The organism is Heliobacterium mobile (genome assembly GCF_009720735.1).
Taxonomy (GTDB): Bacteria; Bacillota; Desulfitobacteriia; order Heliobacteriales; family Heliobacteriaceae; genus Heliobacterium; species Heliobacterium mobile.
The window spans coordinates 170967-228637 of the sequence record NZ_WNKU01000002.1 but is presented as its reverse complement, the minus strand read 5'-3'; the positions used below and the strand labels follow the sequence as shown (position 1 = coordinate 228637).

59 protein-coding genes and 2 other annotated features (2 of these 61 cut by a window edge) are annotated in these 57671 nt (G+C 50.3%); of the genes, 54 read left to right on the top strand and 5 right to left on the bottom strand.

Translation table 11 applies throughout. The annotated features are described in order from the left end of the window. A protein-coding gene (locus tag GJ688_RS03620) for a TIGR04086 family membrane protein (RefSeq protein WP_155475162.1) crosses the window boundary here: on the top strand, positions 1-232 show its 3' portion. 182 nt of this gene lie to the left of the window's left edge; 232 of the gene's 414 nt are visible here — the last part of the coding sequence; its start codon lies off the left edge, out of view; it ends in the stop codon at positions 230-232. Positions 233-293: 61 nt separating this feature from the next. Beyond that, the gene (locus GJ688_RS03615) at positions 294-962 is read left to right on the top strand and encodes a TerC family protein (RefSeq protein WP_155475161.1); all 669 of its coding nucleotides are present in this window, start codon (positions 294-296) and stop codon (positions 960-962) included. 41 nt (positions 963-1003) lie between these two features. On the opposite strand, the gene GJ688_RS03610 is transcribed toward GJ688_RS03615, so the two are convergent. From GJ688_RS03610 to GJ688_RS03595, 4 genes are all read right to left on the bottom strand, one after another. Next, on the bottom strand, positions 1004-1933 hold the full coding sequence (locus GJ688_RS03610; RefSeq protein ID WP_170291622.1) for an L-lactate dehydrogenase: 930 nt from the start codon (positions 1931-1933) through the stop codon (positions 1004-1006). A gap of 32 nt (positions 1934-1965) precedes the next feature. Continuing rightward, positions 1966-2898 carry a ketopantoate reductase family protein gene (locus GJ688_RS03605; RefSeq protein ID WP_155475159.1) on the bottom strand — a complete coding sequence of 311 codons (933 nt, stop codon included), beginning with the start codon at positions 2896-2898 and terminating at the stop codon, positions 1966-1968. Between the two features lie 11 nt (positions 2899-2909). Then, a complete protein-coding gene (gene panB, locus GJ688_RS03600) occupies positions 2910-3743 on the bottom strand; it encodes a 3-methyl-2-oxobutanoate hydroxymethyltransferase (protein WP_155475158.1) in 834 nt (277 codons plus the stop codon). Between the two features lie 104 nt (positions 3744-3847). Further along, the gene (locus tag GJ688_RS03595; RefSeq protein WP_155475157.1) at positions 3848-4252 is read right to left on the bottom strand and encodes a rhodanese-like domain-containing protein; all 405 of its coding nucleotides are present in this window, start codon (positions 4250-4252) and stop codon (positions 3848-3850) included. A gap of 110 nt (positions 4253-4362) precedes the next feature. Between GJ688_RS03595 and GJ688_RS03590 the strand changes: the two genes are divergently transcribed. From GJ688_RS03590 to GJ688_RS03445, 30 genes are all read left to right on the top strand, one after another. Then, positions 4363-5268 (top strand): Mov34/MPN/PAD-1 family protein, encoded by a 906-nt coding sequence (locus GJ688_RS03590; RefSeq protein WP_170291621.1) that lies wholly within the window; start codon positions 4363-4365, stop codon positions 5266-5268. Positions 5269-5547: 279 nt separating this feature from the next. Next, positions 5548-6513 (top strand): methylmalonyl Co-A mutase-associated GTPase MeaB, encoded by a 966-nt coding sequence (gene meaB / locus GJ688_RS03585; RefSeq protein WP_155475155.1) that lies wholly within the window; start codon positions 5548-5550, stop codon positions 6511-6513. 47 nt (positions 6514-6560) lie between these two features. Then, positions 6561-6772: a binding site (T-box leader), on the top strand. 48 nt (positions 6773-6820) lie between these two features. After that, the gene (locus GJ688_RS03580) at positions 6821-9502 is read left to right on the top strand and encodes a valine--tRNA ligase (protein ID WP_155475154.1); all 2682 of its coding nucleotides are present in this window, start codon (positions 6821-6823) and stop codon (positions 9500-9502) included. Between the two features lie 2 nt (positions 9503-9504). Beyond that, the gene (locus GJ688_RS03575) at positions 9505-10851 is read left to right on the top strand and encodes a bifunctional folylpolyglutamate synthase/dihydrofolate synthase (protein WP_155475153.1); all 1347 of its coding nucleotides are present in this window, start codon (positions 9505-9507) and stop codon (positions 10849-10851) included. A 148-nt stretch (positions 10852-10999) separates the two neighbouring features. Next, positions 11000-11629 carry a DUF47 domain-containing protein gene (locus GJ688_RS03570; protein ID WP_207708742.1) on the top strand — a complete coding sequence of 210 codons (630 nt, stop codon included), beginning with the start codon at positions 11000-11002 and terminating at the stop codon, positions 11627-11629. After that, entirely contained in the window at positions 11622-12620 is a 999-nt protein-coding gene (locus tag GJ688_RS03565; protein WP_155475152.1) for an inorganic phosphate transporter, read from the top strand. The genes GJ688_RS03570 and GJ688_RS03565 overlap by 8 nt, the downstream gene beginning before the upstream one ends. A 23-nt stretch (positions 12621-12643) precedes the next feature. Next, positions 12644-13279, top strand: a complete 636-nt coding sequence (locus tag GJ688_RS03560; RefSeq protein ID WP_170291620.1) for a redox-sensing transcriptional repressor Rex — start codon at positions 12644-12646, stop codon at positions 13277-13279. 178 nt (positions 13280-13457) lie between these two features. After that, the gene (locus tag GJ688_RS03555) at positions 13458-13892 is read left to right on the top strand and encodes a DUF6917 domain-containing protein (RefSeq protein ID WP_170291619.1); all 435 of its coding nucleotides are present in this window, start codon (positions 13458-13460) and stop codon (positions 13890-13892) included. 84 nt (positions 13893-13976) lie between these two features. After that, positions 13977-14438 carry a RidA family protein gene (locus GJ688_RS03550; RefSeq protein WP_155475150.1) on the top strand — a complete coding sequence of 154 codons (462 nt, stop codon included), beginning with the start codon at positions 13977-13979 and terminating at the stop codon, positions 14436-14438. Between the two features lie 42 nt (positions 14439-14480). Then, on the top strand, positions 14481-15944 hold the full coding sequence (locus GJ688_RS03545) for a PLP-dependent aminotransferase family protein (RefSeq protein ID WP_155475149.1): 1464 nt from the start codon (positions 14481-14483) through the stop codon (positions 15942-15944). A 12-nt stretch (positions 15945-15956) separates the two neighbouring features. Further along, positions 15957-17243 (top strand): FAD-dependent oxidoreductase, encoded by a 1287-nt coding sequence (locus tag GJ688_RS03540; RefSeq protein ID WP_170291618.1) that lies wholly within the window; start codon positions 15957-15959, stop codon positions 17241-17243. A gap of 10 nt (positions 17244-17253) precedes the next feature. Further along, positions 17254-18627 carry a hypothetical protein gene (locus GJ688_RS03535; protein WP_155475148.1) on the top strand — a complete coding sequence of 458 codons (1374 nt, stop codon included), beginning with the start codon at positions 17254-17256 and terminating at the stop codon, positions 18625-18627. A gap of 161 nt (positions 18628-18788) precedes the next feature. After that, complete coding sequence (locus GJ688_RS03530; RefSeq protein WP_328597302.1) at positions 18789-19040, top strand: hypothetical protein; 252 nt, start codon at positions 18789-18791, stop codon at positions 19038-19040. Between the two features lie 5 nt (positions 19041-19045). After that, positions 19046-20872, top strand: a complete 1827-nt coding sequence (locus GJ688_RS03525; RefSeq protein WP_155475147.1) for a cobalamin B12-binding domain-containing protein — start codon at positions 19046-19048, stop codon at positions 20870-20872. Beyond that, positions 20869-21948: a hypothetical protein gene (locus GJ688_RS03520; protein WP_155475146.1), complete on the top strand. Its 1080-nt coding sequence runs from the start codon at positions 20869-20871 to the stop codon at positions 21946-21948. The genes GJ688_RS03525 and GJ688_RS03520 overlap by 4 nt, the downstream gene beginning before the upstream one ends. A gap of 120 nt (positions 21949-22068) precedes the next feature. Then, positions 22069-22326, top strand: a complete 258-nt coding sequence (locus GJ688_RS03515) for a DUF4321 domain-containing protein (RefSeq protein ID WP_155475145.1) — start codon at positions 22069-22071, stop codon at positions 22324-22326. A 25-nt stretch (positions 22327-22351) separates the two neighbouring features. Then, complete coding sequence (locus GJ688_RS03510; RefSeq protein WP_155475144.1) at positions 22352-22966, top strand: Maf family protein; 615 nt, start codon at positions 22352-22354, stop codon at positions 22964-22966. A 58-nt stretch (positions 22967-23024) separates the two neighbouring features. Continuing rightward, entirely contained in the window at positions 23025-23714 is a 690-nt protein-coding gene (gene radC / locus GJ688_RS03505) for a RadC family protein (protein WP_155475143.1), read from the top strand. 26 nt (positions 23715-23740) lie between these two features. Beyond that, positions 23741-24772 (top strand): rod shape-determining protein, encoded by a 1032-nt coding sequence (locus GJ688_RS03500; protein ID WP_155475142.1) that lies wholly within the window; start codon positions 23741-23743, stop codon positions 24770-24772. Positions 24773-24835: 63 nt separating this feature from the next. Next, the gene (gene mreC / locus GJ688_RS03495; protein WP_170291617.1) at positions 24836-25645 is read left to right on the top strand and encodes a rod shape-determining protein MreC; all 810 of its coding nucleotides are present in this window, start codon (positions 24836-24838) and stop codon (positions 25643-25645) included. Beyond that, complete coding sequence (mreD, locus tag GJ688_RS03490; protein ID WP_155475140.1) at positions 25646-26149, top strand: rod shape-determining protein MreD; 504 nt, start codon at positions 25646-25648, stop codon at positions 26147-26149. It begins immediately after the preceding gene. Then, positions 26146-28266: a penicillin-binding protein 2 gene (mrdA, locus tag GJ688_RS03485; protein ID WP_170291616.1), complete on the top strand. Its 2121-nt coding sequence runs from the start codon at positions 26146-26148 to the stop codon at positions 28264-28266. Before mreD ends, mrdA begins: the two co-directional genes overlap by 4 nt. Positions 28267-28391: 125 nt before the next feature. Beyond that, complete coding sequence (gene minC / locus GJ688_RS03480; protein WP_155475138.1) at positions 28392-29255, top strand: septum site-determining protein MinC; 864 nt, start codon at positions 28392-28394, stop codon at positions 29253-29255. Positions 29256-29268: 13 nt separating this feature from the next. After that, a complete protein-coding gene (gene minD, locus GJ688_RS03475) occupies positions 29269-30072 on the top strand; it encodes a septum site-determining protein MinD (RefSeq protein ID WP_155475137.1) in 804 nt (267 codons plus the stop codon). A 39-nt stretch (positions 30073-30111) separates the two neighbouring features. Continuing rightward, on the top strand, positions 30112-30390 hold the full coding sequence (gene minE / locus GJ688_RS03470; RefSeq protein ID WP_170291650.1) for a cell division topological specificity factor MinE: 279 nt from the start codon (positions 30112-30114) through the stop codon (positions 30388-30390). 81 nt (positions 30391-30471) lie between these two features. Beyond that, on the top strand, positions 30472-31629 hold the full coding sequence (rodA, locus tag GJ688_RS03465) for a rod shape-determining protein RodA (protein WP_155475135.1): 1158 nt from the start codon (positions 30472-30474) through the stop codon (positions 31627-31629). 13 nt (positions 31630-31642) lie between these two features. Beyond that, the gene (locus GJ688_RS03460; RefSeq protein WP_155475134.1) at positions 31643-32296 is read left to right on the top strand and encodes a flagellar brake protein; all 654 of its coding nucleotides are present in this window, start codon (positions 31643-31645) and stop codon (positions 32294-32296) included. A 126-nt stretch (positions 32297-32422) separates the two neighbouring features. After that, positions 32423-34108 carry a nucleoside kinase gene (locus tag GJ688_RS03455; protein ID WP_155475281.1) on the top strand — a complete coding sequence of 562 codons (1686 nt, stop codon included), beginning with the start codon at positions 32423-32425 and terminating at the stop codon, positions 34106-34108. A gap of 6 nt (positions 34109-34114) precedes the next feature. After that, positions 34115-35656, top strand: coding sequence for an N-acetylmuramoyl-L-alanine amidase family protein (locus GJ688_RS03450; RefSeq protein ID WP_155475133.1), 1542 nt, complete (start codon positions 34115-34117; stop codon positions 35654-35656). 134 nt (positions 35657-35790) lie between these two features. Continuing rightward, positions 35791-35988 carry a hypothetical protein gene (locus GJ688_RS03445; protein WP_155475132.1) on the top strand — a complete coding sequence of 66 codons (198 nt, stop codon included), beginning with the start codon at positions 35791-35793 and terminating at the stop codon, positions 35986-35988. A 76-nt stretch (positions 35989-36064) separates the two neighbouring features. On the opposite strand, the gene GJ688_RS03440 is transcribed toward GJ688_RS03445, so the two are convergent. Then, positions 36065-37483, bottom strand: a complete 1419-nt coding sequence (locus tag GJ688_RS03440) for an amino acid permease (protein ID WP_155475131.1) — start codon at positions 37481-37483, stop codon at positions 36065-36067. Between the two features lie 523 nt (positions 37484-38006). On the opposite strand from GJ688_RS03440, the gene GJ688_RS03435 reads away from it, so the two are divergent. From GJ688_RS03435 to GJ688_RS03330, 22 genes are all read left to right on the top strand, one after another. After that, entirely contained in the window at positions 38007-38909 is a 903-nt protein-coding gene (locus GJ688_RS03435) for a murein hydrolase activator EnvC family protein (protein ID WP_155475130.1), read from the top strand. After that, positions 38869-39747 (top strand): site-2 protease family protein, encoded by an 879-nt coding sequence (locus GJ688_RS03430; protein ID WP_155475129.1) that lies wholly within the window; start codon positions 38869-38871, stop codon positions 39745-39747. The genes GJ688_RS03435 and GJ688_RS03430 overlap by 41 nt, the downstream gene beginning before the upstream one ends. Before the next feature lie 110 nt (positions 39748-39857). Then, positions 39858-41786 (top strand): TIGR03960 family B12-binding radical SAM protein, encoded by a 1929-nt coding sequence (locus GJ688_RS03425; RefSeq protein ID WP_155475128.1) that lies wholly within the window; start codon positions 39858-39860, stop codon positions 41784-41786. After that, positions 41761-42459, top strand: a complete 699-nt coding sequence (locus GJ688_RS03420) for a TIGR03936 family radical SAM-associated protein (protein WP_155475127.1) — start codon at positions 41761-41763, stop codon at positions 42457-42459. The genes GJ688_RS03425 and GJ688_RS03420 overlap by 26 nt, the downstream gene beginning before the upstream one ends. Beyond that, positions 42456-43700 carry an Rne/Rng family ribonuclease gene (locus GJ688_RS03415; RefSeq protein ID WP_155475126.1) on the top strand — a complete coding sequence of 415 codons (1245 nt, stop codon included), beginning with the start codon at positions 42456-42458 and terminating at the stop codon, positions 43698-43700. The genes GJ688_RS03420 and GJ688_RS03415 overlap by 4 nt, the downstream gene beginning before the upstream one ends. Before the next feature lie 222 nt (positions 43701-43922). Continuing rightward, positions 43923-44002 (top strand) — a sequence feature (ribosomal protein L21 leader region). 9 nt (positions 44003-44011) lie between these two features. Beyond that, positions 44012-44323: a 50S ribosomal protein L21 gene (gene rplU, locus GJ688_RS03410; RefSeq protein ID WP_155475125.1), complete on the top strand. Its 312-nt coding sequence runs from the start codon at positions 44012-44014 to the stop codon at positions 44321-44323. Positions 44324-44335: 12 nt separating this feature from the next. Then, positions 44336-44683: a ribosomal-processing cysteine protease Prp gene (locus tag GJ688_RS03405; protein ID WP_155475124.1), complete on the top strand. Its 348-nt coding sequence runs from the start codon at positions 44336-44338 to the stop codon at positions 44681-44683. After that, positions 44677-44955, top strand: coding sequence for a 50S ribosomal protein L27 (gene rpmA, locus GJ688_RS03400; RefSeq protein ID WP_170291615.1), 279 nt, complete (start codon positions 44677-44679; stop codon positions 44953-44955). The genes GJ688_RS03405 and rpmA overlap by 7 nt, the downstream gene beginning before the upstream one ends. An 87-nt stretch (positions 44956-45042) precedes the next feature. After that, on the top strand, positions 45043-45519 hold the full coding sequence (locus GJ688_RS03395) for a Spo0B domain-containing protein (protein ID WP_155475123.1): 477 nt from the start codon (positions 45043-45045) through the stop codon (positions 45517-45519). Positions 45520-45549: 30 nt separating this feature from the next. Continuing rightward, positions 45550-46881, top strand: a complete 1332-nt coding sequence (gene obgE / locus GJ688_RS03390; protein WP_155475122.1) for a GTPase ObgE — start codon at positions 45550-45552, stop codon at positions 46879-46881. Between the two features lie 172 nt (positions 46882-47053). Continuing rightward, entirely contained in the window at positions 47054-48193 is a 1140-nt protein-coding gene (proB, locus tag GJ688_RS03385) for a glutamate 5-kinase (protein ID WP_155475121.1), read from the top strand. 47 nt (positions 48194-48240) lie between these two features. After that, complete coding sequence (locus GJ688_RS03380; RefSeq protein WP_155475120.1) at positions 48241-49497, top strand: glutamate-5-semialdehyde dehydrogenase; 1257 nt, start codon at positions 48241-48243, stop codon at positions 49495-49497. Further along, positions 49478-50263: a nicotinate-nucleotide adenylyltransferase gene (gene nadD / locus GJ688_RS03375; protein WP_328597301.1), complete on the top strand. Its 786-nt coding sequence runs from the start codon at positions 49478-49480 to the stop codon at positions 50261-50263. Before GJ688_RS03380 ends, nadD begins: the two co-directional genes overlap by 20 nt. Before the next feature lie 102 nt (positions 50264-50365). Continuing rightward, the gene (locus GJ688_RS03370) at positions 50366-50620 is read left to right on the top strand and encodes an RNA recognition motif domain-containing protein (protein WP_155475119.1); all 255 of its coding nucleotides are present in this window, start codon (positions 50366-50368) and stop codon (positions 50618-50620) included. 68 nt (positions 50621-50688) lie between these two features. Then, positions 50689-51321, top strand: coding sequence for a bis(5'-nucleosyl)-tetraphosphatase (symmetrical) YqeK (gene yqeK, locus GJ688_RS03365; RefSeq protein WP_155475118.1), 633 nt, complete (start codon positions 50689-50691; stop codon positions 51319-51321). Continuing rightward, positions 51308-51676 carry a ribosome silencing factor gene (gene rsfS, locus GJ688_RS03360; protein ID WP_155475117.1) on the top strand — a complete coding sequence of 123 codons (369 nt, stop codon included), beginning with the start codon at positions 51308-51310 and terminating at the stop codon, positions 51674-51676. Before yqeK ends, rsfS begins: the two co-directional genes overlap by 14 nt. An 8-nt stretch (positions 51677-51684) precedes the next feature. Further along, positions 51685-52347, top strand: a complete 663-nt coding sequence (sdaAB, locus tag GJ688_RS03355; RefSeq protein ID WP_155475116.1) for an L-serine ammonia-lyase, iron-sulfur-dependent subunit beta — start codon at positions 51685-51687, stop codon at positions 52345-52347. A gap of 60 nt (positions 52348-52407) precedes the next feature. Beyond that, positions 52408-53298: an L-serine ammonia-lyase, iron-sulfur-dependent, subunit alpha gene (gene sdaAA, locus GJ688_RS03350; protein ID WP_155475115.1), complete on the top strand. Its 891-nt coding sequence runs from the start codon at positions 52408-52410 to the stop codon at positions 53296-53298. Positions 53299-53622: 324 nt separating this feature from the next. Beyond that, entirely contained in the window at positions 53623-54750 is a 1128-nt protein-coding gene (locus GJ688_RS03345) for a BMP family ABC transporter substrate-binding protein (protein ID WP_155475114.1), read from the top strand. Between the two features lie 116 nt (positions 54751-54866). Further along, positions 54867-56375: an ABC transporter ATP-binding protein gene (locus tag GJ688_RS03340; protein ID WP_155475113.1), complete on the top strand. Its 1509-nt coding sequence runs from the start codon at positions 54867-54869 to the stop codon at positions 56373-56375. Further along, entirely contained in the window at positions 56368-57450 is a 1083-nt protein-coding gene (locus GJ688_RS03335) for an ABC transporter permease (RefSeq protein WP_155475112.1), read from the top strand. Before GJ688_RS03340 ends, GJ688_RS03335 begins: the two co-directional genes overlap by 8 nt. Next, positions 57451-57671, top strand: partial view of an ABC transporter permease gene (locus GJ688_RS03330; RefSeq protein WP_155475111.1) — the start only. Its footprint extends 712 nt past the window's final position; the window shows 221 of its 933 coding nt (coding positions 1-221); its start codon is at positions 57451-57453; its stop codon lies off the right edge, out of view.

Genomic DNA, 57671 nt, shown 5'->3' with positions numbered 1-57671 from the left:
TGCGAAAGCGTCAAGACGTCATGGATGGCTCCAAGGGTTGATGGTAGGCACTTTACTAGGTTTTTTCAGTGTCGGTTTTTGGTCATTAGCGGGGACATATCCCGTTGTCGAAGCAGTCAGTGATCTCCTGTCTCTTTTAGGGTTTGGCTTGATGGGAGGCATAGTTGGCGTTTACCGCCAGGCTAAAAGGCGGCTCCCCAGTGGGAGACGGGGCCAATGGGGCCGGGTATAGGATAATCTTCATCGACGCATTCTAAGCCATGGAAAGACCATTTGGTGGCAGGAGGCTTTCTATGGATTTGTCTGTCGTCACAGGGATTATCAACATCATCATTATCAATCTCGTTCTCAGTGGGGACAATGCGGTCGTCATCGCCATGGCTAGCATGGCACTTCCTAAAGATTTACAAAAGAAGGCCATCTTTTGGGGAGCAACGCTGGCCGTCGTCTTGCGGATTATCTTGACCTTTTTGGCGGCTCAATTGCTCAAGATTCCCTTGATCCAACTGATCGGCGGTCTTTTGCTGGCTTGGATCGCGCTGAAACTGCTTTATCCGGAGAAGGAACAGGATGTAGCTGAGAACGCAAGCACCGACTTTCGCAAAGTGATCCTGACCATCCTCTGGGCCGATCTCCTGATGAGCCTCGACAACGTCTTGGCGGTCGCTGGAGCTTCCCAAGGAAACATTTACCTGCTGATTTTCGGTCTCGCTTTTAGCATTCCCATCGTACTCGTCGGCAGCTCCGTGCTTACGAACCTGTTAGCCAGATATCCTTGGCTCGTTTATGTCGGCTCCGGGATCTTGGCTTGGACAGCAGGCAAGATGATTATCGAAGACAATGCGGTCAGTCCCTTCTTACACCGTATTCCCTATGGCGAACTGATTGTGCCTATCGTCATTACCGCTGCCGTTGTTCTTATCGGAAAGCGTACCCGTGACATGGCGCTAGCTGAAAGATAGCAAAAATAGAGGTTGCTTCCACTCGGAAGCAACCTCTATTTTTAATAGCCTAAATCGTTTAAGACAGCACGCAAGCTGGAGGCACTATCACGGAGAGATCTTTCTTCTTCAAAAGATAGAGGCAAATCGAGGATCGTTTCCCGCCCTGTAGCGGTAACTAAGCAAGGGAGGCTTAAGCAGACATCGTTAATCCCGTACAAACCGTTGACTCGGCTTGAGACGGTCAATACGGAATGCTCGTCTCGCAAGATGGTTTCGCAGATGCGGCGAACAGCTAGAGCGATGCCGTAAAAAGTGGCCCCTTTGCGTTCGATAATTTGATAGGCAGCATTTTTCACATCATTGAAAATGGCTTGACGATCGAGTGGCGCTTTACCAAAGAAATCGATGTGGTGCAGATCGGCACCGCCAATATTAGCTAAACTCCAGAGGGGGACCTCCGTATCGCCGTGTTCACCGACGATGTAAGCATGGACGTTACGGGCGTCCACACCGAAATGCTGGCTGAGGAGAAAACGGAAACGAGAACTGTCTAAAACGGTTCCTGAACCGATGATCTGATGAGGCGGAAGGCCACTTTCCTTCAACGCGGCATAGGTCAGGATATCAACCGGGTTAGCTACGATCAAAAAGATGGCATCAGGACAAGCTTTTTGAAGTTTTGGAATCGTGTCTTTTAAGATGGATACATTTCGCGCTGCTAAGTCCAAGCGGGTTTCGCCCGGTTTTTGGTTAGCCCCGGCTGCATAGATGACGATACGTGAGCCTTTGCAATCAGAAAAATCACCGGCTCGCACCTGAACAGGGCTGACAAAGGAGACGCCATGATTTAAATCCATCGCGTCGCCTTCGGCTTTTTGCCGGTCAATATCGACGAGGACGAGTTCGGATGCGGTTCCTGCGCTTAGGAGGGCAAAGGCGGTCGACGATCCTACGAGTCCAGTTCCTATAATGGAAATTCGTACATCCACCAATCATTCACCTCGTCCCCTAGTATGCCCGCTTACCGAAAACTTTGCCTTGCCCTTGATATTAGCGTCAAGGCTTCTACTAGACGAGTTAGGGTCGCATTGACGGGTGTTGGTATGTTATATTTTTGGCCTAACCGGACAATCGCGCCGTTCATGACGTCAATTTCGGTCATACGGCCTCTGCGGAGATCTTGGCGCATGGAGGATATGTTTTTCCCTGTGGACAAGGCGACAGCCTTTGTTCGGTTCACAGGTTGGGGACTGATCGTGATATGGGCTGCCTGGGCTACCGCCTCCGCTTCTTGGACAGCGGCTTCCAACAGAGATGTTAATGGAGGCACTTCCAAGAGCTTTCCATTAGGTACATCGGCAATGGCGGTCAAGGCATTGATGCCCACATTGATCAACAACTTGTCCCAGATGAGGCCCAGAACATTTTGACTTGCCTCCGGCGCGAGTCCCGCTCTGGCAAAAATCTCGACAAGGGAAAGCAACCGAGGAGTCATTCGACCGTCCAATTCGCCGAAAAGGGTGTGACCTCGGCCAGCCAAACGTATACGGCCGGGCCCTGTCAGGGAAACGCCGAATGAAGTCGTCCCCGCGAGAATTCGTTCGGGACCCCACTGGTCGGCGAGTACTTCATGGTTTCCCAGGCCGTTTTGCAAAGTCAAAAAACAAGTTCCTGCCTTGACGAGGGGCGCTGCTGATAAGGCTGCAGAGGCTGTATCGTTAGACTTGACCATAAAAAGAATCACATCGACTGGTCCTACCTCTTCCGGCCGAGTCGTCGTCTGTACAGGGATAACCTCTGTACCCTCAACAGCTTCAATGACCAGACCTCGCTCACTGAGCGCTTGTACATGGTCTTCCCAGCGGTTAATCAGAAACACATCTACACCTGATTTGGCCAAGAGGCCGCCGTACAGGCAGCCCATGGCCCCGGCACCGTATACGGCGAATCTCATATGTCACCTCATCAATATAAACGCTTCAATTCGTTCGAATCCATGCCAAAGCTATATTCCGGCCCGGGGAAGGTTCCATCGGATACTTCCTGGGCATAAGTGTTAAGAGCTTCCTTGATAGTCGGTCCGATATTGGCGTATTTCTTGACGAACTTCGGAGTAAAGCGATCAAACATACCCAGCATATCTTGAATGACGAGCACCTGACCGTCACAGTACGGTCCTGCGCCGATGCCGATTGTCGGGATGGACAAAGCTTCTGTGATCCTTCTGGCCACATCGGCAGGTACGCATTCGATAACGAGACTAAAAGCGCCGGCTTTTTCCAGGGCTAAGGCATCTTCCAACAACTGTTGCGCAGCCTCTTCAGTTTTTCCCTGTACTTTAAAGCCGCCGAGTTGAGCTGCCGTTTGAGGTGTCAGTCCAATATGTCCCATCACAGGAATACCGGCATCGACGATAGCTTCTACAATAGGGGCAACCTTTTTGCCACCTTCCAGTTTTACCGCTTCGATACCGCTCTCCTTCAGCATCCGGTTGGCGTTACGGATCGCATCTTCCTTAGATATATTGTAGGTGCCAAAGGGCATGTCCGCCACGACGAGAGTATGGGGGGCTCCTTTCACCACAGGTCGGCAGTGATGGATCATTTCCTCCAAGGTAACAGGTACTGTGCTGTCATAGCCTAAAACAACCATGCCGAGAGAGTCACCAACAAGGATGACTTCCACTTCGCTCTCATCGACTAACTGGGCAAAGGGATAATCATAGGCGGTGACCATGCGGAACTTTTTTCCTTGTTCTTTTCGTACCTTAAACTGAGGTAAGGTGATCTTTTTCTTCAATTTGTATCCCTCCTGTGTCGGTTACAGATAGTGTAACCAATCTGTGATGACCAGGGAAATATCCATTAGGAAAAATCCCGAAAAAAATCGAACAAGACTGATTTTTACCTTGCCATAGGCCTTTCGACTTTCCCTTTCCAGGAGGACATTCCGCCCTGAAAATTTTTCACAGCCGGAAAACCTGCCTTACGAAGTAACCGCAATGCCATCCGACTTCGCATTCCGCTGGCACAGATGACGATGATCCTTTTGTCTTTATGGGGCATTAACAGATCGAGACGGTTTTTTAGTTCTTGCACGGGAATATTCACTGCCCCGGGAGGGTGACCGGTTGCAAACTCTTTTTTCGTTCGTACATCGAGCAGCAAAGAAGAGTCCTCATCCTGAAGGATTTTTACCGCATCTGAATAAGATACGCCGTCGACTCCCAGGTCGAACATATAGCGGGCAAAGACGAAAGCTAAAAGAATAATGACTAAAAACTCGAAAAATGGCAGTATAGATTCCATAAAATCACCTCATTTTTTCTTTCTTTTTTTGCTTCTGCCAAAAACAATTGAATCTAACATTATTCTGGGGATATAATGGTAGCGCTATGGGGAAAGGGGTAAGATTAAGGATGAGCGAAGAGATTCGCGTCGATAGCGTCAAAGTAGAGATCCTGGAAAAAGCTTTTGGAGAGACGACCGAAGCCCTAAAGCGCAGTGGCTCTGAGGCTGGAGGTCTCTTACTGGGGAATGTTTTTTTTCAGGAAAAGAACGGGCGTCTTGGCGCGTTAGTTCGGGTGGAAGCCTTTCTACCAGCTCACCACGCCGAACCGGTACATACCAGTTTGAAGTTGACTGAAGCTACCTGGGAAACTTGGGAACAGATGCGAAAACAATTCCCGAAACTTCAAGTGGTCGGTTGGGTTCACAGCCACCAAGGATGTGGAATCTTCTTTTCCGGACAGGATTTGACGAACCAGGAGTCATTCTTTCCTAAGCCTTGGCATATTGCTTGGGTTATGGATACGCATACGGATAAACAAGGCATTTTCCGATGGAAACAGGGAACCATGGTGGCTACCGAGGACTGGCAAGTCCTCCGGGTTGTACGGACAGCCCGCAGCCAGTCTGTTACCGCTTCCATTCGTTCTTCGCAGCCTTTGCAAAATCCTGCCCCTGCTAGCGGATCTCCCTCAATAAAATGGGAGGCATCGAATCAGATCAAGAAGCAACCACCGGTGGTCACGATTATCGATGAAGGTCTCGAGGAGACGGTTCGTCTGCCGAATCCGCAACCGGCTTTGTCCACTCCCCAAAAGGTGAATCTTTCCGAAGATAATGCCCAAAAAGGAACTCCACGGCCTCAGAAGGATCCGATGAAGGAACCACCTATCCAGGCTCGTCAAATCCGGCAGACATCCTACCGGGAAGAACGACCGTGGAAACGAATGCTTGTCACCCTTGGGCTCGGCCTGCTTGTATTCATTGGTGCTGCCCTGGTTACCGTAGGTGTATACACGTTTTTCATGAATAAATAACAGAAGTCTTGCACTTAGCGTTGCATTTGTGGAAGATCTGGGTGTAATGACTCCGCTCGCTAAGGGCTCCAGGGCTGTTCGCTCGGTTGCTACGCGGGCGCGCCAAACCTCTGGGCTATTCTGCATGTGAACCGTGGCGCGCTTTTCCTCTCGCAACCATCGCTCGCGACGCCGTTCCGCCCAAAACGCTCACTCCGTCATTACACCTCAGATACTGCGATCATGTGCAATCGTTCTGAAAGAAAAATGGCCCATTTAATAAATACAGGTGGTGCATTTATGCTGGATCAAGTACCTGCCTTGCTCGCTGGTGAACGGCGTGTTGCCGCTAAAATGATCACATTGATCGAAAATGACGGTCCTGAAAAACAAGAAGTGCTCAAGGCTCTTCATCCACATACGGGAAATGCCTATATCATCGGGATTACGGGATCTCCCGGAGCCGGTAAATCAAGCTTAACTGACCAAATCATCTCGGCCCTGCGCAAACGGGGGAAAAAAGTCGGTGTTGTAGCTGTCGATCCGACGAGCCCTTTCACGGGCGGTGCCATATTAGGCGACCGTATCCGCATGAACGATCATTATAATGATAAAGGTGTCTTTATTCGTTCCATGGGCACTCGAGGCAGTCTCGGCGGGCTTGCCCGGTCGACGAAAGAAGTATTGAAAGTTCTTGACGCTTTTGGCTGTGATTTCATTCTCGTTGAGACGGTCGGTGTGGGCCAGTCTGAACTGGAGATTATGACGGCGGCTGATACGACTGTCGTGGTCTTAACGCCTGGTGCCGGTGATTCTATCCAAGCGATCAAAGCGGGTATCATGGAAATCGCCGATGTGTTCGCTGTCAATAAGGCTGATTTGGAAGGTGCAGACCGGGTCGTAACGGAAGTGGAAGTCATGTTAGATCTGAGTCAGCGTTCTCGCTCAGGCGGTTCGCAAACATGGAGACCGCCAGTCGTTCGTACCGTAGCCATGCGTTCCGCAGGTATCGAGGACTTGCTCGATGCGATTCTGGCTCACCGCAATCATCTGGAAGCATCGGGTCAATTGAACGAGGAACGCAAAAACCGAGTGAAGTTAGAACTGAGCGAAATTATTGAGCACCACATCAAAGACCTCATTCGGAACAAGGTAGTAAAAAGCGGACTTTGGGATAAGCTGTTAGAACAGGTCTTAGAGCGGACGATCGACCCCCATTCGGCAGCGATAGATATCGTTGATAAAGGCCTGGTCCGTCAGGAATAACTTGACAAAATCTTGATGGCTCACTATGATATGATAAAACCATCTCCGACAAATCGAAGATGGGGAGGAGTACACCGCTTAAACCCTGCAGAGAGGCAACCCTCGGCTGAAAGGTTGCTGGGTGATCCGGTGGAAAGTCGCCCCGGAGTGCCGTTATGCGGCCGGTATGGGTCCGTTATCGCCCGTAGAGTGCTTTTTCATCCCTCTGAGAGTGGAATGAAAGAACAAAGGTGGTACCACGGAGCATTCCGTCCTTTGAGGATGGAATGCTCTTTTTTGATGATCTAAGGAGGGTAACAGAGAGAACATGACTGAAGCCAACAAAGAGGGTTTGCCAAAGATCTACGAACCGAAGCAGGTTGAAGGAAAATGGTACCAGTATTGGACAGAAAATAACTTATTCCGGGCTGATGTAAATGCTGACGGAGAGCCTTTTTCTGTCGTCATGCCGCCGCCAAACGTGACGGGAAGCTTACATCTCGGCCACGCTCTCGACAACACCTTGCAAGATATTCTCGTTCGCTGGAAACGGATGCAAGGATTCAACACGCTCTGGGTTCCCGGCACCGACCATGCCGGTATCGCCACACAAGCGAAAGTAGAAGAGTCTTTAGCATCTGAAGGCCAGTCGAAATACGACTTGGGGCGCGAAAAGTTCCTTGAACGAGTCTGGGATTGGAAACATCAATACGGCAATCGTATCACTTCTCAGCTTCGCTACCTGGGAACTTCCTGTGATTGGAGCCGAGAACGCTTCACCATGGACGAGGGTTGTTCCCAAGCCGTTCAGGAGGTCTTCGTCCGTCTTTTTGAGAAGGGGCTTATTTATCGGGGAAACCGGATCATCAACTGGTGCCCCAAGTGTCAAACGACCATCTCCGACATTGAGGTGGAGCATGCAGAAAAAGGCGGCCATCTTTGGCACATCCGCTATCCTGTAAAAGACGGTGATGGGGAAATAGTGGTCGCCACCACCCGTCCGGAGACGATGCTCGGTGATACGGCCGTAGCCGTTCATCCAGATGACGAACGGTACAAGAGTCTTATCGGCAAAAAAGTCATCTTGCCGATTTTGAACCGTGAGATTCCTGTTGTCGCTGACGAATATGTAGATCCCTCTTTTGGAACGGGTGTAGTCAAGATCACGCCGGCTCATGATCCGAACGATTTTGAGGTAGGTTTGCGCCACCACTTACCGCAAATCTCGGTGATGACCAAAGAGGCTATGATGAACGAAGAGGCTGGTCCCTACAGCGGTATGGAACGGTATGAATGCCGGAAACAGATCGTCAAAGACTTGGAAAGCCAAGGCTATCTCGTTAAAGTGGATGAGCATGTTCATGCTGTCGGCCAATGCTATCGTTGTGACACTGTCGTTGAGCCCATGGTTTCGCCTCAGTGGTTTGTCCGCATGAAACCGCTCGCTGAACCAGCCATGGAGGTCGTCAAGGACGGCCGGATGACCTTTATACCGGAACGGTTCACGAAGATTTACCTCGGCTGGCTGGAAAATATCCGCGACTGGTGTATCTCCCGGCAGCTCTGGTGGGGCCATCGCATTCCCGTCTGGTACTGTCAAGATTGTGACTATATCTATTGCGGCAAAGAAGAAGGTTTGCCGGAAGTTTGTCCCAAATGCGGTGCTGTCCATTTTGAGCAAGATTCCGATGTTCTCGATACATGGTTCTCTTCCGGTCTCTGGCCCTTCTCGACGATGGGTTGGCCTAATGAGACGGCTGAAGTGAAGAAGTACTACCCCACTTCCGTATTGGTCACTGGCCGGGACATCATCTTCTTCTGGGTCGCCCGGATGGTCTTTATGGGCCTTGAATTTATGCATGAAGTCCCCTTCCGGGAAGTCTTCATCCATGGGTTGATTCTAGATTCGCAAGGCCGCAAGATGTCGAAATCCCTAGGCAACGGTGTCGATCCCATTGAAGTGATCGAACAGTATGGTGCGGATACACTGCGCTTTATGTTGGTCACCGGTAATACGCCCGGCAATGACATCCGCTTCCATTTTGAGCGGCTGGAAGCGACTCGCAATTTCGCCAATAAGATATGGAACGCTTCTCGCTTTGTCCTGATGAACCTGGAGGGATTTGATCCCCATGAGAGCTGGGGGGAATTAACCCTGGCTGATCGGTGGATTCTTTCCCGCTATAACCGACTCATCGGCGATGTTAACAAAGCCTTGGAAACCTACGACATTGGTGAAGGGGCCCGGGCGATTTATGACTTCCTCTGGAGCGAATACTGCGACTGGTACATCGAACTGGTCAAACCTAGACTCTACGGAAAAGACGCTTCTGTGAAGGATGCCGTCAAATCGCGACAGACAGCTCAGAAAGTGCTTTCTCATGTCCTCCGAGGCACCATGCAACTCTTACATCCCTTCATGCCCTTCTTGACGGAAGAGATTTGGCAGCAGCTTCCCCACCACGGTCAGTCCATCATGGTCTCCTCGTGGCCTGCAGCCCAGGCCGAATTCATCGACGACTCGGTGGAAAACGAAATGGGCCTTTTGATGGAAGTGATCCGGGCTGTTCGCAATATCCGTGCGGAGATGAATGTGGCTCCTGGAAAACGGGCTGAGATCATCTTGGTATCCTCTAACGAAGAGAACCGCCGTCTGCTCGCCCAAGGCTCAGCGCTTGTGGCGAATCTGGCCAACGCTTCGGAAGTGAAGATCGAAGGGGTCACTTATGGGCAGCCGGAAGGGGCCGTTACGGCCATCGTCGGTGATGTGACTGTCTATGTGCCTTTAAAAGATCTCATCGATCTGACGAAAGAGATCGACCGCCTGACGAAAGAACTGCGTGCCACCGAAGAAGAGATTCGCCGTCTAGGTAACAAACTGAACAATCCCGGCTTTGTGGCGAAAGCCCCTGCCGACGTTGTAGCGAAAGAGCGGGAAAAGGAAAGGGAAGCTCTCAAGAAAAAAACTGCCCTGGAAGAACGCCTTCGCGGTCTAACCGCCTTGGGATAGACATGACAACCTTCGAGGAAGCACTAGCCTATTTAAAGGATTTGACAAAATTCGGTTTTAATCTCGGGCTGGAACGAATCACCGAACTGCTGCACCGGCTTGACGATCCTCACGTAAAAGAGCGGCCGGCCTATATCCACATCGGTGGTACGAACGGCAAAGGGTCTACCTCTGTGATGGTCGCCCGGGTACTTGAGGCGGCTGGATACCGTGTCGGCCTCTTTACCTCTCCTCATATGCACTGCTACACAGAACGGACCCAAATCAACGGAAAATCAATCACGCAAGGGGATGTGGCCCAACTGATCGATCAGTTCCGGCCACACCTGGACGCCATGGTAGCCGAAGGATATGAACATCCCACCGAATTTGAAGTGTGGACGGCCCTTTCTTTTATGTATTTTGCTCACCAAGCAGCGGATATCGTCGTTCTGGAAGTGGGTCTCGGTGGATCGATCGATTCAACCAACGTGGTCAACCCCATCGTAACCTGTATCACCAACGTTTCTATGGACCACATGGATTATCTTGGTCATACTTTGCGAGATATCGCCGCCGTGAAAGCCGGGATTATCAAACCGGGCGTTCCACTAATTACTGCCTCTGAAAACAGTGATGTTTTACAAGTACTGTCTTCGACGGCAGAAGCTGTAGGAGCCCCCCTCGTTCAGGTAGCAGCCCAAGAGAGGGACCTTTCCCATACTTTGATGAATCAATGTCATAAAGTGATTTGGGAGCCTGTCGAAGGCGGCAAGGAAATGGTCATCCATGGCCGAATCGGCCACTATGGACCGTTGATGCCCCCGCTGGCAGGGAAACATCAACAAGCCAATCTGGCGACGGCAGTGGCACTCTTAGAAACGGTTCTACAAAAGGGATTCCTTTGGGAGGAAAAGCATCTTCAGGAGGGCTTAGGGCGAGTAACTTGGCCTGGTCGGCAGGAACGATTCGGACAATTCCTGCTCGATGGTGCACACAACGTGGCCGGAGCGCAGACGCTTGCCCAGACCCTTAAGGAAGACTATCCCGACTGGAACAAAGTGCTGCTGATCGGGATGTTAGCTGATAAAGAGCGTGAAAAAGTGGTGGAACTGCTCGCGCCCTTAGCCCAAACCGTCATCGTTACCCGTCCGAACAACCCCCGCTCCGGCGATTGGGAGCAGTTGGCTGCGAACGTTTCCCGCTATTGTTCTCAGGTACAAGTTATGCCCGATGTGCGGGACGCTGTGGATCAAGCGTGGTCGGAAGCGCAGCAGTTAAAGGGATATTCCGATAAAACTTTGATCGTTGTTACAGGCTCCCTTTATATGGTTGCCGAAGCCAGAGAATACATCAGGCAAAAGTGCTAAAAACTAAAAACGTCGAAAAGTGACAGAAAATGAGATGGTACCTTCACCATCTCATTTTCTGCTGTTATAATAGTTGAGGTATCTGTGATGAATCCATTATAATTGTTAAAAAATGCTTAAATTACGAGGAAGAAGGTAAAGAACTACTATGTTGCTTTCACTGAAACCCCGTGAAGACAAGTTCTTTGATCTCTTGGAACAAAGCGCCCGGACTGTCGATAAAGGGGCCAAAGTACTACTATCATTGTTGAACGATTACCAGCAACTCTCTGTAAAAATGGCTGAGATCACTGAGGTGGAACATCAAGGCGATGATATTACCGCCAGCATCACCGAGCAACTCAACCAAACCTTCATCACTCCAATTGACCGTGAAGATATCTACCTTCTCGGTAACCGTCTCGACGATATTTTAGATAACATCCATGGCACGATAGAACGGATGTACCTCTACCAAACGTCACAACCTTCGGAAGATTTTATCAAATTGGCTGGCGTACTATCTCAAGCGACGGAAAAGTTAGCGGAAGTTATTGCTGCCTTACGTAATATTCGCAAGAACCAAGAAGCGATTCTCGAGGGATGTGCCAAAATCAAACAATGCGAAAGTGAGGGAGACCGCCTCTATCGTCGCGGTGTTGCCCATCTTTTTAACGAACTTAAAGATCCCATTGAGCTTATAAAATGGAAAGAGATATTAGAACGGGTAGAAGATGCGACTGATGTTTGTGAGCACGTGGCAAAAATCGTCAAAGGGGTAGCCATGAAGAATGCCTAGTTTTGAAATCATCGTCTTTGTCATCGTCTTTACAGCTCTCGCCTTTGATTATATCAACGGATTTCACGATACGGCGAATGCGGTAGCTACATCAGTGTCGACTCGCGCTATCGCACCTAACCATGCAGTGATTCTGGCGGCTACCATGAACTTTATCGGTGCCCTTTCCGGTACGGCTGTCGCGAAAACGATCGGATCTGATATCGCGAATCCTTCCGGAATTACCCAATCAGTAATCTTGGCTGCTTTGGTTTCTGCTATCTTATGGAACCTTCTGACGTGGTACTATGGGATTCCGTCTTCAAGTTCTCACGCCTTGATTGGTGGAGTCATTGGCGCTGTCGTAGCTGGTCAGGGATTCTCAAGTCTAAAACTGGCTGGCATTCAGAAGATCATTTTCGTTTTGATTGCATCGCCTATTGCAGGCTTGATTGTCGGCTACTTTGTCATGACTGCCCTTTGGTGGATATCAAGGAACTCGACACCTGGGCGAGTCAATCGTCGATTCTTACGATTACAGGTGCTCGCCGCCACGGCAGCAGCTTTTTCCCATGGTTCGAATGATGCCCAAAAATCAATGGGGATCATCACGATGGCCCTCTTCAGTGCCGGCATGATCCCCGTTTTTGAAGTTCCGAAGTGGACAATCATCGCTTGCGCCATGGCCATGGCCTTGGGAACTGCCGTAGGAGGATGGAAGATCATCCGCACCATGGGCGGGCGTATCGTCAAGTTGGAACCTGTCAATGGATTTGCAGCTGATTTAAGCTCCTCTTTCGTAATTTATGGTGCTTCCATGTTTGGGATGCCTGTGAGTACCACTCACGTTGTCTCATCTTGTATTATGGGAGTAGGATCAGCCAAACGGGTTTCTGCTGTTCGCTGGGGTGTGGCTAAGCAGATCGTATCTGCCTGGATTTTAACGATTCCCGCCTCCGCCGCAGTGGCTGCATTATCATATACAGTGATTCATTTCCTCTTAGGTGTCTAGTTAAAGAAAGAAGGGAATTAGGCGTGAAAACCCTGAAAATCCCCGAAGCCACCATTATCCGCTTATCTATGTACTCTCGGTATCTGAGCCAAGTGGAGGAGCGGGGAGTGGAGATGATCTCCTCGGGAGAGATTGCCGAAGGTGTTGGAGTCAGCCCGGCTCACGTTCGTAAGGACCTGGCCTATTTCGGAGAATTTGGAACCCGCGGAGTCGGTTATAATGTTGGTGAATTGCAGAGTCATATTCTCAACATATTACGACTAAACCGGGAATGGCGTGTGGTCATCGTCGGAATTGGCTATTTAGGTTCGGCCCTGACGATGTACCGCGGATTTAGAGAACGCGGTTTTGACATCGTTGGTATCTTTGATGCTGACGCAGCGAAAGTGGGGCGGGAACTGAGCGGACTCACCGTTCGTCCTCTGGAGGAACTGGAAAGTATAATTCGAGAAAAACAAGTAGGGATTGGCATCATCACCGTTCCGGCTACGGAAGCCCAACAAGTAGCGGACAAGCTTGTAGCAGCTGGTGTCAGTGCCATACTAAACTTTGCGCCTTGTGTACTTACCCTTCCTCCCCATGTGGAACTTCGAAACGTTGATTTATCGGTGAACTTAGAAGTCCTTACCTTTAATTTAGGTTCGAGGAGAAAATTTTAACATCTCCTACTCAAGGGAAGAAAGCCTCTAACCGGCCTTGCTGGCTGGTTAGAGGCTTTCTTTATTTTACCCGGACTTTTAGATAGTTACTTCTCCCGGTCGGTGTTTAACTCATTAAATCCTTTTATTCAGGAAGACTAAAACATGGGCAAATACCTACCCAAAGGGGGATTTTATGGTGTCTGATCCGTATGCACAGGGAATGTTGCGGGTCCATCCCTATGCGAAGAAAAAGGATGTTGTCGGGGAACTGGTGGCGATTTTAGAAGGCAAGTTGGAGAACCGCGGCCTTCAGTTGATCAAGCCCATATCGCGTGCACTGGCAGAAGACGAGATCCATGAGATCATTATGACCGATGAAGTGGAAGCCGGACCTGGAAAGAAGGTAGACCGTATCGCTTACCTGGCTTTTTTTGAGGTCAAGGGTGGTGGTGTCATCGTGACAGGTGATCCCGTTTTTTTAAAAGGAAAGCTGCTCGGTCACATTGCCGGATTTGACGAAACACATATGCCCAATCATATCAATATCGTCATTAAGTCGGAAGATCGGTTGTCTGGGGTGTCCTTAGGTGCTGAAATCGGTCAACAGCTATTGATCAAAAGCCCCGATTAAAGGTAACCAAATACACATGTTTTTTCCGGAGGCGGTGAAACTATCGATGAGTCCCGCCCAGTAAAAATCAGGAGGTGAAAAATCATGTCCATTGAAGCGAAACTGCAAGAAATGGGCCTGACCATACCGGATGCACCGAAACCGGTCGCTGCTTATGTGCCGGCCATCAAAGTCGGTGACTATGTCTATACGTCCGGTCAGATACCCTTTGTCAACGGGGAATTGAAGCATAAAGGCAAGGTCGGAAAAGATGTTACCCCGGAACAAGCGTACGAAGCTGCGAAGATTTGCTGCCTCAACTGTTTAAGTGTGATCAAAGGGCAGATTGGAAATCTCGATCAGATTAAACAAATCGTTAAAGTTGTCGGCTTTGTCAACAGCGCACCGGGATTTCAAGGTCAACCGGGGGTAGTCAATGGCGCCTCCGAACTGCTTGGCCGTGTATTTGGGGATAAAGGACAGCATGCTCGATCGGCTGTGGGTGTGAACGAGCTCCCCTTAGATGCGGCTGTAGAAGTGGAAATGATCGTACAAGTGGGCTCCTGATGAGTCTAGAACGAATCATAAAGGGTAACGAGGAGGCTCTCAATGTCGAACTTAAAATATAAGTATCAACTATACAGACACCTGCAGGCTAGCATCCCGCAAATTTATGCGGAAGCGAAAAAGGCAGCCGATGAAATCGGTATCCCCCCGCAACTGAGAGGTAAATTCGGCCTCACTGGGGCGATCTCTGGATGCCCGGCCCCGCTTCGTCGAGATATTGCCGAAGCTACAGAAAAAGGCGGGAAAGAAGTCATTCCCTTGGCCAAACTGATCGATGAGCTTCGGGAGATCGTCAAGGATGTCTATGGCGACGAGTGGGAGCCTGTTCCGACCAGCACTTGTGAAGCGGCTCTGTGGCTATGCTTTGATACTTTGATGACTCCACCCAATCTGGGCCGCGGTGACAACTACCGTGCTCGGTACATCTGCCCTTATGAAAAGCACATGCACCATCAGGGCGCTTACGGTCGCCCGTTCCCGGCAAAATACAAAGACCTCTATGCCGACCGCGGGACAACTGCCGGTGAGATGGGTTTCTACGGCAAACGGCAGAACAATTTTGATACAGTCATCGTGCCGCTCGTCGGAGCGAAGTACCCTGTTCACGGTGTCAAAGCCCATCCCGTTCCCTTGTTGACCGAAGTAGACCCTGAAGCGTCCATTGAGCAAATGGCTTTGGCTGCCGAAGTTCATGCTCCCTTCTTGACGGGATTTGCATCGCTCGGTTATGACACCCCTGGTTACGGATACGGCATAAAAGAAGACGACGGTGCGCCCTTACTCATGAAGCGTATCGGGGAACTGGCTCACGAATACAACGTTCCTTACCTGATCGACAACGCCTGGGGCATACCCTTCGTTGGCACCGATCCGCGCAAAGTCAACGCAGACTTGATTGTTTACGCGATGGACAAGGCATCTGGTGCGGCTACTTCTGGACTCGTCATCGGTCGTGAAGATGTGATGACCCATATTCGCCGGGCCATGGGCTTACATGGTGACCGCTGGGGCACGACGGCGTCCTATGGTAAAGCCGCGTATGTTACCTTCGATCCGGGGAAAGAAGCTTTGCTCAGCCAGATCCAGGCCCTCCGAGTCCTTCGAGATAACCCGAAACTGATGACTAAGCCTGTCGATGACTTGGAGCGAATCGTCCGGGAAGAATTCGAACAGATCCATCCCAACATTAAAAAAGGTCTCTTGATCAGCAAATCGTACAACTCCCAGACTGTGGAAGTCAACTACGAAGGGACATGGAAAGATGGTGGTTTGGGCTTACCCATCTTCGCCATCGAAGACATGTATGCCGGCAGCAACATCCTCCAGACTGGTCTAGCCCAGATGGGTGTCATTCCGACGATCGCCTACGATGCCAACATTTTCATCTCGCCGGGTCTCGGCACCAGCGATGATAATGGCCAGTTGATTGAAGATAACATGCGCTATGGGGTCCGCGCGTTGGTAAAATTGATGGAAATCGTGGGACGCCACGCCGGAATGATTTAAGGAGGTCAAGCCGTGGCAAAAGTAGTAGTTGTCGGCGGAGGATGGGCTGGATGTGCCGCAGCGATCGCAGCGGCAAAGGCTGGCGCCGATGTTGTTATGCTTGAACGGACTGACATGTTGCTGGGCACTGGTCTAGTCGGCGGTATCATGCGCAACAACGGCCGCTTTACGGCTACGGAAGAGATGTTTGCCATGGGTGGTGGAGACCTGTTCGAAGTTTGCGATCAGGTCTCCCGCCATAAAAACATCGAATTCCCAGGCCATAAACATGCCAATCTCTACGACGTAGCGAAGGTAGAACCAGCTGTTCGCAACCGTTTGTCCCAGTATAAAAATATCGAATTTCGGACCTTGGCAAGAGTACGGGACATACACATGGAAGGTTCTAAAATCACCGCTGTAGTCATCGACGAGACCGACGCGATCGCTGGTGATGTATTTATCGACGCCAGCGGAACTGCCGGACCGCAAGGCAACTGCGGCAAGTACGGCAACGGTTGCGCCATGTGTATCTATCGTTGTCCCACCTTTGGCGGACGCGTATCTATCGCCGGTAAAGCTGGAATTAAAGAGATCATCGGGAAAAAAGGAGATGGCAGTTTCGGTGCCATGTCCGGTTCTTGTAAATTGCACAAAGATTCCATTCGCGATGATATCATTGATACCCTGAATAAAACCGGCGTGGCTGTTGTACCGATTCCAGAAGAACTGCGCAAGGAAGACGCCCTCTCCAAAAAGGCATGCCAACAATATGCGCTCAAAGAGTTTGCCGAGAACGTGATCCTTTTGGATACAGGTCATGCGAAGCTGATGACTCCTTACTATCCTTTGGACAAGCTTCGTCATATTCCCGGCTTCGAAAACGCTCGCTTTGAAGATCCCTATTCCGGCGGTATCGGTAACTCTATGCGTTACATCGGTATGTGTCCTCGCGACAATCATCTCAAAGTAAAAGGGGACGTACAGAATCTCTTCTGTGCCGGAGAGAAAGCGGGTCTTCTGGTGGGACACACGGAGGCTATTGTCACAGGAACACTGGCTGGGCATAACGCCGTTCGCCTTACCTTGAACAAACCGCTGTTGGAAATTTCTCCTTCGCTTGCTGTCGGAGATGCTATCGCTCACGTGAACGAACAGATGCAGACTGACGAGGGACTCACGAAAAAGTACACCTTCTCCGGCTCTGTTTATTTCCAACGGATGCAGGAAAAAGGCCTTTATACGACGGATGTCAACGCTATTCGTCAACGAGTAGGTGCGGCGGGTCTCTCTGATGTCTTTGCCAAGCCGGTCTCCTAGGAGGTGAAGCATGGTTACCTTAACAACATTACACTGGATCTTTCTCTTTTACGTACTCGTCGTGATCGTCGTCATGGGCTTGCGACGAGATCCGTTGATTCCCTGTATCATCGGTATTTTACACATCGGTTGGATGTATTCGGGGAAACTGGTTGGGGCGATCCAATCGGTCTTTAACGCTCTGGTCGTTGCAGGTACCGAGTTTCTGGGGATTATCGTGGTCATCTCCCTAATCGTAGCCATGTCTAAAGTACTCACAGAGTTAGGTGCTGACTACCTGATCATGCGTCCCGCTGCCAAGTTGATGGTGAATGCCGATATCGCCTTTTGGATTCTGGGGATCGCCATGCTCATCGTCTCCTGGTTTGTCTGGCCCTCACCGGCAGTGGCTCTCATCGGTGGAATCATGCTTCCCATTGCCGTCCGGGCCGGTTTACCGACCATGGGAGCGGCGATGGCCATGAACCTCTTTGGCCACGGTATCGGGCTTTCCACAGACTATGTGATTCAAGGGGCACCAACGATTACCGCTAAAGCGGCTGGCCTGGATCCGTCGGCTTTGATCCGTGCGTCGGTTCCGCTGATTATCGTTATGGCTTTAGTTACGACGATCATCGCCTATATTCAGGTGAAGCGAGACATTAATACTAATCGTGCCAAACATGACCAAGAGAGGCTGGCTTTTGAGAAAGAGCAAAAACAAGTGGAAATCACAAACCTTTCCTATGTCTTTGCTGTTCTAGTACCCTTAGCCTTCATCGCAGATGTATGGGCCATGCTCGCCTTTGATCTTAAGGGCGGTGATGCTACGGCTCTAGTCGGGGGCACTGCAGCTCTGCTGTTGGCATTAGGTTCGATCCTCAAATATGGCGTTGAGTCTTTGGAGAAAATTACCGATTTCGTCCGAGACGGGTTCATGTTTGGGATAAAAATCTTCGCTCCCGTCATCATCATCGGTGGATTCTTCTTCTTGGGCAAAGGAGAGCTATCAGCACAAATCCTCGGAAAAGGTGCCCCTGGTTTTTTGGAAGACGTGGGACTCGCTTTGTCTTCTGCGGTACCGCTAAACAAAGCCTTCATTGCCATCATCGAATTAGCGGCAGGAATGATCGTCGGTCTCGATGGTTCTGGATTCTCTCCATTGCCGCTGGTTGGCTCCATCGCAGCCACTTTTGGTAAGGCCGTTGAATTAAATGTAGCGACTTTAGCAGCCCTTGGCCAAATTGCCGGGGTATGGACAGGCGGTGGGACCATCATTCCCTGGGGTCTAATCCCCGTGGCAGCTATTGCCGGAGTAAACCCCATCGAATTGGCACGACGCAACTTTGTCCCTGTCATAGCTGGCCTCGCCGCGACAACATTGGTTGCTATCTTCCTGATGTAAAAGGCAACAAGTTTTAAGATGGAACTACTCGCCGATCTCTACGGCGAGTCTTTCCTTTTTTATTACCGGGAAATAAAAACAGCCTCCTAGGGAGAAAATAATCCCAACTTATCCGAGAAGATCTGCTCATGCCATGGATGAGATCTAAAGGAGGAAATATGGTGGCACAGGGAGTTCTTTCCCGCGTCATGGATGCTCTCGATCTGGAGACTTTTCTGGTCTGCTCCAGTGAAGAGGAAGGAAAAGAGTTGGCGATCCGTTTGATGAAGTCGCTGGGCTTTCAAGATGTGGACTTGGTTTTTATCCGTTTTGGCGGTCCTGGTGCTAGGATCCGTGTCCGGGCCTATATTTATCGACCTGGACAGGATTATGCCTGGGTGCGCCAAATCGATGACGGGGAAAAGCGAGGTTAAGGACGATGGCCTTTGAACGCAGAAAAATACTCTTAGTTCCTCTCGACCCGGTTCATGACATCGGCTTAAAAATGATCCGCCGTGGGCTGGAGCAAGCTGGGCATCAAACAATGTTGCTTCCACCGGACCTGCCGCCGGAAGAGATCGTCTCCATCATGGGGAAAGAACATCCGGACCACGTGATGATCAGCCGAACCTTGGGCTATGGTGTAGGCGAAGTGCTCGGTCGTTTTGTCGATCTAGCTGACGCTGCTGGGCTCCGGGATAAGACGGCTTTAGTTGTGGGAGGCATGGCGGTACGTCCTGAGTTGGCAGCAGAACTGGGTTTTGATGCCGGTTTTGGGCCAGGTACTTCTGTGGAAGAGGTGGTAGCCTTTGTAGAGGGGCGGCCCTATCAACCAGACTTGGCTGGTGCGAAAAAACAAAAAAAGGATATCACAGCCGGTTATGCTTATGAATATCGCCACGCAGGCATCGGAAACCTGCTCGAAAAGATCGTCACTAACATCCTCACCTGGAGCGAGGGGAAAATTTCTCCGGGAATTTTGCGTTCACGCCTTCGTGATGAAAGCTGGGATGTAGAGAGCTTCCGTCAAGGCAAGGTGAGTCGTGAATTCTCGGAAGCCTATGCACAACTGTGTGATCCCGTGCCCCAGGCATTTCATCGAAAAGGAGAAGTCCACCCGAAAACAAGGCGTCAGACAGACCAGGAAATCGCTCGATTAGAAGATTATCTAACCAAGACGAAGAGCCGCATGACCGTAAGCAAGGTGCAGCATGTAGAAGGACAACCTAAAGTCTTCATCCAATACGGCACAGGCTGTCCTTTTATGGATATCGCCCATATCAAAGTCTGTGAAGCATGGGGAGCTGACGGTGTCGTCCACTTTGATCCTTCTTGGGGCGCTCGGACGGAGGGCTTTATCGGCGGTTTCTTAACCCATCAAGAAGACGGTTCAGTCGTCACTCCAGAAAATTTATCCTGGATCAAGGCGGCCTTGGAAGCTTCCACACTCTGGCAGGTACGAGCTCACCGGGGACTGAACACGGCTGAGACGGTCGTATTGGCGGGAAAACTCGGCGCTGACTTGACGAAAATCAATATCGCCTATGGCTCCTTAGCTGCCGGGACCGATCCGGCTCGTCTCACTGTTGACGGAATCGAAGCCATACGCATGGCTGTGAAATATAAACTTCCTTTTGATGTAGTGACCAATGAAGAGTTGGCCGGTGTTCCTGCCCATAAAGCCTTTGCCGGCATGCTAATCGTCACAGCCTTAGGGCGTCGCCTCGGTGCAAGACCGATCTTGCAACCGCTGTTCTCCTACAGCCCTGAAGTGATGATCGGCGGTCAAATGATCAACAACTATATCGATTTTAACGCTGCCAAGATAGAAGCTCTGCGTAGCATCATCGACGCACCACTTTGGCCTGGGGCGCCGATCGGTTTCCTGACACAGACGGAAGACCGAGTCCAGTCCTCTATGACCACCTCTCTCCATGCAGCCTTGGCCGCATCCTTGCGCGTCGATGCAATTTCCATCGCTTCCTCTGACGAAGCCTATTCGGGAGGCCCGATCATCGCTGCCTCTCGAGTGGACACACTTCAGGCTGTAGCTGAAGGGTTTCGCTTTTTCGGAGAAGGCCGCATAACGCCCACAGTCCATGCACAGCAATGGGCAGACGAAATGGTAGATAAAATAGAAGCTGTTCTAAAAGAAGTGGCTCAATCCCCCACTTTTGTGGAAGCTCTATACGCTGGCCTGCTGGGCAGTAAGGAAGAAGGAGCCTACCCTGGTCGTGGAGGGAGAGGTACCGTTACGGAGAAATGAAAACGATCGGTATCGCCGGGACTGCCAAAAACACCGGAAAAACGACGACCGCTTCGGCACTGTTGCGAGAAGCTTATCGCCGTCATCGCCGAATCGCCATCACTTCCATCGGTTATGACGGGGAAGAATGGGACAATATCACTGGTTTGCCAAAACCACGCCTTCCCGTACAAAGGGGTACGATTGTTGCCACAGCCCGCAAATGTCTAACCGTCTCCAGCGCCAATATCCGTATCCTCGAAGATACATTCATAAGGAGTGCCTTAGGCTCAATTGTGATTGGCGAAGTCATCGATCCAGGATTAGTAGTGATCGCTGGGCCAAACAAATCGGTTGAGGTGGGCCGTGTGAAAAAGGCCTTGACTCGCTATCGACCAGACCTTCTCATGGTCGACGGTGCCCTCAACCGGATTGCTCCCATGGTCGAAGTGGACGGTCTGATCTTGGCAACCGGCGCAGCTCGCATCGTCGATCCTCAACGATTGGCCCGGGAGACGGAAAGTATCGCCCACATTTTTGAACTTCCGTATCGCTCTCCGGCCTTATTTGGCGATAAGGGCGGTGTGGCATGGCGACGAGGAGAGGGATGGGTCTCTTTGCCTTTTTCAGGTACCCAATTGCTCACATCGGAAGATGGAGAAAGTCTGGCCAAAGAACTGATTGATTTTCTTCCCCAAGAGCATGTGGAAGGCACGATCCAGATGCCGCCTTTAGTGACTACCAAAGCGATTCGCTCATTGCTGACTGCAGTGGGAACAAGATTGAAGCAATGGCCCATTTATTTCCGAGACGCCATTAGCCTATTGCTGAGTGACTTACCGGAAGAGACCTATTTCATGTTGGAACAGTTGAAATCATTGGGCTTACGTCCCTTTGTACGGAAAAACGTTCCGCTTCTGATGGTAACGGTGAACCCCTTCTATCCGGAATATGATCCGGGCAGCCAGACCTATCAAGCTCGCTTTCTACAGGCAGGATTGCTTGAAGGGAGAATCGGCCGGAAAATTCGAATTCCCGTGATGGATGTCAAACGAAAAGGCGCGCGATCGCTCTGGAGAAAAACAATTGGGTTCTAAAGTAAGAAAACAAATTTAAGAGGAGGAATTTCAGGCATTCTGACGAAATAGATTCAAGTTATCCGGGAAGACCGGGAGTGTTCCCGGCTTTCCTTTTTCCGAGCACAGGGGGTCAGGCCTTTGAAAGGTTTCCGTGGAGGCGCCGGTCAGGCTGGGATGCTCATCATCCTATTGATCGCCGGAGCCATCGTTGGCAGTTTAATTGGTGAAGCACTAAGCCCTGTCGTCCCTGTACTTAAATACAGTAAAAACGTAGATTTAGGACCAGCCAATTTCAACTTAGTATCCTTTAGTGTCACATTGGGATTAGGCATAAAGTTGAATTTAGCTGGTGCCCTCGGAATGATTGCCGGTATCTTCGTCTATCGACGGCTCTAACCGATTTTACCAGGAGTGGTTTGCATTGAATTTGATCTTGGCTTCGGCGTCGCCTCGCCGACGCCAGTTACTTTCTGAACTGGGGATCGCTTTTGAAGTTTGTCCAAGCAATTTTCCTGAGGCAGGAGTAGAAGAACTGCCTCCGGAACAACAAGCCCTAACATTAGCTCGGGGAAAAGCTCATTCTGTAGCTGAACAAGTACAAGAAGGGGTCGTGCTCGGTGCCGATACCATCGTTCTGATTGAAGGCGAAGTACTTGGAAAACCGAAGTCACTAGAGCAGGCGAAAGAGATGCTGCTCCGCCTGTCTGGTCGAGCCCACAAGGTGATCACTGGTCTAGCTCTCTTTCGCGTTGAAAAAGGGCAAATAGTTGGAGAAAGGACCGGATACGAAGAAACAACAGTTTATTTTCGAAGATTGACTGTTGAAGATGTCGATCTATATGTCTCTACGGGAGACTGCATGGATAAAGCTGGAGCTTACGGCATTCAAGGACTGGCCTCTCTGCTCGTCGAAGGATTGGATGGAGACTATTTCAATGTAGTTGGCTTACCCTTGGTACGGCTGGACAAGCTCCTTCGTGATTGGGGATTTTCCTTGTTGCGTCTAGGAACGAAAGGGAACAAAGGCGGTTCATAACGCATTCTATTTCCGGCATTGGTTTCGACGGTTCCCCTGAAAAAAAGGGGGATTAACCATGGAAGAAGCGTATCGCTTGACCATCAAAGACATGCCTGAAGACCTTCGACCGCGGGAACGACTCTTGTCGGCAGGGCCGCAAGCATTGACGAACGCCGAATTGCTGGCCATTTTGCTGCGAACGGGAACAACCCGCGAGACGGCTATCGATTTGGCCCACCGTATATTACGCCAAGGGGGCTTGCGTTTTCTGGCCGAAGCAACAGCGGAAGAATTGAGTTCTCTCAAAGGGCTAGGCTTGGCCAAATCGGCTCAAGTCAAAGCAGCAGTGGAACTGGGCCGCCGGATCGCTTCCACATCACCCGAATCGCGACCATCGATCCGCTCGCCGGAAGACGTAAGCCGTTTGGTCATGGAAGAAATGCGATTTATGGATAAAGAGTTTTTTCGTGCTATCGCCCTCAACACCAAGAATCAGGTGCTGAGCATCGAAGATATTTCTGTAGGCAGTCTTTCCTCATCGATTGTTCATCCGAGAGAACTTTTCAAAGCCTTGATTCGCAAAAGTGCGGCCGCCGTGGTGCTATTACATAACCACCCGAGCGGAGATCCGACGCCGTCTCGGGAGGATCGAGAAATAACGCGGCGAATTGTTGAAGCAGGTAGAATATTGGGTATCGAAGTCCTTGATCATGTCATCGTCGGTGATAATCGTTACTCAAGTTTAAAAGAACTCGGATATATCTGAAGGACGACTGGAATAAGGAGCGAAACATGTTGTTTACAAAAGATTTGGGTATCGACCTGGGAACCGCGAACACCCTCGTCCATTTGAAGGGCCGGGGTATTATCTTGCGGGAACCGTCGGTAGTGGCGATTCAGCGTGATACGAGTTCGGTAATGGCTGTCGGGGAAGAGGCTAAACAGATGATTGGCCGGACGCCGGGCAATATTACTGCGATTCGACCGATGAAGGACGGTGTCATCGCCGATTTTGACGTCACTATGGCCATGCTCAAATACTTTATCCGCAAAGCCCTGCAATCGACGAACTTTTTGACTCGAGTCCGTGTCGTCGTCTGCGTCCCCTGCGGTGTCACTGCTGTAGAAGAACGGGCCGTTAAGGAAGCGGCTTTGCAGGCTGGCGCTAGAGAAGCTTATCTCATCGAGGAACCGATGGCTGCAGCTATCGGCGCGGGTCTTCCCGTTCATGAACCGACCGGCAATATGATCGTCGATATCGGCGGAGGTACGACGGAAGTCGCTGTCATCTCTCTAGGAGGCATCGTGACTTCTAAGTCTATTCGTATCGCTGGGGACGAGATGGATGATGCCATAACGGCTTACATCAAACGCCAATATAACTTGGCTATCGGTGAGCGAACGGCTGAAGAGATCAAAATCACCCTCGGTTCAGCTTATCTCGACCGGTCCGAAGAACTGAAACAAACGATGGATGTGCGAGGTCGCGACCTGGTTTCTGGACTACCGAAAACGATTCACGTTACGGCTGAAGAGGTTCAACATGCCCTCTCTGAACCGGTGACGGCCATCGTTGATGCCATTAAGGTTTGTTTAGAAAAAACACCACCCGAATTGGCTGCTGATCTGATGGAACATGGTATTGTCATGGCCGGAGGCGGTTCCTTGTTGCGCGGCCTTGACCGTTTGGTGAGTTTGCAGACGGGAATGCCTGTATACCTGGCTGATGAACCGCTATCGGCGGTAGCTCTGGGTACGGGCCGCGTCTTGGAAAACATCCCTGCTTTAAAACGAGTGTTATTACCGCAAAAAAGATTAAGTTAGTGTAGAGAGACAGATTAAGGAGGAAGCCCGTTGGCCCGAACAAGATTTAGGAGTACCCTTCTTGTGATCGGTTTAGGCGTAGCGGCCGGCCTGGGACTTCTTCGCATAACGAGTGGCGACCGGGGAGATACGACATGGGCGGAGCGTTCGATTCAAGCCATTTTGGCGCCCTTACAAGCGAGTGTTTCATTCGTTACCCGGGAAACCGGTTCCATCGGCCAGGCAGTCGTCAACTATAAGCAAGTCCAGGAGGAAAACGAAAAACTTCTCCGCGAAAACGGCGATCTTCAGCGGGAAAAGGGACTCCTCCGGCAGTATCAACTGGAGAACCTAAGGCTAAAAGAGTTGTTACAGTTTAAAGAAGAGAAACAGGGGAATTATCAACTGCTCTCTGCCCGGGTGATTGCCCGGGATCCCAATACTTGGTTCCATTCGTTGACGCTGGATCGGGGCTCTGCCGACGGCATCACTAAAGATATGGTCGTCATCAACAATGATGGGTTGATCGGTCATGTCACATCGGTTACATCCCATTCCTGTCAGGTTTTGCTGATCATCGACCGGGAAGGTCCTGTCCCCGGCATGTTGCAGACAAGTCGCGAACCGGGTATTGTGGAAACGAAGGCCGATGGCTCGGGATTGCTCCAGATGGTTCACTTACGTCGTGATTCTGCAGTCCAAGAAGGACAACTGGTTCTCACCTCGGGATTGGGCACATTATATCCGAAAGGACTTCCCGTTGGATATGTAGTCGGCATTGAACCGGAACCGAATGGATTGACGAAACGGGCCAGTTTGCGAACGGCTGTTGATTTTCAACGGCTCGAAGAGGTCTTCATCATTCAAAAGGTCATTCACCAGGAGGGAGATTAGGTGCGATTTGTAATCTTAGCTCTCCTGACGGTGATCAATGTTGTTCTTCAGACCACCTTGTTAAATCACCTGTCCATCGGCGGCGTTGTTCTTCATTTGGTGCTGATCCAGGTGATCTTCGTGGGTATCATGAACGGCTCCCGTTTTGGTGGCCTTTTTGGCGTGCTGGCTGGACTGTTACTGGATCTAATGGCAGGAAGATACATTGGACTCAATGGGCTTTCCATGGCAGCCATCGGATTCGCCGCCGGTTTGATTGAAGGCCGTCTCTACAAGGACAATTTGATTGTCCCCTTGGGAAGTGTTCTCGTGGGCACGCTACTTTTCAACGGTTTGGCCTTTCTGTTGGGGACATTTGCAGGATTGCGCTTGACGGTGGTCAATTTTTTTATGACCCTTTTGATCCAGACTCTATACAACACAGCAGCAGTCCCCTTGTTATACGGCCTCTTTTACCGGGCCGCTGATCAAGGATGGCTGCCCAAGGAAGAGGTGGGATCATGAGCGTCGAATTAGGCGATTTAACAGGGAAATTTGGGAGCGACTTAAATAACGATCCGCCTGCGGCAAAACGCAGAAAAGACCTGGAATCGATCTTTCGTTTTTTTTCTATATTGACTGTCCTTGTTTTCGTGGTGCTTGCATCTCGCTTAGTCTACCTTCAATTTATCGCATCCGATCAGTACACCACTACGTCCGAGGAAAACCGGATCAAACTGCTGCCGATTCCGGCAATGCGGGGCGATATTGTCGATCGAAACGGTATCACCTTAGCTACTTCTATACCGGTATACAATGCTTATGTTACTTATTTGGGTTTACAAAATACTGATATGAATGGCGTCATCGAAAGGATCGCTCAGATTCTGGGTGCCAACGATCCGAAGATTACGCCCGATTACATTAAGAACCTGATCAATAACCAAAAGTTTCGACTCTACGAACCCATTTTAATCAAGTCTGGTTTGAGCGAGACCGAGGTGGCTATGTTGGAGGAGCGACGGGCTGACCTTCCAGGTCTCGTTGTGGAAAAAGGCCCAGTTCGTTCTTATCCGCCCTATGAAGGCACCCGAATCGCTGGTCACATGCTGGGGTATGTTCGGGAGATCAGCGAAGACGAACTAAAACGCTTATCAGAACAAAAAACGGACCAGAAATACGATCTGAACGATATGATTGGTAAATTCGGTTTAGAGAAAGCCTATGAGTCCTATCTGAGAGGCGAGGATGGCTACCAGCAGGTGGAAGTTAACCGGACTAACCGGCCTATCCGGAACTTGTTCACGCAAGACCCGATTCCCGGAAACCGGCTCGTCTTGACGATCGATGCGAAAGTCCAAAAAGCTATGGAAGATAGCATGGACAAGACGCTTACCCAGTTGCAACGGGAAAATCCAAAAGCGAAGGCAGGCGCCGCCGTAGCCATCAACGTGAAGACTGGGGCCATCCTGGGTATGGTTTCCCGACCTAATCTCGACCCAAATGATTTCATTGGCGTCATGGATCAGTCCATGGCCGATTATTATTTCCGCTCTGACCCTCCCGCCCATATCAATCGGACGATTCAAGCCGCTTATCCGCCGGGCTCCACCTTTAAACCGATCACAGCCATGGCTGCACTTGAAGCGGGGAAGCTTGACCCTCATGAACACATCACCTGTACAGGCGCTTATTGGGAAAAGCCGAATATCAAATGCTGGCAGGTCCATGGATCGGTCGATTTAAACGATGCCTTAGCGAAGTCCTGTAACGTCTATTTTCAGGAGATGGGACGACGGGCCGGTATCGACTATATCAATCAGGTTGCACGAGAATTTGGTCTTGGTCAGGAGACGGGCATCGCTCTTCCGGGCGAAGAAGAAGGATTGCTTCCAGGAAGAGACTGGAAAAGAGCCTGGGGAAGCTCCTATGCGAATAACCGCTATCAAGCTCGTATCCGGGAATTAGAAAAGCAAACACAGGAACAATTAAACAATGCCCAGACTGAAGAAGAAAAGCAAAAAATACAGAAAAAAGACAGCCAGATGCGGAAGACCATTGAACGGGACTATAAGAGTGATATGAATTATTGGCCCTACTGGCAAGCTTACGAAACGTACAACACCTCAATTGGACAGGGACGAAACCAGTACACCATACTGCAATTGGGCAACTACATCGCCACGTTAGCCAACGGTGGTACACGCTATCAGCCTTACTTGGTCGATCACATTGAGTCGCCTGACAAACAGATCGTTCAACAGTTCAATCCTACCGTCATCAATCAAGTCTCTGTCAGTCCGGAGAATATTGCTTTGGTCCGAAAGGCCATGCATGCTGTTGCTGACGAAGGAGGAACAGCCAACTACTTGTTCCAGGACTTCCCTTTCCAAGTGGCCGCCAAAACCGGAACTGCCGAGACGGGCCGAGCCGGGGACAATAAAGAAAAAGATTATCACGGCGTCTTCGTCGCCTTCGCACCTTTTGACAACCCGGAAATCGCCTTTGCCGGCGTCATCGAGTATGGTTATCATGGCGGATCCTCAGCGGGTGTTGTCGCCCGGGCCGCTTTTGAACAGTACTTCGGTTTAAAGCCGTCTGCTTCTGGCGCTCTGGTGCCTGCCGGACATGTCGAAGAATAAGAAACGAGGAGCTTCTCCTCGTTTTTTTGTTTTTCTTTGAAGGAATTCCCCGCGAAGCGTAGAATTTATTGTTGAATTAAAATGGTAAAGTTATGGAAATCGGCTGAAGGGCTGAGGATGACGCAATGAAGAAAGCAGATATCGTGATTAAAGGTTCAAAAGACGGGCTTACCTTTTATCTGGACTCGCAGTGCGATTTTTCCGACTTGGTTGTTGCCATCGAGCAGAAGCTTGCGTCAGCCGATTGTTTTCTCGTCGGCGCTCATGTGAATGTAGACGTGGGTTCACGCAAATTGTCAGAGGAACAAATCGAACGACTTCGAATCCTCTTCCCGTCATACGGGCTTATATTGCGAGGCATTACATCCTGGTCTGATTCCGAAGGAAACAATGACGAGGGGGAGGGGGCAACTATGAAAGGAAATCGAGAACGCATCTATCAAATTGCGAATCACCTCTACGAATCAAGCGAACGTCCCGAACCCGCTGGTGAAAGCAGCAAGTTCGAACCCAAAGAATCTATCGTTTCCTTCGAGCCTGCAACTACCGAAGCGCCTCCATCTTCCTTATCGACGGCAGCAACCGATGACGGGGCCGAAAATGAAGCGCCTATCATCACACTCGGCGGTGATGAACAAACCTTGCTGATCCAACGGACTTTGCGTTCGGGGCAAACGGTGCGTTACCCTGGAAACGTAGTTATTTTAGGGGATGTCAATCCGGGGGCCGAAGTGATCGCCGGTGGAAACATTATTGTCATGGGTGTTTTTCGAGGTGTAGCGCATGCTGGTGCCTTGGGCAGCTTGGATGCAGTGGTGACCGCCTATCGGCTTCGTCCCACTCAACTGCGCATCGCCAACCATATTACCCGTCCGCCCGATGAAGACGATGACGGACCGGACCATCCGGAAATCGGCCGCATCCGGGACGGCATGGTGACAATTGAGCGATATCACTATGGTAGCAAATCTTTTGGCAAAGACGCATAAGGGAGGAACTCAAATGGGTGAAGTAATGGTCATCACCTCGGGCAAAGGCGGCGTCGGTAAAACTACGACAACGGCGAACATTGGAACCGGATTGGCTTCCCTCGGATATAAGGTCGTTTTAGTCGACACGGATATCGGGTTACGCAACCTCGATGTGGTCATGGGTCTTGAAAACCGAATTGTCTATGACATCGTCGATGTGACTAGCGGACAAGTCTCTTATTCAAAAGCGTTGATCAAGGACAAGCGGTTTCCCGACGGACGGCTGAACCTACTGCCGGCAGCACAGACGAAAGATAAGACCGCCGTCAACCAGGCTCAGATGCAAAAACTCTGTGAAGATTTGAGAAAAGAGTTTGACTTTGTTTTGATAGACTGTCCGGCTGGCATCGAACAAGGATTTAAAAATGCCATCGCCGGTGCGGAAAAAGCCATCGTCGTAACGACTCCAGAAGTTTCGGCGATTCGAGATGCTGACCGGATCATCGGCTTATTGGAAGCAGGTGGACTACGCAATCCCCGTTTAATCATCAACCGCCTCCGTCCGGCCATGGTGAAACAAGGTGATATGATGTCGATTGAGGATATGGTCGACATCCTTGCCATCGACGTAATCGGTGTAGTGCCGGAAGATGATACCATCGTCATATCGACGAACAAGGGTGAACCAGCAGTCCTCGATGATAACTCACGGGCAGGTCAAGCTTATCGCAACATCACCCGCCGTCTTACCGGTGCTGATGTGCCTTTGATGAACCTGGAAGTCTCTGAAGGGCTATTTGACAAAGTGCGCAAGATCTTTGGCATGGGCCGATAATAGGGTTTTGAAAGGAAAGGGGGCAGAGGGCCCATGGCGGTGCTGGACTTTCTCAACCGCATGTTTAGCCGGGAAAACTCCAATAATAGCAAGAACATAGCAAAAGAACGCCTGCGATTAGTTCTGGTACATGACCGCAGCAGTGTTTCTCCCGAGATCATTGAAGCCCTCAAAGAAGACCTCATCCGGGTCATCTCGAATTATATGGAAATCGATGAAAGATCACTGGAAGTTAATTTGAACAATGAGGATAGTTCCGTTGCTTTAGTTGCCAACATTCCTGTTCTGGGATTGAAGCGTCGAAACGTTCCTCGATAATGTTTAGTTTTGATGGTTCTGGCCCCTCTATGAATGAGGGGCTTTTCATCTTTTCTAGGATCCCCTATAATTGATTAAGGTATGCCAATTCAAAGGAGGTTAGGAGGAACACCGTTGCACCGAAAACTCATCCGAAATTTGGACTATACCTTGGCAGCAGTCGTGGTTCTCCTGTTGGCATTCAGTCTGGTCGTCATGAGAAGTGCATCTGCGAATGTAGGAGCCGAACCGTTAGATTTCGTAATCAAACAGACCCTCTGGATTTTTACGGGATTAGTGATTATCGGCATCTCCTTGTTTTTTCGCTATCAGACTTTTGCACGCTATTCCTGGTACATCTACGGGTTTAATCTGGTCATCTTATTGAGCGTTATTCTAGTCGGTGTAAACGTAAACGGAGCCCACCGTTGGATTAACGTCGCCGGTTTTCAGTTTCAGCCTTCCGAATTTGCCAAGTTGTTTATCATTGTTGGATTTGCCGATTTTTTGACAACACGGCAAGGAAGACTAGATACTCTGAAGGATTTGCTTCCTTGTTTTATTTACATCGCTGTTCCGATGTTGCTGATCCTAAAACAACCTGACTTAGGTACTTCTCTTGTCTTTCTCGCCATCATGCTAGGGATGATGATGATCGCAGGTGCCAATAAAAAGATTATGGGCTTGTTGACTTTCGGCAGTCTGGCTGTGGCCATATTTGCCATTTACGGCCATATGACCTGGGGCTGGTGGTTACCCTTACAAGATTACCAGATCAAACGGTTGATCATCTTCTTAGATCCCGATATCGATCCCTTAAAAAGCGGATACCATATACGGCAATCGCTCATTGCGATTGGTTCCGGTGGTCTGTTCGGTAAGGGGTTGTTCCAAGGGAGTCAAGCCCAGTTAAACTTTTTGCCAGAACACCACACCGACTTCATCTTCTCTGTCATTGGTGAGGAATTGGGCTTTATCGGTTCTGTCAGCCTGTTGGCTCTCTTTCTAATGATGATTCTTCGGGGCATCAAAATTGCCTTGGACGCCCGTGATACCTACGGAACGCTTGTTGTTACCGGTATTGTTTCCATGTGGCTCTTCCAAGTGCTTGTAAACGTAGGAATGACAACGGGGATTATGCCCGTTACCGGAATCCCCTTGCCCTTTGTCAGCTATGGCGGCTCCGCCATGATAACAAACATGACTTGTATAGGATTGCTTCTCAACGTCTGTTTGCGCAGGCAGTCTATAACGTTTTAGAGGTGGACGAGGCGTGAGTCAGCTTAAAGTTAACGATCTGATCCAGATTCTTATTCCTTCCGGCAGCATCTACTCAGGCCATTACAAAAGCAGAGTCGAAGATATGGATAAGGACACATTGACTCTCGCTCTTCCGTTCAAAGATGGTCAATTGATTCCCCTGCACGTAGGTGAGCAGGTCATATTTTATCTTTCGACGGAGAATGGCGTTTGGGTCTATCAATCGGTAATTCAATCTCGGCGTTCCCAACCTTTGCCCGTCATCATCGTATCCAAGCCAATCAGGGCAGACAAAGTGCAGCGGCGAAACTTTTATCGATTCCCTGTTTTTTTGGAGAGCCAATTCGCCTTACAGCTGCCTGAAACAGACCCAAAAGACTGGCCTTGGAATAAAATGTGGATTCGCAATATCTCCGGCGGCGGTGTATGTATCGCTTCCAAAGAGCCGATCAAAGTCGGTGAAAAGGTGCTTGTCGATCTTCCGATCGGGAGAGAAGCATTGCGTCTAGGAGGTCAGGTAAAGCGAGTCACTATTGATGGAGAAGGTAAGGATGCACAGTTTTTGCTGGGAGTGGAATTTCTTCAGCCCTCCCGTGGCCAGCAGGAGCAAATCATTCAGTATATTTTTACGCGACAACGGGAACAGCGGAACCAAGGATTGCGCTAAAGCCCTGCCGGTTATGCCGGCGGGGCTGATTTTTTTAGGACCGAAGTACCTATCGAATTGAAACTTAAACATTTATAATGAAAATGGTATTCCTTTGTCGAACTAAAGGAGTGGATTTCATTGGCGATGGCTTGTTCAACCTATTTGGGTTTGACGATTCGGACTCCGAAAACAGGAGACTTTTGCCGCTGGTGGAACCGACGGTTACCCCTACAAGTTTTGGCTTGGGAGTTGCAATCAGAGCACCCGGCTCCGATTGTGGCTGTACGAGTCAATAATGTCTTAGAAGACCTCGAGTTTGTTCCGTCTCGGGATTGCCAAGTGGAAATGGTAGATATGTCTTCCGAGATTGGACTACGCGTCTATGCGAAGAGTTTGACCTTTATTTTAATGCGTGCAGCCAAAGAGCTATTTCCAGATCAGCAGTTGGAGATTCAGTTCTCCTTAAACAAAGGATTTTATGGTGAAATGCTCGGCGATCAGACGTTGACTCCAGAGATGGTCGATAGACTGCGAGAGCGTATGTGGGATATTGTGCGGGCTGCAGAACCGATCGAACGGAGAGTCGTCAAACCGGAAGAAGCTATCAGGCTCCTTACGGAAGCCGATCGGATGGGGCAAGCGAAGATCCTGCGTTATCGCAAACAGGATTTAGTCAACATCTATAGTTGTGGAGAATTTATCGATTTTAGTGACGAGATCCTGGTTCCCCACACGGGTCTGATCACGACCTATCAGCTAGTCCATCACGTATCTGGTTTTTTGTTGCGGTTTCCCGATCAATCCGATCCTTTTCGTATCCCTGATAACGTAGAACAAAAGAAATTAAGTTTTATCTTTCGTGAATCAGACAAGTGGTCAAAAATCGTCAAAGTATCTGACGTCTGTGATCTCAATCGTTACATCGAGACAGAGGAAACAGGCGAACTTATTCGTATTGCCGAGGCACTCCACGAAAAGAAAATTGCCCAGATTGCCGATCAAATTGCTGCAGAACCGGAAAAACACAGGTTGATTCTAATCGCTGGACCGTCATCGTCCGGAAAGACCACCTTCGCCCAGCGGTTAAAGATCCAGTTGCGTGTGAACGGGATGAACCCGGTAACGTTATCGACAGATGATTATTTCTTTCCGAGGACAGAGACACCTCACGATGAATTCGGAAAACCAGACTATGAGTCTATCCATGCTGTTGATTGTGATCTGATCAATAAGCACTTAAGCCAATTGATTCAAGGCGAAGACGTAGAAATTCCTTACTATAATTTTCATACGGGAGAACGGGAGTACAGGGGAAAATACTTGACCATTGATCTGAATCAACCCATTATCATTGAAGGAATCCACGGTCTTAATGAAAAACTCACCCAAGCCGTGGATCGTTCCAACAAATTCAAGATTTATGTAAGCGCACTCGTCGAACTGAATCTAAATCCGATGAATCATATCAAGACAACTGATGCTCGCTGTATTCGTCGTATCGTTCGAGACTTCCAGTTCCGTTCCCACAGTCCTCAAAGAACATTAGAAATGTGGCCGTCCGTTCGCCGGGGCGAAGGACGGTGGATTTTTCCCTTCCAAGAAGAAGCCGATGTGATGTTTAATTCCGCTTTGGTCTACGAATTGGCCGTCTTGTCTCGCTATGCCATACCCTTATTGCAACAAGTAAATTCTGACGAAGAAGTCTACGGCGAGGCCCAACGTTTGCTTACGCTGCTCGATTATTTCCTACCTGTCAACCATGATGAAATCCCCAACAACTCCATTCTTCGAGAATTCATCGGAGGCAGTTGTTTTTTCAAGGAGCATTAATCTGGTATGTATGATGAAAAGATGAGACATAAGTGGAATTATCAATGGAAACAGCTCACGAAACATATAAAGGGCTCCCTGTTCCTCCTGCTGATCAGCAGTTGCTTTTACCTAGTTGGTATATTTGGATTTCCCTCAACAGGCTATGCAATTGAGCCGATAAATCCTTCCGTAAATTCTATTGAATTAATCATTGACGGGGAACGAGTAAATTCGGACGTCGCACCGATCATCAAAGATGACCGTGTTCTCGTTCCCCTACGGGTAGTTTCGGAGTATCTGAAATTGAACCCCACTTGGATCGAGGAACTCAGGGAGGTTCGTCTTGGAAAACCGGGATTATTGATCCTACTTAAGCCGGATGTGAAAACGGCACAGGTGAATGACAAAAAGGTCGATCTTGATGTGGCTCCAGTGATCAAAGACAATCGAACTATGGTGCCGTTGCGGTTTGTCAGTACCGTCTTGGGCGCAGAGGTGAAATGGATCGCTGAATCCCGTACTGTTACCATTTTGACGACTTCTAACCCATCACCAAGCCAAAACCCTCCTACGGCGATCGCTCCCCCAACAACTCCGCCTGTGATAACTCCTTTACCCACATCATCATCTTCGCCACCATCGCAACCACCGCAGGTTCAGCCTACACAGATACCATCACAACCGGCGGGAGAAGCCCCGGTGGAAAAGGTAGTCGGAATAGACTGGAAAATAGAAAATGGGTCTACTATCCTGATCCATCTCGATGCGCCTTCAGGAGATTATAAAGTTACTAGGCTTTCTTCCCCGGATCGATTGATCATTGACTTCCCAAATCTGCGTCTAGGTGATGACCTCCCTCGAAGCACTGTCGTCAACTTGTTGCCGGTAAAACAGATACGTTTTGGTCAATATCAAGCAGATATCGCCCGAGCCGTAATCGATCTGACCGCCAAGGTGGAGCCCCAGATCGTTAAGGCTGCCGCCGGCCTAGAGGTCCGCTTTGCTCTTCAACCAATCCGTCCAACCGAAGAAACGCCTTTGGTACTGCTTGATCCTGGTCACGGTGGAATCGATCCAGGGGCACTAGGACCGAATCAGACTCGGGAAAAAGATGTTACACTCCAGGTGGCTTTGATCCTCCGTGAACTGCTACAGAAAAAAGGAATTGCCGTTCTGATGACACGAACGGAGGACATGTATGTATCACTGGCTGATCGGGGAACCATTAATGACCGGGTCCGACCCGACCTTTTCTTGAGCATTCACGCCAATTCCTTTGCACGTTCCGACGTGGGCGGAACAGAAACCTGGTATTACGATGAACAAGGTAAGCAACTAGCCTCCTTGCTCCAGCAAAATGTTCTTCCGATAACTGGACGAAACGACCGAGGAATCAAACAAGCTGGTTTTTATGTACTCCGTTCATCACCCGTTCCGGCCGCTCTTTTGGAAATGGCTTTCATCTCTAACCCGGACGAAGAAAAACTGCTTTTCGACCGGAATTTTCAAACACGTCTCGCACAGACTCTTTGTGACACCTTAACAAGCTATTTGAATAAGCAATAAATGACTATATCAGTCATACTTTGTCGAACGATTCTTACCTGAACATGGCAGGAAAAGGAAAATAGACCTCGAAAATATTCTACACATTCATATCAGAGCTGTCGGGCTGAAGGCATCGAAAGGAGGCAACGCGGTTGATTTACGCGACTATTGCGTTAATGCTTTTCATTGGGGTTGTAATCATGGCTGAACTCCGGGAAAATAAGACCTATCGAAAACCGAGCGGCCTCGACCCTGTCGCAGTTCGCCGCTTGGTCGGTCAAAACAACAGCAGAGATCGCATCATCCCATCCCGCCAAAATCCTTTTCATGGACACTCAGTGGAATCATAATCATGATTGTAAAAAAAGAACCCGCTATGTTCGCTTTTGCCAGCATAGCGGGTTCTTTTTCATTCGTATAATCTAACTATTTCTCAGTATTTGTCCCTTGTGGATTTGACGAAGGTTGAGCCAACAAACTGTGACGATAACCATAGCCGAAATAAATGATGACGCCGAGGCCCATCCATTTTAAGAAAAGCATCCATGTCGTATAGGGTAAAGAGAACATTAAAAATGTGCAAAAGACAATGGCTAAAAGGGGAGTATAGGGAACGCCAGGGCAGCGAAAAGGTCGTTGTAAATCAGGTCTTTGGTAACGGAGTAAGACAACGCCCAAGGAAACCATGACAAAGGCAGACAGGGTTCCCAAATTGACCATTTCAGCGACGACTTGAATCGGTACAAACCCAGAAATGACGGCAACGGTAATCCCTGTAATCCATGTGGAGATAAAGGGTGTCGCATGTTTGGGATGGATCTTGGAGAAAAGAGGAGGTAACAGACCGTCGCGACTCATGGCATAAAAGACTCGGGTCTGCCCGAACATCATCACCAACAGCACTGTAGTGATACCGGATATTGCACCAATAGAGACGAGTCCCGCTACCCAGTTTTGTCCCGCCACCTGCATGGCTAAAGCAACTGGTGCTGATACGCCGGCAAACTGAGAATAAGGTACAATCCCCGTCATAATCGCAGAAACAATGATATAGAGAACTGTACAGATGGCTAGGGAAGCGATGATTCCAATAGGGAGGTCTCGTTGAGGGTTCTTGACTTCTTCTGCCGCTGTGGAAACGGCGTCAAATCCGATATAAGCGAAGAAGACGATCGCCGCTCCAGACCAGATGCCGGAAATCCCAAAAGGCATGAAGGGAACCCAGTTCGCCGGCTTTACATACCACACACCGACACCAATGAATAAGGCCACTACGGTCAGCTTTATCGCGACCATCACGTTGTTTACCTTAGCGCTTTCCCGGATACCGAGCGATAACAGTGTGGTTACCAATAAGCAAATAATGATAGCCGGCAGGTTAATAACGCCGCCAGCAGCAGGAGGACTCGTTAGCGCCGCTGGCAAGTTGAACCCTAATCCCTCTATGAGCTTCACAAAATAGGCAGACCAACCGATGGCAACGGTAGAGGAAGCCAAGCCGTATTCGAGAACTAAGGCCCATCCGATTAACCAAGCCACAAACTCTCCCAATGTCGTATAAGAATAGGTATAGGCGCTGCCAGAGACGGGACAGAGGGCGGCAAATTCAGCATAGGCCAAGGCGGCAAAACCGCAAGCCAAACCGGCAACGATAAATGAAAGCATCAGTGCCGGTCCGGCATGTTCGGCAGCAGCAATACCGGTGAGAACAAAAATTCCCGTTCCGATAATCGCACCGATACCGAGCAAGGTGAGATCGTAAGCTCCCAAGGTTTTTTTCAAGCCGCTTTTCCCTTGAGAGAACTGGATCAGTTGATCCAGTGACTTCTTGCGCCAAAGATTCATGCTTATTAAGGACTCCTTTCTCTCTTTGCTCAAGTATCTACAGTGATCGGTTAACCTCTATTCTGTGCAAGTTTTCCCCGTTTTAGGGTATGTAAACATCTTGCTCTGAGAATAAAAGGACAATCACACAATGACATATTATAGAGGTAAGTGAATTTAAGCACAATACAGAAAGAAAAAAAGTCCAGAATAAAACTATGATCTGGACCAGTGCGTAAATTACTTATGCATGCTTCGCTGGTGACATTCTGCAAAGGCTCTGTTCATCGCTCGCGTATGTACAGGATTTATGTACTCTCGGTCTGAGGGGTTTGAAAAGCACCACGATGCCATGACGCATTCAGAACATTTTCCGTCACGGTGGGGGCGAGGAATCGGTATGATGTCCGCCATGATATCCTCCACTTATCTTCAGTTTTCCTTCGAAAGTAGTATGCCCTGCCGAAACGAATCAAAACCTTGTCCTATTTTTTCCATTCATTCGCATAAAGTAGACTAAAGAACGGCCAAGGAGGAAAAGGTTTTGAAAAAGTTTATACCGCCCGAATCAGGCGAATGGATTACGAACCGGCGACGGAAAAAGCTTTCTAGCGAAAATACATCCACGCCGGGCACTTCAGAAGAAAAAGAGAAAGGGACAAGCTCTGCCAATCATCCGTGGTCAAGTTCTCACCTCGATTCGGGTCGCCGTTGGTTTTCTAAGGATGATTCGAAATGGGGCGATCCCTCCTGGCGAGAACCTCCCGACGAGCCGGAACCGGGATCGATGCTGCGCCGTTGGTTATGGCAAACGGTTATCGCCGTAGCCATATTCGCTCTGGTCTGGGAAGTCTTTCAGTTTGAACAGCCCTGGGCAAAAACATTGCAGGCGCAAATACGTCAATTGGCCACGGAGAGTATGAACTTAGAACCTCTTCATCAAGCCGTCACGCGGTTAGGTCTTTGGGCTGAAGAGGGAACTACAGTGCCCGTTTTAGCGCCCACCGACGGGGGAGTTCAGTTTGGACTGCCTGTCAATGAACCGGTTAAAGGCGTCATCGTTCAGACTTTTGGACAACAGGGGAATGAGTTTAATCCGGGCATACGGATCGCCGCACGGGAAGGCTCGCCAGTCATGGCAGGGACAGACGGCAAAATCATCAACAGTTGGGAGGAGAACGGCGGAACCTACGTGCAGATTGCTGCTTCTGACGGAAGCATTCGTTTAATGGGGCCTTTGGAAAAAGTAGATCTAAAAGCCGGACAACCTGTTGAATCGGATACGATCGTCGGTCGTTTAGCCCGAAATAAAGAGGATCGACAAGCTCAACTCTACCTGGAAGTGCGGCGCGGCGGGCAAAGTGTGGATCCGCTGGAACGAAACAAAGAGAAGGGAGGCGGAACTGTTGAAGATCGCCCGCCTAGCGGGAGTGGATATCCGCATTAATCAATGGCTGGTGCTGATGTCTGCTCTGTACGTCTGGGCCGGTGTCGGACCTCAGGTGGCATTGGCCTTTCTCTGTGTCGCTTGGCATGAACTGGGTCACAGTGTAGCCGCTCGTCGCGCCGGTTTTTCCGTACAGGAGATCGAGTTTTTCCCTTTCGGGGGAGTGGCTCGAATCTCGCCGGGACTAGAGCAGAGCCCTCGAGACGAAATCATGGTTGCTTTGGCCGGACCGGTTTTTTCATTTATCCTGGTAATCGCCCTCGATGCTGGGCTTATGCTCGGCATGGGGTGGAATGATTCCGTTGAATATCTTCGCAATGTCAATTTTACTTTAGGTGCTTTTAATCTCCTGCCCATTTTACCTCTCGATGGAGGGCGAGTATTCCGCTCGCTCTTAACGACCCTCTGGGGGGCAATGAAAGCATCACAGCAGGCTGCCCTTTGGGGGGAAGGAATGGCGCTGTTGTTCGGGTTTTTATCTATTTTAGGACTTTACTGGCAAAAGTGCGGGCTAGACTTGCCGCTCATCGCCGGTTTTTTGTTTCTCGGAGCCCATAAAGAAAGGACGATTGGGCCTATGATATTCTGGCGCTTGCTTAAAGCGAAGCGGCAAAACTTAGGTACGAAAAAGACTTGGAGCGGAGATGTGGTCGTAGCCCGAGAGGATGTACATATTTCCAACCTGCTACCGCAAATTGTACCTGATCGCTGTTTGTTGGTCACCGTCATCGATAAAGGAGGACGTATCGTTGGACAGGTGAGTGAAAGCGATTTGCTGAGTCATATGATGCAAGGGAAAGAAGATATGCCGGTCGGAGATTTGATCCAAAAAGCTTAAGTGTAAAAAGGGTTGTCTTTAACAGATAAAGGGGATAATCTATTCATGAGTTAAAGGAACATCGTACCAACGGGGCGATAGATCATAAAGAGACTGAGCGGAGGATCAAATTGCAGCACACTCATGAATCGATAAACAAGGCATTAGAAGAGGGACTGCTCACCAAGGTGACGAAACCGACGCGATACACCGGCGGGGAGTATAACCAAGTAAAAAAAGACTGGGCTGACGTCGATGTATCGATGGCGTTTGGGTTTCCCGATGTCTACGAAGTGGGGATGTCCCACTTAGGTCTGCGCATTTTGTATCATCTAATTAACGAACAACCTCGGATGGTCATGGAACGGGTCTTTGCACCTTGGGTAGACATGGAGAAAGAGATGCGTGCCCGTGAACTGCCGCTGTTCTCCTTGGAAAGCCGCCGGCCCTTGACAGACTTTGATGTGGTGGGATTTACGCTTCAGTATGAAATGTCCTACACGAACATCTTGAATATGCTCGATCTGGCAGGGATTCCGCTCAAGTCGATCGACAGAAGCGATGATGCGCCATTGATCATGGCCGGTGGTCCTTGTGCGGTCAATCCAGAACCGCTGGCAGATTTTGTCGATTTGGTCGTTTTGGGGGAAGGGGAGGAAGTACTGCCTCGAATCCTCCAAACCATCGCTCAATTTAAACAAGCAGGCCGTTGGCGGACTGGATCGGGAACGAGAGGCCGGGAAGAGTTGCTCGTCACCCTAGCTCAAATCCCCGGTGTCTACGTGCCCGCCTTCTATCAATCTGAATACGATGAAAAAGGACTTTTCAGGGGTACAAAACCAAACCGCCCTGATGTGCCTGCCCGTATTTCCAAGCAGATTGTCGCTGATTTGGACAAGGCCTATTTCCCGACAAAATCGCTTGTGCCCTTCATGGATGTCGTCCATGATCGGGTAATGTTAGAAGTCCTTCGGGGATGTTCCCGTTCCTGCCGATTTTGTCAAGCCGGAAGTATCTATCGGCCCGTTCGAGAACGATCGATGGAAACATTAAAAAAACAGGCTGCTGAACTGGTGAAGACGACAGGCTATGACGAGATCGCTCTGACCTCGTTGAGTACAGCCGATTATACTTGTGTGGAACCGCTGATCCAATCGTTGATCGCTACACACCAGGAGCAAAAAGTAGGTGTATCCTTGCCGTCCCTTCGGGTCGACGCTTTCTCGGTGAACTTGGCCAAGGAAGTGCAAAAAGTGCGCAAAACCGGGTTGACCTTTGCACCGGAAGCAGGGACTCAGCGCCTACGCGATGTGATCAATAAGGGAGTCACTGAGAAAAACCTCATGGAAACCGTAGAAAGCGCCTTTGCTAACGGTTGGACCGGCCTGAAGCTCTATTTCATGATCGGCTTGCCGACCGAAATAGAGGAAGACTTAGAAGGCATCGCTCAACTGGCCGAACGGGTCGTCTATCGCGGTACCGGTATCCTGCGAGAAAAAGGCATCAAAAAGAGTGTCAAAGTGACCGTCAGCACCTCATCCTTTGTGCCGAAGCCTCAAACACCCTTTCAATGGGAACCGCAGGCTCGCATTGAAGAGCTTGAAGAAAAACAAGCTTACTTAAAAAAGCGCCTCAAAGATCGCCGCATCAACTACAATTGGCACGATGCAAAGGTAAGTTTTATGGAGGCTGTTTTGGCCAAAGGGGATCGCCGAATCGGAGATGTTCTTTACCGGGCTTGGCAAAAAGGTTGTACTTTCGACGGATGGTCCGAATACTTCCACTTTGATCGCTGGCAGGAAGCTTTTGCCGAAGCGAATATTGATCCCGAATATTACGCCTACCGCACCATCCGTTACGATGAACCATTGCCATGGGATCATCTCGATTTCGGTGTGCAACGCCAATATTTAGTCCGGGAACATAAAAAAGCCTTAGAAGAATCATTAACCCATGACTGCCGCCTCGATTCATGTTCCGGTTGCGGCGTTTGTCCTACCCTAGGCGTAAGTCTGGATTTGCGGGGTGAAAAGCATGTACCGAATTCGAATCGCATTTAGCAAACAAGATCCAGTCCGCTGGCTTTCCCATCTAGATACCCAAAAAGCCTTTGAGCGGGCCTTGCGCCGGGCTGAGATTCCCTTGGCCTTTTCAGAGGGTTTTAATCCTCACCCCAAAATCGCCTTTGCCTCGGCTTTAGCCGTCGGTATCGTCTCCCTCGGCGAATATGCAGATATTGAACTGGCTGAGGACATGGCGCCTGAAACGGTGAAAGAAAAGCTCCAACAGGCAATGCCGGAAGGATTCGGTGTGCGAGCCGTAAAAAAAGTTCCCCAAGGAACGCAGGCACTGATGGCCGCTGTCAACCGGGCCCAGTACCGGGTACGGGTCCCCTTGACGAAAGAGATTGAAGATGGAATGGTAAAAGCCGCTCTCGATAAAAGCCTCGCAGAGGAAGCTTGGCTGGTAGAACGGGAAGGCAAAAAAGGCCGGTCTACAAAGGATATTCGCGGCGGGATCTATCAGTTGTCAGGTCATATTGTCGAAGGCCACCTCGTTCTGGAAATGGTTGTGCAGACCGGCAGTGAGGGGAACGTTCGGCCCGAAGAAGTTCTGGAAATCGTGGTGCGCACAGGCAGCTTGCCTGTCGATATAGAGCGGATCCGCATCCTACGGCTCGGCTTGTTCGTAGCCAAAGGGGATCGGCTCATGACGCCCTTAGAAGTGATATGAATAAAGTGGTCCTCGTTCAGGTGGAAGAGAGTTATACGAAAATCGCTCTCTTGGAAGATGACCACCTGGCTGAATTACATTGGGAAAAAAACGAACAAGGCTCGATCGTCGGCAACATTTATAAAGGCAACGTAGAAAATGTTCTGCCCGGTATGCAGGCGGCCTTTATCGATATCGGCCTTGAGCGGAACGCTTTTTTATACGTAAAAGAAGCGATTCCAACCGTTCTGAAGGAGGAAGGGATCAACCCCTCCATCGGAGACATTCTCAAGCCGGGACAGGAAGTGCTCGTACAGATCCTCAAAGAGGGGATTGGAACCAAAGGGCCCCGTGTTACTCGCAACGTAACTCTGCCAGGCCACTGGGTCGTCCTGATGCCCATGGTGGATCACGTAGGCGTATCCAAACGCATTGAAGATGAGCGGGAACGACGGCGGCTGATAGAAGTGGCAGAACGCGTCCAGATCCCTGGGATGGGGATCATCATTCGGACGACAGCTGTCGGTGCCGATGAAAATGAATTAGCTGCAGACATCAGACGTCTCCAAGAACGGTGGCAAAAAATTAAAGAGAAAATTAATCGCCGCCCATCGCGAAGTCTTGTCTACCAAGGCGGGACTCTAGTAGAGCGGATCTTGCGGGACATGATCGATGATGAGGTACAACAAATCCGGGTGAACGATTGCACCACCTATAATCAAATGTGGGAGTGGGCAGAGGAAAACTACCCTCTTTTGCGCAGTCGCCTCCATTTGCAAGACGGCCGCGATTATTGGACAGAGTTCAACTTGCAAGTGGAAATCGAGAAGGCCCTGCGTCCCAAAACGTGGTTAAAATCGGGAGGGTATCTCGTCATTCAGGAGACAGAAGCTCTCACGGTGATCGATGTCAATACAGGCAAGTATACAGGTACACATGACTTGGAAGATACCGTTCGCAAGACGAACTTAGAAGCGGCCCGGGAAATCGCCCGCCAACTTCGACTGCGCAGCATCGGCGGCATCATTGTCATCGATTTTATCGACATGACAGTAGACAGCCACCGGCAAGAGGTGCTTGATGTGCTGCGAGAAAGCTTGCAAAGAGATAAAGCCCCTACGAACGTGCTGGGAATTACGCCGTTAGGCTTGGTCGAGATGACCCGTAAGAAGGTTCGGGACAGTCTCTCGTCTATGTTGACGGAGCCTTGTAGTTGCTGCGACGGGAGGGGGAGGGTGTACCGGAAATCGCCGATCACATAGGCGACCGGTCCTTTTCACAAGACCGCTTGTTGCGTCCGAGGGTACGGGGTGTAATAAATGAGTGCGATACTCGTACTAAAGCGGAGCGGGTTGTATGGACCCAGTTCGCCGCGGGCTTCGAGTCCGCTTACTTACCTGCTGCCCTAAAGCGCGATATTCTCGTAGTGAACAGTTGACAAAAGTGAATTATGTCGATATTATATTGATTTGTAGGTATCTGTCCCCTGGTCACAACCGCTCAGGTCGGGCTGGATGAAGTTGGCGTAAGCCGCGCCTTGCACTTGGCGAGTCTAGATGTAGGAGGTGTCATCATGTACGCAATTATTGAAACTGGCGGCAAGCAGTACAAAGTCCAACAGGGCGATGTGCTGAACGTAGAAAAGCTGGAAGCCAACCCCGGTGATGTGATCACGATCGATCGCGTTTTCGCCGTCGGCTCCGAAGGCGACCTGAAAGTGGGTGCTCCCACCGTCGCTGGCGCAAAAGTTCTGCTCAAAGTCGAAGAGCACGGCAAAGGCAAGAAGATCATCATCTTCAAGTATAAGTCGAAAAAGAACTATCGCAAAAAACAAGGTCATCGTCAAGCTTTTACCCAAGTCCGTGTGGAAGCTATCGAAGCCTAATTGGGCTGAACCATGGTAAAAGTAAAAGTTTATGTCGACGACAACGGGCGAATCTTGGGTTTTGAAGCGACAGGTCACGCAGGAGCAGCACCCCACGGCCAAGATGTGGTCTGTGCGGGCGTGTCAGCGTTGACGCTAACGGCTGTCAACGGGCTGGAACACTTTCTCGGCGATAAAGCCCTGGAAGTAGATGCACCGGGACCAGGGAATTTGCGTTGCATGCTAATGGACCCTCTGATGACTGACGATGCGCGGACAGCCCAGATTATCCTGGAAACAATGGTACTCGGTTTAGAAAAAACCGCGGAGACTTATCCGCGTTACTTGAAAATGGAAAAAAGGAGGTGTCTCCCGTGTTAGTCATGAATCTGCAATATTTCGCCCATAAAAAAGGGGTCGGCAGCTCCCGTAACGGACGCGACTCTGAAGCCAAACGGCTGGGCGTAAAACGCAGCGACGGGCAACAAGTTATTGCTGGCAATATTCTTGTTCGCCAACGTGGCACCAAAATCCATCCCGGAAATAACGTGGGTATCGGCAGTGACGACACCTTGTTCGCCATGGTGAACGGTGTAGTCAAGTTCGAACGAAAAGGCCGGGACAAAAAACAGGTTAGCGTATACGCAGTCTAAATCACAGCACCCCCGGAGAAATCCGGGGGTTTTTTGTCAATATTATTAGCAGGGGCTGTTCTTGATTTAGTTCAATGGGAGAGAACGATGGAAGCAAAAGAAGCGATACTGGAGCGGTCCTTCTCGCCGGGAACAGAGGCTTGGATCGATTTGTGGCGTCACCTGCGCCATGACTTCGTCAACCACATTCAAACCATCATGGGCTATGTACAGATCAACCGTCAAGATCGAGCTGTCGAATACATGAAAGAAGTGGCTTCCGGACTTCAAGCGGCAGGGGGCATTTTGGCGTTAGGGGTAATGCCGGTCATTGCCTGCCTGATTCTGAAAGCACAAGAGCTTCGGCAGATATCGGTGGAACTGCAAGTCCGGGTATCTCCCCAGTGGAACCCTTCTTTATGGCAAGGTGACAGGCAAGCTCGCCAACTGGCCGAGGAAGCATTGGAAGCGATCGATAGCATGCTCACAGGGAGGCCCGGTCAAGACGATGGGGACATCCTCGTCCTTTATTTCCGTGGACAACCTCAACTTATGGATGCCTATTGGCAGAACAGCCCCAAATAATCGCAGCACATCATCTAGGAGGTTGCTTTTTTGTTTTACGATCAGGCAAAAATCTTCGTTAAAGGCGGCGACGGCGGTAACGGAGTAGCATCCTTTCGCCGGGAAAAATATGTCCCTGAAGGCGGTCCTAACGGTGGTGACGGCGGCAGCGGAGGTAACGTCATCTTTATTGGTGACGAGGGACTTCGAACCCTGGTCGATTTTCGCTATCAACGGCACTACAAAGCGGAACGCGGCGAGCATGGCATGGGTAAAAATATGCATGGCCGTAATGGCGAGGACATGACCGTTAAAGTCCCTATCGGTACCGTTGTCAAAGATGCCGAAACGAACGCCCTGATTGCCGATATCACGAGTCACAATCAAAAAGTGATCGTGGCCAAAGGTGGACGGGGTGGACGGGGAAACGCGAAGTTTGTCAGTTCAGTCAACCGTGCTCCAACCATCTCTGAAAACGGTGAGCCCGGTGCGGAGCGTTGGTTAGAACTCGAGTTGAAAGTCCTAGCTGACGTAGGGTTAGTCGGTTTTCCTAATGTTGGGAAATCGACGATCATCTCCGCTGTCTCGGCGGCTAAGCCGAAGATCGCCAACTACCACTTTACGACCCTTGAGCCGAACCTTGGTGTAGTCCGGTTGGGTGAAGGTCAGAGCTTTGTCATGGCCGACATCCCAGGACTGATCGAAGGGGCTCACGCCGGTGCCGGACTAGGCCATGATTTTCTGCGTCACACAGAGCGGACCCGCTTTTTGATTCATGTGCTCGATATCTCCGGTAGTGAAGGCCGCGATCCTTTAGAGGACTTCGACGGGATTAACAAGGAACTAGCCTTGTATAAACCAGACTTAGCTGAAAAGCCTATGGTGGTGGCAGCGAACAAGATGGATCTGCCTGGGGCAGAAGGGAATTTGGAACGCCTTCGAGAAAAACTCGGTGAAGAATATCTGATATTCCCTGTTTCAGCGGCAACGACTGAAGGGTTGGAACCACTACTGTGGCACGTCTATCATGGTTTAGAAGCCATGGGACCGGTTGTCTTCGAAACGGTGACTGCCGAAAAACATATGGACGTTCGCGTCACTGGCAAGAAAGCGGAACGTTTCCATATTGACCGTGACGAAGAGGGTACCTTTGTCGTCTCCGGTGCAGAAGTGGAGCGGCATGTGGCCATGACCAACTTCGAAAATGAAGAATCGGTGACTCGTTTGCAACGGATCCTCGACAGGATGGGCGTCGATCAGGCCTTGCGAGATGCTGGGGCGAAACATGGTGACCAGGTTCGAATTAGAGAATTAGAGTTTGATTTCGTCGAGTTTGGCGGAGATTATGCCCCTGATCCTGATGATGCGGATAACGAAGAATAGACGTTAATCACAGTAAAGAGGCAAGTAGAAAAAAACTCGAATAGTTATAAAGATAAGGCTATTCTGTCAGTGTGATCTGCGGCAGGAAAGCTTTTTGGAACCGAGAACTTATAAGGAAAATCGATGTTGACGACTTGTTCTGTTCATTCGCCAACATTGGGAGGTGCGCCTTTTGTTATCTCGCCGAGATCTGCCCAAGGCGCGCCGGATCGTCGTCAAGGTCGGTACCAGCACCTTGACCCATGGAACCGGCAAACTAAACCTGGAGCAGATAGAAAAGCTGGTCCGTCAGTTGGCTGATCTGGCAAATCAAGGCTATGAGCTTCTGCTTGTTTCATCGGGGGCTGTCGGCGCAGGGATGGGACGACTGGGACTACAGAAGCGACCGAAAACAGTCCCTGAAAAGCAGGCTTGTGCCGCCGTCGGTCAGGGAATCCTGATGCATATGTACGAAAAACTGTTTGCCGAATACGGTCAAGTGGTTGCCCAGGTATTGCTCACCCGTGATGACCTCGCCTTCCGAAAACGGTATATCAACGCCGGCAATACGCTGGAATCTCTTCTGCGGATGGGCGTCATTCCAATCATCAATGAAAATGACACCGTCGCTGTCGACGAGATTCGCCTTCGTTTTGGAGACAACGACACCTTGTCTGCTATGGTGGCGAGTCTCGTACATAGCGACGTATTAGTATTGTTGACGGACATCGACGGGCTTTACACGGCCAATCCTCGTGTCGATCCCTCGGCAGTCCTCATCCACGAGGTGGCAGAGATCACTCCGGAGATTGAATCCATGGCGGCTGGTGCTGGATCGAATCTGGGAACCGGAGGGATGACGACGAAACTCCAGGCGGCACGGATCAGTGTAGACTCTGGTGTAGCCATGGTGATCGCACCAGGTAACCGCCCGAATGTGCTCCGGGAAATCATGGCTGGTGACGATGTAGGAACGTTGTTTATTCCTGCCGAAAAACCGCTGCCCGGGTACAAGCGCTGGCTTGCCTTTGGCTCCGCCTGCAGCGGACGCATCACCATCGATCAAGGAGCGGTCGCTGCGCTCATCACGGGCGGAAAGAGCCTGCTGCCTTGTGGTATCGTCATGACAGAAGGCGACTACCAGAGCGGCGACATGGTCAGTATCATCGCTCCCGAAGGATACGAGGTAGCGCGCGGGGTCACTCACTATTCTGCAGATCAGGTGCAGCGTATCATGGGAAAACAATGCCAGGATATTGAGCCTCTTTTAGGAATTAAGGGGTTTGATGAGGTCATTCACAGGGATAATCTTACTGTCATGGCGTCCCGGTAGACTAGACCAAAAAGAAATCAATGCTGTGGCAAAGAGGGGGAAAACATATGAATCTCGTTTCCGAATTAGCCCTCAAAGGTAAACAAGCGAAAGACGCCGCCTATAAACTGGCGTCCATATCATCGCAGATTAAGGATAAAGCCCTGGAAGCGATGGCCTACGCCCTTGTGGCTCAGGAAGAAGAGATTTTAGCGGCAAACGCCCTCGATGTGGAGGCAGGCCGTAACAAAGGCATGTCCAATGCCCTACTTGATCGACTGATGCTCAACAAGAAACGGATCGAAGAGATGGCTGAGGGTCTCTACGCCTTGGTCAGCTTGCCCGATCCCATCGGTGAAGTAGTCCGCCAATGGCGCCGGCCGAATGGACTGGAAATCGGCCAGGTCCGGGTCCCCTTGGGCGTCGTGGGAATTATCTATGAAGCACGGCCCAACGTGACGGTTGATGCGGCTGGACTTTGTCTGAAAACAGGAAACGCGGTGCTGTTGCGAGGCGGTTCGGAAGCGATCCGTTCCAACATGGCCATCGTCAAAGTCATCGCTGCAGCTGCCGAAGAAGCAGGTTTGCCGTCAGGATCGATTCAACTCGTAGAAGATACAAGCCGTGAAGTAGCCCAGCAGATGATGACCATGAACAAATACCTAGACGTGCTCATTCCCCGGGGTGGTGCTGGCCTAATTCAAACAGTCGTCAAAAATGCCACTGTACCGGTCATCGAAACGGGTGTGGGCAACTGCCACGTCTATGTGGACTCCCATGCCGATCTGGATATGGCGGAAAACATCGTCATCAATGCGAAAACCCACCGCCCTGGTGTCTGCAATGCCATGGAAACGTTGCTCGTCCATCAGGATGTGGCACGCAAATTCTTACCCCATGTCGGCAAAAGGCTGCAAGAAATGAACGTGGAACTGCGCGGTTGCCCCCGTACCTTAGCGCTGATTGAAGGCGCCAAAGAAGCGACAGAAGAAGATTATCAAACGGAGTATTTAGACCTTATATTAGCTGTCCGCGTCGTCGACAGCTTTGAAGAAGCTCTCGCCCATATCCGCCGCTACAGCACCGGTCATTCGGAAGCCATCGTCACCAATGACTACCTTCGAGCCCGGGAATTTACCCGCTGTGTCGACGCTGCTGCCGTCTATGTGAATGCCTCGACACGCTTCACCGATGGATTCCAGTTTGGCATGGGCGCTGAAATCGGTATCTCTACCCAGAAGCTGCATGCTCGTGGACCGATGGGTCTGAACGAAATGACGACGATTAAATACGTCTGCTACGGCGATGGCCAAATCCGGCAGTAACAGCGAAGAACAAAAAGGGTTTATCATAGGTCCCCATGGCGTTGTCATTCCCATTCCTCCAGATGCGGCGGACTATGAATGGGTGGACAGCTCCCTTGGGATTAAAATGCCCAAAACGAGGATATATTGTTCAACCCAAAAGCCATTAAAAATTGGCATTATGGGTGGGACATTCGATCCGGTCCACTACGGTCACCTGGTGACGGCGGAAGCGGCGTCGGACCTTTTTAGCTTGTCGACAGTCATCTTTGTTCCTTCAGGACGTCCGCCTCATAAGCGAGCCTTCTCTGTCACCGACCCCTGGGAACGATACGGTATGACTGAATTAGCTACCTGCTCCAATCTGCGTTTCCGTATGTGTGATATCGAGGTCTGTCGCCCGGGGTACTCCTACACCATCGACACAGTCCGTGCCTTTCGAACAGCCTATGGCGAAGAAGCGGAATTGTATTTTATCACCGGTGCCGATGCCATCTTGGAAATCATGACCTGGCACCGTATCGACGAACTGATGAAAGAATGTCACTTCATCGCCGCCTACCGACCCGGATATGACCGGGAACACTTGAGGGATGCGGTGGAGCAGATGTCCAGGGATTTTTCCCAACGGATCCATTTAATCGAAGTTCCGGCTTTGGCCATTTCTTCCACTGACATCCGAAGGCGTTTACAAGAAGGGCGCACCATCAAATACCTTCTCCCAGAGCCTGTGATCCATCGTATTGCCGAACGGGGTCTTTATGTCGGTAGTGGGACTCACGAATAAGGCTGATGCATCTGGTCATACTAAGTCGCGAGCGCAAGGAGCGGTCAAAAGCCGCGACAAAAATTGCACTAGAGATCTGGCTTTATGGTGAGGTGAACAAATTTGACACGGACTCTTTATGTAGGTAACCTTCCTTGGGCAACAAAGCCCGAAAACCTAACAGAACTATTTTCTCCCTATGGTGAGGTCATCAGCTCTCGGATCATCACAGACAGGGAGACCGGTCGCTCCAGAGGTTTCGGATTTGTAGAGGTCAACGACGAAGACGCCGAACGCATGATTGAATCAATGAACGGCGCAGAGTTTGAAGGTAGACAGTTGACCGTCAATGAGGCCAAACCCAGACAGGGTGAATAAGAGTTTTTTATGCTCACCTCCTAGACCTTTTTGGTATAGGGGGTTTATTATTGTTATGAAGGGAAAGGATGATCTTATTGGAAGATTGGGAAGCCATCATCGGACGCGTGAAGGAGGATATGGCCCGGGAGATGAGCAGCCGTCGCTATGGGCACATCGTTGGCGCGGGACAGACGGCTTCCCAACTGGCGAAGTGTCATGGCCTTGATCCGGTGAAAGCGATGGCTGCGGCATTGCTTCACGACATCGCCCGGGAGTGGCCGGCAGAGAAGCAACGCAGACGTTGCGAACAGGCACAGATTGCACTGGAACCGTGGGAATGGGAGCAGCCGGAACTTCTTCATGCCTATGTAGGTGTCCATGTGGCCCAAGAAAAGTACGGCGTTCAAGATTTCGACGTATTAAACGCCATAGGCTGCCACACTGTCGGTCATCCCCAGATGGGAAGCTTAGAGAAAATCGTCTACTTAGCTGACAAAATGGAGCCAAACCGTTCTTACCCGGGTGTCGAAAAAATCCGGGATACGGCTGTAAAATCATTGGACAAGGCTATGATCGTCGCTCTCGAACAGAGCATCTACCATGTCCTTCGCAAAGGGCGCATGCTTCATCCCTTGACGATCAGTGCTCGCAATCAACTCCTATGGAACGAAAAAATCAATAGAGACTCAGGAGGGAATCGACGAATTGGGACACAATAGTAAACATCTCGCCATAGAGATCGCCGAAGCCGCTTCGGATAAAAAAGCCTTTGACATCATGATACTGGATCTGCAAGGGCGCTCCAGCGTAACGGATTACTTTGTTATTTGTAACGGCAACTCGACGCCGCAACTACAAGCGATCTGCCAAAACATCGAAGACAAAATGAAAGATATGGGCATACAAGTGCTGAGGACGGAAGGGTACCGGGAAGGTCGTTGGATACTGATGGATTACGGCGCTGTAGTGGTTCACATATTCCAGCCTGAGACGAGAGACTTTTATAACTTAGAACGTCTCTGGGGAGACGCCCCAAGGGCTGTGGAACCGAACTTTTCCGATTTCGTGCAATAGCAGCGGTCATGAACATCTTTGATGTCATCGGGCCGGTGATGATCGGCCCGTCTAGCTCACATACAGCCGGGGCGGTTCGCTTGGGAAATGTGGCGCGGTCCATCCTTGGCGAACCTGTTCTCGAAGCGAGCATCGGCCTGCACGGCTCTTTCGCTCAAACCTACCAGGGCCATGGTTCTGACCTGGCTCTGGTGGCCGGCCTTTTGGGTTGGGCCACCGATGACGCCCGTATTCCTTCCTCTTTCGACCATGCTCGGGAGGCTGGACTGTCGGTCACCTTTCATAAGGAAAATCTGGGAGAATTGGCCCATCCCAATACAGTCCGATTTCGGCTGAAGGGAAGACAAGGTGGGGCTTCTGTCATCACCGGTGCTTCCATCGGTGGCGGCCGAGTACTGGTTACAGACGTGGACGACTTTCCTTTGGAATTTACCGGTGACTTTGCCACGTTGTTGGTAATGCATCATGACCGTCCCGGTGCGATCACCTTGGTAACGGGAATATTATCTTCCCAAGGGATCAACATCGCTCAAATGCGGGTGTCACGCAAACAAAAAGGGGCCTTAGCCCTTATGGTCCTTGAGACGGATCAACCCGTTGGAGACGGAACGATTCGAGCCATCAGTTCTCTTCCACAAGTGGAAGCGGTACGACGGATACAAGCCATGTAGTTTTTCTTTTTCCTGTAAAGCTACTTGGACGGTTGTAGACTGGAAGAGGCGGGATCGGCGTTGACCGAAAAATTATCGTTGCAATATTGGATCGCACAAGCAGAAGAGAAAAACACCACATTTGCAAACTATTGTATCCAAAATCAAGTCGAAGCGTTGGAATTGACAGCAGAAGAGATTCTTGAACGTATGGAATCGATGCTTGCAGTCATGCGCGAAGCTGTTCAGACGGGATTACAAGGTGTTCGATCCGTCGGTGGACTCGTTGGGGGAGACGCTAGTAAACTCGACGAATACCTGAAGTCAAAGCCTGAAAAAGCTATCGGCGGGACAGTGCTTTCCAAAGCAATCACCATGGCTTTGGCTGTTGGAGAAGCCAATGCATCTATGGGGCGGATCGTTGCAGCACCGACGGCAGGTGCAAGCGGCGTCTTGCCTTCGGTGCTGTTTACCATAGCTGAATCTTACCATCTTACTGATCGAGAACTGGCGAAAGGGCTTGTCGTGGCCGGTGCCATCGGCATGGTGATTGCCTCACGGGCCTCCTTGTCAGGGGCGACTGGAGGCTGTCAAGCGGAATGCGGTTCTGCAGCCGCGATGGCCGCTGGTGCCGCGGTAGATCTTTGTTCCGGTACGCCTTCTCAAGTCGGGGAAGCGGTGGCTATGGTCTTAAAAAACATGCTCGGCCTTGTCTGTGACCCAGTGGCTGGACTCGTGGAAGTCCCCTGTGTGAAACGAAATGCGGGCGCTGCTGCTCAGGCAATCGTCGCGGCTGAGATGGCTTTAGCTGGTATCAAAAGCGCCATACCTGTCGACGAGGTTATCGATGCGATGGGAAATGTTGGCGGCTCCTTGCCAAAGAGCCTTCGGGAAACTGCTTTAGGCGGGCTAGCCGCTACACCCACGGGAAGGGCATGGTCGAAGAAACTCTTTGGACATATAGAGGAATAGGCTGACAAGCTCCTAACGCCACGATGACGGCAAGACTTCATCGTGGCGTTTTTTGTCGAATATAGGTATTATTTATCGAAAAAATATTGCTTTTCCCCAATACTGAGAATAAAATTACAAGTGTAATTGGAAGATCCTTTTTCTTAAGTTGATCTTCGGAGGGCAAAGGACGCCCTTCACCGCGAAGGGATATTAGCTCCGTGGTGAAGGGCGTTTTGAATGTTACACAAAGAACAAACCGAGGGGGTGGGCGTAGAGGCAGGAAAGTTTGAGCGACTCAGGTGATAAAAGAAATAGGAAAAAATTAAGGAGGAATTCAGAGGAATGAAACTGACGCGCAAGTATTTATTTATGTTCCTCAGCATTCTGCTGATCCTGTCTGTCGCCGTTGTCGGCTGCGGCGGCGGGAAACAAGCCAGTAATGCACCGGCAGCTGGCAGCGGAGATAAAATCAAAGTGGCTTTTGTCTATGTGGGACCTGTTGGTGACGCCGGTTGGTCTTACTCTCACGACCAAGGTCGCCAGTATCTGGTCAAAGAAATGCCTAACGTAGAGACGACGGTCGTCGAATCGGTTCCGGAAGGTGCCGACGCTGAACGGGTATTAACCGAACTGGCCTCTAAAGGCAACAAGGTCATCTTTGCCACCAGCTTTGGTTACATGGACTATGTAGAAAAAGTGGCCAAGAAGTTTCCCGATGTCGTTTTCCTCCATGCAACCGGCTTTAAAACTGCCAGTAACGTAGGTACATACTTCGGCAGAGAATACCAAGCCCGTTATCTTTCTGGTCTCGTAGCCGGCAAACAAACCCAGACCAACCTGATCGGTTATGTAGCCGCTATGCCTATCCCCGAAGTCATCCGTGGTATTAACGCCTTCACCTTGGGTGTAAAAGAAGTCAATCCCAAAGCCACGGTGAAAGTTGTCTGGACGAATACTTGGTATGATCCGGCCAAAGAAAAAGACGCCGCCAAGAGCCTCCTTGATGCAAACTGCGACGTCATCGCCCAACACCAGGATACACCGGCTCCGATGCAGGCTGCCGAGGAAAGAGGCAAGTTTGGCATCGGCTACAACACAGACATGAGCAAGTTCGCACCGAAAGCTGTTTTAACCAGCCCCGTTTGGAACTGGGGTCCCTACTATGTAAAAACGGTGAAAGCCGTCATGGACAAGACCTGGAAATCTGAACAATACTGGGGCCCGATGAGCGATAATATCATTGACTTGGCGCCTTTTGGTCCTATGGTCGGCGAAGATACCAAAGCGCTCGTAGCGAAGAAAAAAGATACTATCCTTAAAGGTCAATGGGACGTCTTTACCGGTCCCATCAAAGACCAACAAGGACAAGTGAAAGTTCAGGAAGGTCAGAAGATGACCGACAAAGAAATGCTCGGATTTGATTGGTTTGTACAAGGTGTAGACGGAACCATTCCCAGCGCCAAACAATAAGTACTAGAGTGACCGCAGGCCGCCTTCCTTCTGGCAAGGCGGTCTTCCCATCTGGAGGCTTTTTCAAAAAAGGCTTCTGTCCCGTAAACTGAACCGTAAGGGTAGGGTGGCAAGGAATGGACTACATGGTAGAAATGATCAACATCACAAAACGGTTTCCGGGGATTCTCGCCAATGATCGGGTCAGTTTTTCCGTCAAAGCCGGAGAAATCCACGCCTTACTCGGTGAAAACGGAGCTGGCAAAAGCACCTTGATGAGCATTCTCACCGGGCTTTACCGGCCTGATGAAGGGGAGATACGGATCCAAGGCACTCCCGTAGATTTACAATCTCCTCGAGATGCGGTGGCCCATGGCATCGGCATGGTTCACCAGCACTTTAAATTAGTCAAACCTTTTACGGTGGCCGAGAACATCATTCTTGGGCTGAAGGGAATCAAAGAAGTTTACAATCTTAAATCGATCGATGAGAGCGTAGCCCAACTCAGCCGGGAATATGGTCTGCATATTCAACCCGATTCCCCGATCTGGCAACTATCGGTGGGCGAGCAGCAGCGGGCGGAGATCGTCAAAATCCTTTTTCGGGGCGCCGAGATTCTCATTCTCGATGAGCCCACGGCGGTACTAACGCCGCAAGAGGCCAAAGACCTCTATAAGACACTGCGAAAAATGGCTGACCTCGGAAAAGCCATCATCGTCATCTCTCACAAACTGAGTGAGGTCTTGGCTCACACTGATGCGATCACAGTCCTGCGGGGTGGACGCTCCGTCGGAACGGTTCGCACTAAAGAAACAAGCGAAATGGAACTGACCCGCATGATGGTCGGTCGACCAGTGATGCTTGAGACTGTGAAAAATCCAGTCAACCGCAGCTCGAAAGTGTTGGAATTACATAACCTATCGGCTCTGGGAAACCGTGGCCAATTCGCTTTAAAAGAGATCAACTTGGATATCTACGGCGGCGAAATCGTAGGGATTGCCGGTGTAGCGGGAAACGGTCAGCGGGAATTGGCCGAAGTAGTGGCGGGCCTCCGGGCTATTGAAAGAGGCCAAAAGAAAGTTGACGGAAATGACTTGACCCTAGCTTCGCCCAAACAAATGATCCAGGCCGGTGTCAGTTATGTTCCAGAAGATCGCTTGGGAACAGGCCTGGTCCCCAATTTAAATGCCATGGAAAATTATCTGCTGAAAGGTGTCCAAAGGATGCCTAGCGGGTTTATCAATTGGAAACAAGTGGCCCAAGAGACGGCAGAGGTCATTAAAAAATACGATATAAAAGTACCGAATCCGAAAAACCCGGTCAAAATGCTTTCTGGAGGCAACTTGCAGAAGCTCCTTTTGGGGCGGGAAATATCGGGTAAACCACGGCTGATTGTCACTATGTATCCCATGAGAGGATTGGATGTGGGCGCCATGGAGACGATTCGAAGCCTGCTGCTGCAGGAGCGCGATCGGGGAGCTGCTGTCTTGCTCATTTCTGAAGAATTAGAAGAACTCTTTGCTTTGTCAGATCGGCTTGCTGTGCTCCACGGCGGCGAGGTCATGGGTGTGGTCGATCCCCATAAGACAACCTTCGAAGATGTCGGCTTGATGATGGCCGGGAAAAGGATGGCTGCCCATGGGTAATAGTTGGTTTAGCCGTTGGCATTTTGAAAAGCGAGAGACCACGTCGAATCTAGTCTTGGTAATGGTCCCTGTCCTCTCCGTCGTCATCGGATTGATCTTCACAGGCCTATTTATCGCATTGACCGGGAAAGACCCACTGGAGGTCTATCTGTTAATGTTCGATGGGGCTTTTGGTTCTGCTTACGGAATTTCCGAGACGATCGTCAAATCGATCCCCTTGCTGATCTGTGCACTGGGCTTGTCGATCGCCTTTCGCATGCAGCTTTGGAACATCGGTGCTGAGGGACAATTGTATATGGGCGCCTTTGGAGCTACTTGGGCGGCCTTGACATTCCCAGACTGGCCGGCTTATCAGCTCCTGCCAGTGATGATGGTAGCGGGCTTTTTGGCCGGTGGTCTTTGGGGGCTGCTGCCCGCTATTCCCCGGGCTTATTTCAAAGTCAATGAGACGATCACCACATTGTTGATGAACTACATCGCTATCTTATGGGTTGATTACCTCGTGGTAGGACCCTGGAAAGATCCCAAATCCTTCAACTTCCCCATCTCCCCTCAGTTCACCGAAGGAGCTATCTTGCCCACCTTAGGAACAAGCCGCATTCACATGGGTCTGGTCTTCGGTGTGGTAGTGGCACTGCTCCTTTACATCGTCTTAAACTACACCCGATGGGGCTTTGAAATCCGGGTCAGCGGGGAAAGTCCGGCAGCTGCCCGTTACGCCGGTATGAATTACGTCAAAAATATTTTGCTGGTCATGTTTATCAGCGGCGGTTTAGCGGGCCTCGCCGGCATGACCGAGGTTTCGGCTATCACCCAGCGCCTGCAGCATGGCATCTCTCCCGGCTACGGCTATTCGGCCATCATCATCGCTTGGTTGGCTCGCTTGCACCCGGCGGCTATCGTGCTCGTTTCGGTGATCTTTGGCGGTATGCTCGTCGGCGGCTACAGCATTCAAACGAGCGGCTTTTCATCGACGACGGTCTCCATGCTTCAAGGTGCTATCCTGTTTTTCGTCGTCGGAGGCGAAATTTTTGTCAACTACCGCCTAGTACGGGGAGAAAAGGGAGGCAAATAGATGGAACAATCCATATGGCTCGCGCTGTTAAGCACCGGCGTCGTCGCCGGCACGCCCATTCTCTTTGCCGCATTAGGAGAGATTCTGACGGAACGGGCGGGTATTTTGAACCTGGGTGTGGAAGGGATGATGCTCGTCGGTGCGGTGACAGGCTTTATGGTTACTATGAGTACGCATAACCAGTGGATGGGGCTGCTAATGGCCATTGTGGCAGGTGGCTT

Coding starts and splice junctions, on each gene's coding strand:
- yqeK (WP_155475118.1), top strand. CDS start 50,689: ATGATCTTATTGGAAGATTGGGAAGCCATCATCGGACGCGTGAAGGAG.
- minD (WP_155475137.1), top strand. CDS start 29,269: ATGGGTGAAGTAATGGTCATCACCTCGGGCAAAGGCGGCGTCGGTAAA.
- GJ688_RS03570 (WP_207708742.1), top strand. CDS start 11,000: ATGTTGCTTTCACTGAAACCCCGTGAAGACAAGTTCTTTGATCTCTTG.
- GJ688_RS03565 (WP_155475152.1), top strand. CDS start 11,622: ATGCCTAGTTTTGAAATCATCGTCTTTGTCATCGTCTTTACAGCTCTC.
- rodA (WP_155475135.1), top strand. CDS start 30,472: ATGCCAATTCAAAGGAGGTTAGGAGGAACACCGTTGCACCGAAAACTC.
- GJ688_RS03455 (WP_155475281.1), top strand. CDS start 32,423: ATGGCTTGTTCAACCTATTTGGGTTTGACGATTCGGACTCCGAAAACA.
- GJ688_RS03380 (WP_155475120.1), top strand. CDS start 48,241: ATGAATCTCGTTTCCGAATTAGCCCTCAAAGGTAAACAAGCGAAAGAC.
- GJ688_RS03440 (WP_155475131.1), bottom strand. CDS start 37,483: ATGAATCTTTGGCGCAAGAAGTCACTGGATCAACTGATCCAGTTCTCT.
- GJ688_RS03405 (WP_155475124.1), top strand. CDS start 44,336: ATGGTAAAAGTAAAAGTTTATGTCGACGACAACGGGCGAATCTTGGGT.
- sdaAB (WP_155475116.1), top strand. CDS start 51,685: ATGAACATCTTTGATGTCATCGGGCCGGTGATGATCGGCCCGTCTAGC.
- GJ688_RS03535 (WP_155475148.1), top strand. CDS start 17,254: ATGGTTACCTTAACAACATTACACTGGATCTTTCTCTTTTACGTACTC.
- GJ688_RS03500 (WP_155475142.1), top strand. CDS start 23,741: ATGTTGTTTACAAAAGATTTGGGTATCGACCTGGGAACCGCGAACACC.
- radC (WP_155475143.1), top strand. CDS start 23,025: ATGGAAGAAGCGTATCGCTTGACCATCAAAGACATGCCTGAAGACCTT.
- GJ688_RS03340 (WP_155475113.1), top strand. CDS start 54,867: ATGGACTACATGGTAGAAATGATCAACATCACAAAACGGTTTCCGGGG.
- minC (WP_155475138.1), top strand. CDS start 28,392: ATGAAGAAAGCAGATATCGTGATTAAAGGTTCAAAAGACGGGCTTACC.
- nadD (WP_328597301.1), top strand. CDS start 49,478: ATGGCCAAATCCGGCAGTAACAGCGAAGAACAAAAAGGGTTTATCATA.
- GJ688_RS03615 (WP_155475161.1), top strand. CDS start 294: ATGGATTTGTCTGTCGTCACAGGGATTATCAACATCATCATTATCAAT.
- GJ688_RS03525 (WP_155475147.1), top strand. CDS start 19,046: ATGGCCTTTGAACGCAGAAAAATACTCTTAGTTCCTCTCGACCCGGTT.
- GJ688_RS03545 (WP_155475149.1), top strand. CDS start 14,481: ATGTCGAACTTAAAATATAAGTATCAACTATACAGACACCTGCAGGCT.
- rplU (WP_155475125.1), top strand. CDS start 44,012: ATGTACGCAATTATTGAAACTGGCGGCAAGCAGTACAAAGTCCAACAG.
- GJ688_RS03450 (WP_155475133.1), top strand. CDS start 34,115: ATGTATGATGAAAAGATGAGACATAAGTGGAATTATCAATGGAAACAG.
- GJ688_RS03520 (WP_155475146.1), top strand. CDS start 20,869: ATGAAAACGATCGGTATCGCCGGGACTGCCAAAAACACCGGAAAAACG.
- GJ688_RS03345 (WP_155475114.1), top strand. CDS start 53,623: ATGAAACTGACGCGCAAGTATTTATTTATGTTCCTCAGCATTCTGCTG.
- GJ688_RS03595 (WP_155475157.1), bottom strand. CDS start 4,252: ATGGAATCTATACTGCCATTTTTCGAGTTTTTAGTCATTATTCTTTTA.
- mrdA (WP_170291616.1), top strand. CDS start 26,146: ATGAGCGTCGAATTAGGCGATTTAACAGGGAAATTTGGGAGCGACTTA.
- GJ688_RS03605 (WP_155475159.1), bottom strand. CDS start 2,898: ATGAGATTCGCCGTATACGGTGCCGGGGCCATGGGCTGCCTGTACGGC.
- GJ688_RS03335 (WP_155475112.1), top strand. CDS start 56,368: ATGGGTAATAGTTGGTTTAGCCGTTGGCATTTTGAAAAGCGAGAGACC.
- GJ688_RS03395 (WP_155475123.1), top strand. CDS start 45,043: ATGGAAGCAAAAGAAGCGATACTGGAGCGGTCCTTCTCGCCGGGAACA.
- GJ688_RS03575 (WP_155475153.1), top strand. CDS start 9,505: ATGACAACCTTCGAGGAAGCACTAGCCTATTTAAAGGATTTGACAAAA.
- meaB (WP_155475155.1), top strand. CDS start 5,548: ATGCTGGATCAAGTACCTGCCTTGCTCGCTGGTGAACGGCGTGTTGCC.
- GJ688_RS03420 (WP_155475127.1), top strand. CDS start 41,761: ATGTACCGAATTCGAATCGCATTTAGCAAACAAGATCCAGTCCGCTGG.
- GJ688_RS03550 (WP_155475150.1), top strand. CDS start 13,977: ATGTCCATTGAAGCGAAACTGCAAGAAATGGGCCTGACCATACCGGAT.
- GJ688_RS03415 (WP_155475126.1), top strand. CDS start 42,456: ATGAATAAAGTGGTCCTCGTTCAGGTGGAAGAGAGTTATACGAAAATC.
- GJ688_RS03590 (WP_170291621.1), top strand. CDS start 4,363: ATGAGCGAAGAGATTCGCGTCGATAGCGTCAAAGTAGAGATCCTGGAA.
- GJ688_RS03580 (WP_155475154.1), top strand. CDS start 6,821: ATGACTGAAGCCAACAAAGAGGGTTTGCCAAAGATCTACGAACCGAAG.